This window comes from Halomonas salsilacus (assembly GCF_051216275.1).
Taxonomy (GTDB): domain Bacteria; phylum Pseudomonadota; class Gammaproteobacteria; order Pseudomonadales; family Halomonadaceae; genus Halomonas.
The window spans coordinates 602,640-659,932 of the sequence record NZ_JBPKAQ010000001.1; the positions used below are offsets into that span (position 1 = coordinate 602,640).

At 68.4% G+C, this 57,293-nt stretch carries 49 protein-coding genes and 1 tRNA gene (2 of these 50 cut by a window edge); 36 read left to right on the forward strand and 14 right to left on the reverse strand.

The features are described 5' to 3' along the window. Positions 1-63, forward strand: partial view of a sensor domain-containing diguanylate cyclase gene (locus tag ACR80S_RS02700; protein WP_435402513.1) — the 3' portion only. It extends 1,911 nt beyond the left edge of the window; the window shows 63 of its 1,974 coding nt (coding positions 1,912-1,974); its start codon lies beyond the left edge, outside the window; its stop codon occupies positions 61-63. A gap of 48 nt (positions 64-111) precedes the next feature. On the opposite strand, the gene ACR80S_RS02705 is transcribed toward ACR80S_RS02700, so the two are convergent. The 5 genes from ACR80S_RS02705 to ACR80S_RS02725 all read right to left on the reverse strand — a co-directional run bounded on the left by ACR80S_RS02705 (position 112) and on the right by ACR80S_RS02725 (position 8,077). After that, positions 112-591, reverse strand: coding sequence for a tripartite tricarboxylate transporter TctB family protein (locus ACR80S_RS02705; protein ID WP_435402514.1), 480 nt, complete (start codon positions 589-591; stop codon positions 112-114). After that, entirely contained in the window at positions 588-2,120 is a 1,533-nt protein-coding gene (locus tag ACR80S_RS02710) for a tripartite tricarboxylate transporter permease (RefSeq protein WP_435402515.1), read from the reverse strand. Before ACR80S_RS02710 ends, ACR80S_RS02705 begins: the two co-directional genes overlap by 4 nt. Positions 2,121-2,208: 88 nt before the next feature. Beyond that, positions 2,209-3,294: a Bug family tripartite tricarboxylate transporter substrate binding protein gene (locus ACR80S_RS02715; protein ID WP_435400770.1), complete on the reverse strand. Its 1,086-nt coding sequence runs from the start codon at positions 3,292-3,294 to the stop codon at positions 2,209-2,211. 294 nt (positions 3,295-3,588) lie between these two features. Next, positions 3,589-7,302 carry a lamin tail domain-containing protein gene (locus ACR80S_RS02720; protein WP_435402516.1) on the reverse strand — a complete coding sequence of 1,238 codons (3,714 nt, stop codon included), beginning with the start codon at positions 7,300-7,302 and terminating at the stop codon, positions 3,589-3,591. Positions 7,303-7,324: 22 nt separating this feature from the next. Beyond that, entirely contained in the window at positions 7,325-8,077 is a 753-nt protein-coding gene (locus ACR80S_RS02725; RefSeq protein ID WP_435402517.1) for a hypothetical protein, read from the reverse strand. A gap of 322 nt (positions 8,078-8,399) precedes the next feature. Between ACR80S_RS02725 and ACR80S_RS02730 the strand changes: the two genes are divergently transcribed. After that, positions 8,400-8,546: a hypothetical protein gene (locus ACR80S_RS02730; RefSeq protein WP_435400773.1), complete on the forward strand. Its 147-nt coding sequence runs from the start codon at positions 8,400-8,402 to the stop codon at positions 8,544-8,546. A gap of 180 nt (positions 8,547-8,726) precedes the next feature. Here ACR80S_RS02730 and ACR80S_RS02735 read toward each other — a convergent pair. Continuing rightward, positions 8,727-8,803, reverse strand: a tRNA-Arg gene (locus ACR80S_RS02735). A 169-nt stretch (positions 8,804-8,972) separates the two neighbouring features. Between ACR80S_RS02735 and ACR80S_RS02740 the strand changes: the two genes are divergently transcribed. Genes ACR80S_RS02740 through ACR80S_RS02760 form a run of 5 tightly spaced genes read left to right on the forward strand, consistent with a single transcriptional unit; the run spans position 8,973 to position 16,940 of the window. Further along, a complete protein-coding gene (locus tag ACR80S_RS02740) occupies positions 8,973-10,253 on the forward strand; it encodes an efflux RND transporter periplasmic adaptor subunit (RefSeq protein WP_435402518.1) in 1,281 nt (426 codons plus the stop codon). Beyond that, entirely contained in the window at positions 10,250-13,387 is a 3,138-nt protein-coding gene (locus ACR80S_RS02745) for an efflux RND transporter permease subunit (RefSeq protein WP_435402519.1), read from the forward strand. The genes ACR80S_RS02740 and ACR80S_RS02745 overlap by 4 nt, the downstream gene beginning before the upstream one ends. Positions 13,388-13,429: 42 nt before the next feature. Then, positions 13,430-14,935: an amidase gene (locus ACR80S_RS02750; RefSeq protein ID WP_435402520.1), complete on the forward strand. Its 1,506-nt coding sequence runs from the start codon at positions 13,430-13,432 to the stop codon at positions 14,933-14,935. A gap of 41 nt (positions 14,936-14,976) precedes the next feature. After that, positions 14,977-15,825, forward strand: a complete 849-nt coding sequence (locus tag ACR80S_RS02755; RefSeq protein WP_435402521.1) for a methyltransferase domain-containing protein — start codon at positions 14,977-14,979, stop codon at positions 15,823-15,825. A gap of 41 nt (positions 15,826-15,866) precedes the next feature. Next, a complete protein-coding gene (locus tag ACR80S_RS02760) occupies positions 15,867-16,940 on the forward strand; it encodes a methyltransferase (protein WP_435400882.1) in 1,074 nt (357 codons plus the stop codon). Positions 16,941-16,953: 13 nt separating this feature from the next. Here the strand turns inward: ACR80S_RS02760 and greB are convergent, their stop codons facing one another. Then, a complete protein-coding gene (gene greB, locus ACR80S_RS02765) occupies positions 16,954-17,493 on the reverse strand; it encodes a transcription elongation factor GreB (RefSeq protein ID WP_435400778.1) in 540 nt (179 codons plus the stop codon). A 134-nt stretch (positions 17,494-17,627) separates the two neighbouring features. Here greB and ACR80S_RS02770 point away from each other — a divergent pair, with 134 nt between their 5' ends. The 6 genes from ACR80S_RS02770 (at position 17,628) to ACR80S_RS02795 (ending at position 22,918) form a co-directional block, all read left to right on the forward strand. Then, the gene (locus ACR80S_RS02770) at positions 17,628-18,269 is read left to right on the forward strand and encodes an NUDIX domain-containing protein (protein ID WP_435402522.1); all 642 of its coding nucleotides are present in this window, start codon (positions 17,628-17,630) and stop codon (positions 18,267-18,269) included. 136 nt (positions 18,270-18,405) lie between these two features. After that, positions 18,406-18,852, forward strand: coding sequence for a DUF1249 domain-containing protein (locus tag ACR80S_RS02775; RefSeq protein WP_435400883.1), 447 nt, complete (start codon positions 18,406-18,408; stop codon positions 18,850-18,852). Between the two features lie 56 nt (positions 18,853-18,908). Beyond that, positions 18,909-19,643 carry a phosphodiesterase gene (locus tag ACR80S_RS02780; protein WP_435400884.1) on the forward strand — a complete coding sequence of 245 codons (735 nt, stop codon included), beginning with the start codon at positions 18,909-18,911 and terminating at the stop codon, positions 19,641-19,643. A gap of 203 nt (positions 19,644-19,846) precedes the next feature. Then, positions 19,847-20,740: a sulfate adenylyltransferase subunit CysD gene (cysD, locus tag ACR80S_RS02785; protein WP_435402566.1), complete on the forward strand. Its 894-nt coding sequence runs from the start codon at positions 19,847-19,849 to the stop codon at positions 20,738-20,740. Beyond that, complete coding sequence (gene cysN / locus ACR80S_RS02790; protein ID WP_435402523.1) at positions 20,740-22,176, forward strand: sulfate adenylyltransferase subunit CysN; 1,437 nt, start codon at positions 20,740-20,742, stop codon at positions 22,174-22,176. Before cysD ends, cysN begins: the two co-directional genes overlap by 1 nt. Positions 22,177-22,243: 67 nt before the next feature. After that, entirely contained in the window at positions 22,244-22,918 is a 675-nt protein-coding gene (locus ACR80S_RS02795) for a zinc metallopeptidase (protein WP_435402524.1), read from the forward strand. Positions 22,919-23,085: 167 nt separating this feature from the next. Here the strand turns inward: ACR80S_RS02795 and cmoB are convergent, their stop codons facing one another. Next, a complete protein-coding gene (gene cmoB, locus ACR80S_RS02800) occupies positions 23,086-24,078 on the reverse strand; it encodes a tRNA 5-methoxyuridine(34)/uridine 5-oxyacetic acid(34) synthase CmoB (RefSeq protein ID WP_435402525.1) in 993 nt (330 codons plus the stop codon). Between the two features lie 2 nt (positions 24,079-24,080). Beyond that, positions 24,081-24,863, reverse strand: a complete 783-nt coding sequence (cmoA, locus tag ACR80S_RS02805; RefSeq protein WP_435402526.1) for a carboxy-S-adenosyl-L-methionine synthase CmoA — start codon at positions 24,861-24,863, stop codon at positions 24,081-24,083. Positions 24,864-24,946: 83 nt separating this feature from the next. On the opposite strand from cmoA, the gene pgi reads away from it, so the two are divergent. The 9 genes from pgi (at position 24,947) to leuA (ending at position 37,137) form a co-directional block, all read left to right on the forward strand. Beyond that, positions 24,947-26,617, forward strand: a complete 1,671-nt coding sequence (gene pgi / locus ACR80S_RS02810) for a glucose-6-phosphate isomerase (protein ID WP_435402527.1) — start codon at positions 24,947-24,949, stop codon at positions 26,615-26,617. 28 nt (positions 26,618-26,645) lie between these two features. Next, positions 26,646-27,293 (forward strand): YqiA/YcfP family alpha/beta fold hydrolase, encoded by a 648-nt coding sequence (locus ACR80S_RS02815; protein WP_435402528.1) that lies wholly within the window; start codon positions 26,646-26,648, stop codon positions 27,291-27,293. Beyond that, positions 27,290-29,170: a DNA topoisomerase IV subunit B gene (gene parE, locus ACR80S_RS02820; RefSeq protein WP_435400787.1), complete on the forward strand. Its 1,881-nt coding sequence runs from the start codon at positions 27,290-27,292 to the stop codon at positions 29,168-29,170. The genes ACR80S_RS02815 and parE overlap by 4 nt, the downstream gene beginning before the upstream one ends. 7 nt (positions 29,171-29,177) lie before the next feature. Then, positions 29,178-31,439, forward strand: coding sequence for a DNA topoisomerase IV subunit A (gene parC / locus ACR80S_RS02825; protein ID WP_435400788.1), 2,262 nt, complete (start codon positions 29,178-29,180; stop codon positions 31,437-31,439). Positions 31,440-31,587: 148 nt separating this feature from the next. Continuing rightward, positions 31,588-32,817, forward strand: a complete 1,230-nt coding sequence (gene serB, locus ACR80S_RS02830; protein ID WP_435400789.1) for a phosphoserine phosphatase SerB — start codon at positions 31,588-31,590, stop codon at positions 32,815-32,817. Next, entirely contained in the window at positions 32,814-33,647 is an 834-nt protein-coding gene (locus tag ACR80S_RS02835; protein WP_435400790.1) for an ion transporter, read from the forward strand. The genes serB and ACR80S_RS02835 overlap by 4 nt, the downstream gene beginning before the upstream one ends. Before the next feature lie 90 nt (positions 33,648-33,737). Beyond that, on the forward strand, positions 33,738-34,781 hold the full coding sequence (locus tag ACR80S_RS02840; protein WP_435402529.1) for a M4 family metallopeptidase: 1,044 nt from the start codon (positions 33,738-33,740) through the stop codon (positions 34,779-34,781). Continuing rightward, positions 34,781-35,101, forward strand: a complete 321-nt coding sequence (locus ACR80S_RS02845; RefSeq protein WP_435400792.1) for a protealysin inhibitor emfourin — start codon at positions 34,781-34,783, stop codon at positions 35,099-35,101. Before ACR80S_RS02840 ends, ACR80S_RS02845 begins: the two co-directional genes overlap by 1 nt. Positions 35,102-35,430: 329 nt before the next feature. Continuing rightward, the gene (leuA, locus tag ACR80S_RS02850) at positions 35,431-37,137 is read left to right on the forward strand and encodes a 2-isopropylmalate synthase (protein ID WP_435400793.1); all 1,707 of its coding nucleotides are present in this window, start codon (positions 35,431-35,433) and stop codon (positions 37,135-37,137) included. Here the strand turns inward: leuA and epmB are convergent. Then, positions 37,134-38,213: an EF-P beta-lysylation protein EpmB gene (epmB, locus tag ACR80S_RS02855; protein ID WP_435400794.1), complete on the reverse strand. Its 1,080-nt coding sequence runs from the start codon at positions 38,211-38,213 to the stop codon at positions 37,134-37,136. The two genes, leuA and epmB, sit on opposite strands and share 4 nt — an antisense overlap. A 115-nt stretch (positions 38,214-38,328) precedes the next feature. Between epmB and efp the strand changes: the two genes are divergently transcribed. Together efp and epmA are read left to right on the forward strand one after the other, a co-directional pair. Continuing rightward, positions 38,329-38,895 carry an elongation factor P gene (gene efp, locus ACR80S_RS02860; protein ID WP_435400795.1) on the forward strand — a complete coding sequence of 189 codons (567 nt, stop codon included), beginning with the start codon at positions 38,329-38,331 and terminating at the stop codon, positions 38,893-38,895. A gap of 119 nt (positions 38,896-39,014) precedes the next feature. Next, the gene (epmA, locus tag ACR80S_RS02865) at positions 39,015-39,989 is read left to right on the forward strand and encodes an EF-P lysine aminoacylase EpmA (RefSeq protein ID WP_435400796.1); all 975 of its coding nucleotides are present in this window, start codon (positions 39,015-39,017) and stop codon (positions 39,987-39,989) included. Between the two features lie 126 nt (positions 39,990-40,115). Here epmA and asd read toward each other — a convergent pair whose 3' ends face one another. The 3 genes from asd to rsgA are packed head-to-tail and all read right to left on the reverse strand — an operon-like array spanning position 40,116 to position 42,881. After that, the gene (asd, locus tag ACR80S_RS02870) at positions 40,116-40,964 is read right to left on the reverse strand and encodes an archaetidylserine decarboxylase (protein WP_435400797.1); all 849 of its coding nucleotides are present in this window, start codon (positions 40,962-40,964) and stop codon (positions 40,116-40,118) included. Between the two features lie 27 nt (positions 40,965-40,991). Continuing rightward, positions 40,992-41,822: a sulfurtransferase gene (locus ACR80S_RS02875; RefSeq protein WP_435400798.1), complete on the reverse strand. Its 831-nt coding sequence runs from the start codon at positions 41,820-41,822 to the stop codon at positions 40,992-40,994. Positions 41,823-41,837: 15 nt separating this feature from the next. After that, positions 41,838-42,881, reverse strand: a complete 1,044-nt coding sequence (gene rsgA / locus ACR80S_RS02880; RefSeq protein WP_435402530.1) for a small ribosomal subunit biogenesis GTPase RsgA — start codon at positions 42,879-42,881, stop codon at positions 41,838-41,840. 107 nt (positions 42,882-42,988) lie between these two features. Here rsgA and orn point away from each other — a divergent pair, with 107 nt between their 5' ends. Then, positions 42,989-43,576, forward strand: coding sequence for an oligoribonuclease (orn, locus tag ACR80S_RS02885; protein WP_435400800.1), 588 nt, complete (start codon positions 42,989-42,991; stop codon positions 43,574-43,576). A gap of 97 nt (positions 43,577-43,673) precedes the next feature. Here the strand turns inward: orn and queG are convergent, their stop codons facing one another. After that, positions 43,674-44,771, reverse strand: coding sequence for a tRNA epoxyqueuosine(34) reductase QueG (gene queG, locus ACR80S_RS02890; RefSeq protein ID WP_435400801.1), 1,098 nt, complete (start codon positions 44,769-44,771; stop codon positions 43,674-43,676). 98 nt (positions 44,772-44,869) lie between these two features. Between queG and ACR80S_RS02895 the strand changes: the two genes are divergently transcribed. From ACR80S_RS02895 to ACR80S_RS02945, 11 genes are all read left to right on the forward strand, one after another. Then, positions 44,870-46,387 carry an NAD(P)H-hydrate dehydratase gene (locus ACR80S_RS02895; RefSeq protein WP_435400802.1) on the forward strand — a complete coding sequence of 506 codons (1,518 nt, stop codon included), beginning with the start codon at positions 44,870-44,872 and terminating at the stop codon, positions 46,385-46,387. After that, positions 46,368-46,889, forward strand: coding sequence for a tRNA (adenosine(37)-N6)-threonylcarbamoyltransferase complex ATPase subunit type 1 TsaE (gene tsaE / locus ACR80S_RS02900; protein WP_435400803.1), 522 nt, complete (start codon positions 46,368-46,370; stop codon positions 46,887-46,889). Before ACR80S_RS02895 ends, tsaE begins: the two co-directional genes overlap by 20 nt. Beyond that, the gene (locus tag ACR80S_RS02905) at positions 46,886-48,331 is read left to right on the forward strand and encodes an N-acetylmuramoyl-L-alanine amidase (protein WP_435400804.1); all 1,446 of its coding nucleotides are present in this window, start codon (positions 46,886-46,888) and stop codon (positions 48,329-48,331) included. The genes tsaE and ACR80S_RS02905 overlap by 4 nt, the downstream gene beginning before the upstream one ends. Before the next feature lie 20 nt (positions 48,332-48,351). Beyond that, on the forward strand, positions 48,352-50,334 hold the full coding sequence (gene mutL, locus ACR80S_RS02910) for a DNA mismatch repair endonuclease MutL (protein WP_435400805.1): 1,983 nt from the start codon (positions 48,352-48,354) through the stop codon (positions 50,332-50,334). Between the two features lie 96 nt (positions 50,335-50,430). Continuing rightward, positions 50,431-51,369: a tRNA (adenosine(37)-N6)-dimethylallyltransferase MiaA gene (miaA, locus tag ACR80S_RS02915; RefSeq protein ID WP_435400806.1), complete on the forward strand. Its 939-nt coding sequence runs from the start codon at positions 50,431-50,433 to the stop codon at positions 51,367-51,369. Between the two features lie 123 nt (positions 51,370-51,492). After that, on the forward strand, positions 51,493-51,741 hold the full coding sequence (gene hfq / locus ACR80S_RS02920; protein WP_290905992.1) for an RNA chaperone Hfq: 249 nt from the start codon (positions 51,493-51,495) through the stop codon (positions 51,739-51,741). A gap of 8 nt (positions 51,742-51,749) precedes the next feature. Further along, the gene (gene hflX / locus ACR80S_RS02925) at positions 51,750-53,084 is read left to right on the forward strand and encodes a ribosome rescue GTPase HflX (RefSeq protein ID WP_435400807.1); all 1,335 of its coding nucleotides are present in this window, start codon (positions 51,750-51,752) and stop codon (positions 53,082-53,084) included. Positions 53,085-53,218: 134 nt separating this feature from the next. Continuing rightward, complete coding sequence (gene hflK / locus ACR80S_RS02930; RefSeq protein ID WP_435400808.1) at positions 53,219-54,472, forward strand: FtsH protease activity modulator HflK; 1,254 nt, start codon at positions 53,219-53,221, stop codon at positions 54,470-54,472. Beyond that, on the forward strand, positions 54,473-55,357 hold the full coding sequence (hflC, locus tag ACR80S_RS02935) for a protease modulator HflC (protein ID WP_435402531.1): 885 nt from the start codon (positions 54,473-54,475) through the stop codon (positions 55,355-55,357). Between the two features lie 186 nt (positions 55,358-55,543). Continuing rightward, positions 55,544-56,719 (forward strand): ATP phosphoribosyltransferase regulatory subunit, encoded by a 1,176-nt coding sequence (locus tag ACR80S_RS02940; protein WP_435402532.1) that lies wholly within the window; start codon positions 55,544-55,546, stop codon positions 56,717-56,719. Between the two features lie 61 nt (positions 56,720-56,780). Beyond that, positions 56,781-57,293, forward strand: partial view of an adenylosuccinate synthase gene (locus ACR80S_RS02945; RefSeq protein ID WP_435400811.1) — the start only. It continues 783 nt past the right edge of the window; the window shows 513 of its 1,296 coding nt (coding positions 1-513); the start codon lies at positions 56,781-56,783; its stop codon lies beyond the right edge, outside the window.

The window sequence follows — 57,293 nt, forward strand, 5'->3', positions numbered from 1 at the left end:
AAGCAGAGCGGACGCAACCGGGTGGTGATGGCGGACGCCTTCCTGCCGTTGGAGAACAGCTGAGTCGCTGCCCCGGGCCAGTCAGAACAGTGATGAGCAGAACAGCGAGGCTCAGAACAGCAGCGGAGTTGGCCAACGCAGCTGCAGCGCCACGCCCAGCCCCCACAGCAGTGCCACCAGCCCCCCGGAGAGCGCGAGGCTGGGCAGCCAGGGGCTACGATGCTGCAGTCTGAGGAAGCCCAGCACGTAGAGCCCGGCGGCGGGCAGGGCGCCCACCAGGAAGAACAGGCCGATGAAGGCCGCCATCCAGGCGAAGAACTTGAGCCCCCGGGCGTAGAAGGCGGGGGTCTCGTCGTCTTCTCCCAGGTCGCTGAAGTCGCTCTCCTCCTTCGCCCCGCGGCGAATCGCCTGACGGCCCAGCTCCAGCACGGCGAGCAGGATGCCGAGGCTCGCCACGGCGGTGGGAAAGAGCCGTGCCCCCAGTGAGAAACCCTGGCTGATCCACAATATGGCGACCATGCAGGCAAGCACTGCCAGCACGAAGGGGGTCTGCAGGTGGTGCGTCACGGCGGCGATCAGGCGTGCCTTCATCGTGTCTCCTCCCGCGGATGCGGCTCCCCGGCCTCATCGGCGTGCTTCAGGGCGTCGGTGCTTCGCTCGGTGGAGCGCTTGAGCATCACGCTGCCCACCACCAGGAAGACCGCCAGCCCCCCGATGGTAAGTACGCCGGGACGAGTGAGCCACTCCCAGTCGTAAAGGTTGTAGGACATCCACAGGTAGCGCTCGGCGAGCCCCGAGAGGATGAAGCCGATCAGCAGCGGCGGGCGTGGCATGCCGCTGCGCTTCATGATCCAGCCGAGCACCCCGAAGCCGAGCAGGAGGGCGAGATCCGCCCAATGGCGGGTCTCCTGCCAGGCCCCCACCACCACGATGACGATGATCACCGGGGCGATGTACTGGAAGGGGATGAAGGTGAGTCGCGAGATCGGCTTGGAGAGCAGCAGGCAGATCAGGGTGCCGAATACGTTGGCCAGGGCCAGCGACCAGATGATCACGAATACCAGGTCCAGGTCGCGGGTGAGCATCTGCGGCCCCGGCTGCACGCCGAAGATCATCAGCGCGGCGAGCAGCATGGCCATGGCCGAGGAGCCGGGCACCCCGAACAGCAGGGTGGGCATCAGCACGCCCCCTTCCTTGGCGTTGTTGGCGCTCTCCGGGGCGATTACCCCGCGCACGTCGCCCTTGCCGAACTGGCTGCGGTCCTTGCTGGTCTGGGCGGCGATGCCGTAGTTCACCCAGTCGATGATCGACGAGCCCATGCCGGGAATGGCGCCGATGGCCACGCCGATGAGGCTGTGGCGTATCACCAGCCACTTGTGGTTCAGGGTGTCCTTCGCCCCCTGGACCCAGCCGTGGCCGAGGCCCTTGGAGCGCTCGGCGATGGCACCGCCCCGGGCCAGCAGGTCGATGATCTCCGGCAGGGCGAACAGCCCCAGCGCCACGATCACCAGCGAGAGACCGTCGTAGAGGTAGAGGAAATCGCCGGCGAAGCGGTACTCGGCGGCCACCGGTGCGCCGCCGATGGTACCGAGCGCGAGGCCCGCCACCGCGGCCAGCATGCCCTTGAGTGGGCGGTTGCCGGAGAGTACCCCGATCATCGATAGGCCCAGCAGGGTAAGCATGAACAGCTCCGGCGAGCCGAAGGCCAGGATCAGGGGGCGGGCGAAGGGCACGACCGCGGAGAGCGCCAGGGCGCCGATCAACCCGCCGATCAGCGAGGCGGTGAAGGCGGCCCCCAGGGCACGGGCCGCCTCGCCGCGCTGGGCCATGGGGTAGCCGTCCATGATGGTCGCCTGGGAACCCGATGAGCCGGGGATGCCCATCAGAACCGAGGGGAAGGTGTCGGCGCTGGGCACCGCCGCGGCGATGCCGATCAGCAGCGCCACGCCGGCGTAGGCGTCCATGCCGAACAGGAAGGGCAGCACCAGGGCCATGCCCATCAGCCCGCCGAGGCCAGGCAGGATGCCCACGGCGATGCCGATGGCCACGCCGGCGAACAGCATCATCAGGCGGAAGGGGTCGAGCAGGATCCACAGGGCGTTGATCAGGGCGTCGAGCATGAGGTGGTCCCGGAGTCAAAAAAAAGTGCGCCCGCAACGCAAACCGGCCGCCCGATAGACTCGGACGGCCGGGCGGGGCGCTTAACGGTCAGTCGAACTCGGTGCCGAAGCGCTCGTTGAGCATGCCGCGCAGGAAGTCGAGCACTTCCGGCGAGGCCGCTTCCATGCTGGCCTTGATCTGGCCGAGGTCGTCGCCCCACATGATGTCGTAGCCCTCGAGGATGTTGGCCGCGGCCGCCTGGAACTCGGGGTCGTTGACCATGCCCTCGACGCCGACGCGCAGGGCGGTCATGGCCTCCTCGGGGATGTCGTCGTGAGCCCAGACGGTGCCCCGGGTGTTCTGTACAAGCGGGACGGTAACCTTGAAGGCCTCCCAGATGGTGCCGGAGGGCATCTCGCCGTGGATCTGCTCGTAGAGCTCCGGTGCGGTGATCATGTCGGGCACCGCCGGGTCGCGGACCGGGTTGCCATCGGCATCGATGAAGCCGATGGCGTAGAGCGGCATGACACGGCCTTCGTCCACCAGCGGCTGCACGCTGTTGAGGTAGGCCGGCGTGGACTGGGTGTTGATCATCAGCTCGCCGCGCTCGAAGGCGATGCGGGTGTCGCCGCGGCCGCCGTAGCCGGGCACCGCGCGGTACTCCAGGTCGAACATCTCCAGCGCCACCAGCGACTCCAGCAGGCCGACCGGGTCGGTGATGCCCTTGGTCAGGCGGCCGCGAGCCTCGAGCAGCTCGCTGGGGTCCTCGATGCCGGCTTCGGTGGAGATGGCGGTGACGTGACCCATGGGCGAGGCCACCACCGGCTCCAGCTCATCGAGGTCCAGGCGCAGACCCTTGAGGCCCAGGAAGGCGCGCAGGTTGAGGTGGCCGGAGGCGGTCAACAGGGTGGTGCCGTCATGGTCGACGCGCTGGGCGAATTCGTTGCTGCCCAGCAGGCCGCCGGCCCCGGTGACGTTCTCGGCCACGATGGTCGGCTCGCCCGGAATGTGCTTGCCCAGGTACTGGCTGATCAGTCGCCCGAAGGTATCGGTGCCGCCACCCGGCGAGAAGGGGATGATCATGCGGATGTTCTTGCCGTCGTAGTACTCGGCGGCCTGGGCGGTGCCGAACAGGCTGGCGGTGGCGAAGGCCAGGCCGGCGGCCAGGGCGGTCAGGGGGCGAATCTGAGGCATGGGTCGAGCTCCCGTCGTTGGCTTCTTCATGGCCAGGGAGGATGGAGCCTGATCGTGACGGTTTCTTGATGGTTGCGTGACGGCGGCTCCACCCGTGACTCCGCAAGCATAGGCAGGGGAGCGGGGGAGTACCAGAAGGGGAGATAAACGGATGGCGCCCCCATCAGGATTTGAATCGCCCCGGTTTCGTAGACACCTCCAGGCCTTATTCATGTTGCCGGTGGCCACGCCTTCCAGTGCCGTCACCTTCGCCACAGGGGATCTACCGATCAAGAACATGATTCACTCGCAGGCCTAAGCAGGCCGGGACCGCAGCGGCAGGTACAAATACTCGGCCCGCACGATGTCCCGGTCGTCGATCAGGGTCGACCGGTCCCCGGTGTTGTTCCACACCGCCCGGTTCCGCCCCCAGTACAGGCGTTCGGAAGAATCCGTGCCGCGCCCGGTATGCACCGACACCGTCTGCCCTGCAAACAGCTCGAACACGGGAAAACGGAATGTGTGGCGCGCGCGATCCGCCAGACGCCAGTCTGTGAGGACGACCGACCGGGTGCCCACGTTGCGGATCGCGACCACCTCCTGCTCTGTAGCCAGGTGGTCGTCACCTGGCGTGTCGAAGACCGACTGCGCCGGATCGATCTCCAGCTTCTCCTCGAACGGATGGCTGGGATTCACGGCGAACACCACCGAGCATCGCACCGGCGTCTCACCGGTGCCGTAGACCAAGGTGCATTCGAGATGGTTGATGCCCGCGCGCAAGGCACCACCGCCCATGGTCAGCGTCTTGCGCAGGAGGAGGGTATTGCGCGCGGCGTCGTACTGCCACTCGGCCGGGTCGACCGCCACCGCGTTGGAGTTGGCGGCGAGCAGCACGCGGTTCGGCGCACCGGGCTGCACGAGGCTCGGCCGCGCGCCGCGAACACGCAGGACAGTTTCGACCTGCGCGCTGTAGGCCCAGTTGTCGTCCGGACTTCCCTGCAGGCCTGCCGGGGTCAGGAACTCGATGGTGACAGGGTCAACGTAGAGCTCGTGCTCCTCTGCCCGGCGATCGAGCCACCGTTTCCGGGCCGTGGCACGCTCGGCGACGGCCTGATCGCGCTGCTCGCGTGCGCTGCGCTCCGCCTCGTTGTACGCGATCGCTTGCTCGATCGCCGTGCGCAGCGCCGCGATGCTCATCAGGACCGCTTGCGCCGTTTCGGCGATGTGCTGCGGGGTGATCTCCGGTGGCAGGACGATGCCGGTCGGCCCCAGCGCGGCGTTGATGCGCGCCAACGCCCGGAGCCGGATGCGCTCGCCGAGCACGGCCAGGGCGGCGGGCGCATCCGACGTGGCGTCGACGAGGTCGCCGAGGCCGTCCGCCAGATCTCCCAGGCCCACCAGGGCGGCATCGATCGCTGGACGCGCCAACCCGAAAACGAAAACGACCGTGCCAGTCGCGTACGAGATGGCTTCCGCCTGTTGCTGCGCCGGCAGCAGGCCGAATCCTGGAACCGCGCGCGCGGTTGCCTCCGCCACCTCGATGCCCTGCAGCAGCGCCTGGTCCAGGATCGCCTTCCGCACCGCGGCGTCGCGCAGGAAGGTCGCCGCCTGCTGCAGTGCCTGCGCCGTGCGCCGCGCCGCCGCTTCCGCGTCCTCCAGGTGACGCTCCGCCTCGCGCCGCCATTGCTGATAACGCTCCCACGCCCGTTGCACCGCATCCAGGAACGCGGCAAGGAACTCCCGGGCGGCGTCCTCCAGAGCCACCACCTGGACCAGGGTGAGCTTGAGGTGGAAGGCGGTGATGGCCGGCACGACGCGCTCGAAGAGCACACTCAGCTCGTCTGCCGTCAGCTCGCACAGCAGGCCGTTCAGCTCCATCAGCCCCTGTGGGTCCGGGATATAGGCGCACTCGCGCAGGTTCTCGAAGAAGTTCTGAACCTGCTGGCCGTCGGTATAGTCGACGTGTCCGTCGATCGACAGCAGCAACCGTACCATCAGCTCGCGCAGCCGCGTTCGGCGCGGATCGGTCCAGATGTTAGGGCCGAAGGCCGCCGCGCCGGCATCGAGCAGGTCGGCGACAAGACCCCGCGTCGGTCCGCTCAGATCCTGCGGTGCCGGGACGCCCGGCGGCAGCAGGGCCGGGGTGAGCAAGCAGGCGGCCTGCACCATCTCGTGATCCGGAGCATTGCGCACCGTCGCCGCCAAGTCCGTCATGCCCTGGTTCATGTGCACCACGGCGTGGTGCACCAGGATGTCGCCGAGGACAACGACGTTGCGCACCACGACCTTTGCCACGAGCGCGCTCAGCGCCGAGCGGAAGCTGGTCAGGAAGGGCGACATCCCGTCGCTCGGGACGCCCTGATCGACGAGCCGGTCGAGCTGGTCGAAGACGAAGCCGCTCGTCGCCAGCAGGCAAGGCTCGGCCACCTCGTCGATCCACACCCGAGCGTCCGCGTCGGCGCCCAGCCGGTCGCGCAACTCCGGTAGGAGATCAGCGGCGATGTGGCCGTCGATCGCTTCCTTAACCACGTCGCGCAGCTTCCGGTACAGCGCGGTTCTGGACAGGTCTTCGCCCAGCCCTGCAAGCAATGCCGATTCGACGACCTCCCCCGGCGTTAGCCCCAGTGTTTGTCCGAGCCGGCCGAGCAGCAGCGACAACTCCGGTATCAGGTCGTCGAGGACCGGGGCGACGCCGGTCCCGAATAGGTAGTCCAGGGCGTCGTGGAGCATGAGCCGGTCGGGCATGTCGCCGAGGTGCTGGGCGAGCGCCGCGCGCACCACCGGCGGCGGCTCCAGGAGCGGTAGGGCGACGAGGTCGGCCTCCACCGCGACCGCGCCGAGCCCGACGACCGAACCGGAGGCTCTCAGCGTACCGATCTGTTGGCGCAGCGCCTCTGTCGTGGCCACCGACACCCACAACACCGTCAGCGGCTCGCGCCAATGCGTAGTCTCCGCGGGCGCGACGACAGTGAAGACGTGGATCAGGCGATCGAGGATGGAAGGCAGGATCTGCACCGTCAGCGGCCTATCAACGAGGTCGTCGATCAGACCCTCGACGACCGGGCGCAGCGCGGCCTGCTGCGCAGCGCTGAGATGGCCCTCCGACACGCGCAGTAATGCGTTCTCCAGCAACCCGGCGGCGAGCCGCTCGCCCGCTCCGGCCAGCTTGTCGATCAGGTAGCGCTGCAGCTGGGCGAAGGTGTTATCGATGAACGGCTGCACCTGAAGCTCGGTGTCGTTCAGCGCCGATAGCACGGCACGTTGCCCCAGCTCGTAGGCCGACTGAAGCGTGAGCGGCAGGGCGAAGTCCAGGAGTTCGACCGCTGGTTGAAAATGCTCGGGCAGTTGCTGCCTCGCTTCACGGACCAGCTCCGCGGTGATCCGCTCGCTGGCGTAGTTGACGAACCGCTTGGGGTTCTCGAGCCCGATCGACGCGAAGAGGTCCCAGCCCGTCCCGGCGCCCCAGCCGACCGCGGCGCCTGCCTCGACGGTGAAGCCCGCGTCCCGGTCGTCGCGCAGCGTGCCGCGTACATACAAGTGCGCCTGGGCCTGTGCGGAAAAGCTCGCCTTGCCCCACACACCGGCCTCCAGGACCACCTCGTTGACGAACGCGATGAACAGATCATAGGCGAGGCCGGGGAGCTGCTGGCGGGCGATGGCGGCGATGTCACGCCAGTCCAGACCGAGCGCGATGCGACCCGCGACCGCCGCCTCGGCGTAGGCTGCGATGTCCGCCGACAGACCGAACGTGTCGAACAGGTCCGGTGTGACGCGGACATCCACTCGAACGCCGGCCGCGGCGAAGGCGCTGCCTTCGCCGCGGATTGCAGGCAGTAAGATCGAGGCGGCCGTCTCGAGCTGCGCCAGGGCCTGTGCCGAAAGCTGCGCATTCAGGCCGTGGCACAGGGCCAGCTGGCCGGCGAACGTGACGCGCGCGCCGGCGCCGACCCGCCCGTGGACGATGCCCTCGTCGAAGCCGGCCGCCGCCCCCAGCGTGAAGATGTCCCCTGAAGCATTCAGCTCCGGCATACGACCTCCCGGTCAGTGCCGCTCACCAACCAGCCGCAGAGGGCCAGTCGGGAGAGCTCTTGTAGGCGGTTACCGCCGCCTCGTAGGTACGGTTGGTATCGGGCGCAGCATCCGCATGCTCGGCGTCGAGCATCGCCGTCGAGTAATGGTCCTTGATGATCCGGCGCGCATCGCTCTCCCTGCCGACGTGGAGCATGCGCACGACCGGGTCGCCGGCACGTTCGAGCTCCATCGCTTCCTTCGTTCTCGTGAGCTCTGAGACCTCGTCGGCTGGCATGTCGCTCGGCGGGTTGCCGAAGGCACTGATCACTTGGTTCACCATCTTGAGCTGGCCCTGGAAGGCGCCGAGCTCTGACTGCCAGCGGAACAGGCGGTACTCCGGCTTGCTCAGGTAGGGCGCCGCCTCGGCTATCGCGAAGTCGCGCACGTGGATATCCTTGGCATGGACGTACTCGTGCAGGAGGACGAAGGCGAGCCGGTGAATGGTCGCTGCGCGCGCCGCCATGATCTTGATGACGACAGTGCCGTCGTTATCGCGGCCGGCCTGGGCGATCTGGTGCGGATTGGAAAAGGGCGCGCCCGAGGAGATCAGCTTGATGGTGTGGCTCGTGAAAATGGCGGAGAAGATGGGCGACTGACCGGTGATGTGAGCGACCTGCTGCTGGGTCGGTGTGTCCCAGGCAAGCCGTTGCCGCGGTGCCGGCTGCGCGGTGGCGCCGTCCAACTCGGCGAGCAGTTCCTTCAAGCGCTGCACGAGGTTATCGCAGATCAACACGATCCGTTCCCTCCTGTTGGAGAGCTCCGCGGTCAATACCCGGGCGCCCAACTGTGTCCGACGGCCCACGATGTGCTCGTCCCTGCCATCAAGAGCGCAGCCGCCCGGTCCAGCGCGCGTCCGGTTTGCACCTTGGAACTTTCGGTGTGGCATTCTCCCATTTGTTTATAGCCCGGTTTGTCGATTACCGGCGAAAGAACGGCCGGATAATCACCGTTTTTTTTCCGCGCGCGGTGTGTGGCTGGCAGCCGCCATCACCCGCCGGCGCTTCAATCCAAGAAACCCGATATAGAGGGCGAGATCCTGATGCTCGAGTGGCACCATGGCCGCGAGGGCAGAGTGGTGGTGCCGGAGCCGACGCTATAGTCGCGACGAGGCCTTTCTGGCCGCCAACGGAGTCGACATGCAGGGCATCGGCGAGCCGTGGCTGATGGTGGCGATACGCGATCCACGGTCGCTCGAATCATGACCAATGCGAGTGCAATGTCATGCTGGGATGGGGGCTTCTAGGCGTTGCAGTGGGAGACGCCATGGGGGGCGCAGTGCCGTCACGGGCCTACCCATCAGTCTTGTTGGGGTCGCTGTGGGGTCGGAAGCAGCTAATGGTAATTTTTTAAGGTGATGAAAGTGAATAACTTATTGATTTTCTTGGCGCCCCCTTCAGGATTCGAACCTGAGACCTTCCCCTTAGGAGGGGGACGCTCTATCCAGCTGAGCTAAGGGGGCCAAGCGCTGCGCATTATAGGGAAAGTCGACGGCGAGTGAAACCACGCGGGGTGAGGTGGGGGGAGAGGGTGGCGCTGCGCTACCTTGCCGCAGCCTGAGCAAGCGGCATTCGTGGCAGCCCCGCCGCAGCGTATAGTAGTCCTCGCTAACCATCGGCACGGATGACCCCATGCTCAAGCGCCTGCTTCCCCTTCTGTTGATTGCCCTCGGCGTGGCCGGCTTCATGGCCCTGCGCCTGACCCGGCCGGAGCCTCCGCCGGCGGTGCCCCAGGAGCGCAGCTGGCGCGTCGAGGCGCTGACGGTGGCCCATGCCGAGCACGTGCCGGTACTGCCGCTGTTCGGCGAGCTGGTGGCGCCGGAACGGGTCAGCCTGGTGGCGCCCATCGCCGCCCGGGTGGCCGAGCGCCCGGTGCGGGACGGCCAGCGGGTGAGCGAGGGCGCGCTGCTGGTGGCCTTGGACGATGCCGACCTGCTGCCGCCGCTGCGCCAGGCCGAGGCGGAGGTGGCCGACCTCGAGGCCCAGGTGGACAACGAGCGCCTCCGCCACGACAACGACCGCCAGGCCCTGGCTCGGGAGAGCGAGATCCTGGCCAGCGCCAATCGTCAGCTGGAGCGCAACCGTTCGCTGGTGGAACGCAACCTGACCTCCCAGGCGGATCTCGACACCGCCCGCGACGCCGTGGCCCGGGCTCGGCTCAGCGTGACCACCCGCGAGAGCGCGGTGGCCGAGCACCCCTCGCGCCTGGCGAGCCTGGAGGCGCGGCTGGCTCGCGCCCGGGCCATGATGGAGACGGCCCGTCGGGACGTCGAGCGCGGACGGGTGCTGGCGCCCTTCGATGGGGTGGTGACGCAGGTGGCGGTGGCCCCGGGCGACCAGGTGGCAGCCCGGGCACCGCTGCTCTCGCTCTACCCGGCCGAGGGGCTGGAGCTGCGCGCGCGGGTGCCCCATCGCTACCAGGCCGAGCTGGCGGCGAGCCTTGCCCGCGGCGAGTCGCTTGGCGCCCGGGCCGAGGAGAGCGGCCAGCGCTTCGTGCTGTCGGGCCTGGCCGGCGACAGCGACCCGGCCGGCACCGAGGCGATATTCACCCTCGACGGAGAGGCCTCCGGGCTTCGCCCGGGGGCGCTGGTGGCGGTGCTGCTGGAGCGCCCGGCGGTAGCGGACGCCCTGGCGGTGCCCTTCGCCGCCCTGCACGGCAGCGACCTGCTCTACCGCATCGATGACGATTCGCGGCTCCAGCGCCAGCGGGTCGAGCGCCTGGGCGAGACCCTGGGCCCCGACGGCGAGCGCTGGCTGCTGGTGCGCGCGGCTGGGCTCGCCGAGGGGCCGGGCGAGGCACTGGCCGAGGGCGATCGGGTGATCGCCACCCACCTGCCCAACGCCATGCAGGGGCTGCGAGTCGAGGTGGCGGAGGGCCTGCCCCAGGAGCCGGTCGAGGAGGTCGGCCAGTGAGGCGCCGCGGCGGCCTGATCGGCTTCTTCGTCCACCATCGGGTGGCGGCCAACCTGGTGATGCTGGTGATGTTGCTGGGGGGCGCGCTCGGCATCGCGCGCATGAACATCCAGTTCTTCCCCACCTTCGCCCTGGACGTGGTCAGCGTGCGGGTGGTGTGGAGCGGCGCCTCCGCCGAGGACATCGAGCAGGGCATCACCAATCCCCTGGAGCAGCGCCTGCGCAGCCTCGACGGGCTCAAGCGCATGACCTCCACCTCCGCCCAGGGCATCGCCAGCATCACCCTGGAGTTCCAGGAGGGCAGCGACCCGGTGCTGGCGCTGGACGATGTGCGCCAACAGGTGGACAGCTTCACCAACCTGCCGGCGGACGCCGAGACACCGGAAGTCTCCCGGCTGGCCCGCTACGAGCCGGTGGCGCGGCTGCTGGTGCACGGCGACTTGGCTCCCCATGAGCTCCGTCAGCTGGCCCAGCGCTTCGAGGACGAACTGCTGTTCGGCGGCATTGACCGGGTGGAGATCACCGGCCTGCCGGCCCAGCAGATCAGCATCGAGGTGCCCGCGGAACGCCTGCAGGGGCTCTCGCTGTCGCTCGGCGATATTGCCGTCCGGGTGCAGGCGATGTCCCGGGATCTACCGGCGGGCCTGTTGGGTCAGCGCGACAGTGCCCGGGAGCTGCGTTCGCTGCAGCAGCGCCGTGACGCCCTGGGCTTCCAGGATCTGCCGGTCCTCAGCGGCGACCGGGTGCAGCTGCGCCTGGGCGATATCGCGGTGATCCGTCAGGAGCCAAGGGAAGGGCAGGTGGAGCTCGCCTATCGGGGGCGCCCGGCGGCGGAGCTGGTGCTGCAGCGCGCCGAGGCGGGCAACTCCCTGGCGGCCGCCCGGGTGCTGGAGGCGTGGCTCGAGGAAACGCGGCCGACCCTGCCGCCCAGCGTCGAGCTCGAGGTCTATGACGAGTCCTGGCAGCTGATCGACGATCGCATCTCGCTCCTGCTGGTCAACGGCGCCAGCGGCCTGCTGCTGGTGGTGATCCTGCTCTATTTCTTCCTGCCGGCGCGGGTGGCGCTGTGGGTGGCCATCGGCATTCCCACCGCCTTCATGGCGGCGCTGGGGGTGTTCTGGGGCATCGGCGGCTCCATCAACATGATGTCACTGTTCGCGCTGATCATGGCGCTGGGGGTGATCGTCGACGACGCCATCGTGGTGGGCGAGGACGCCGATGCCCACCACCGCCTGGGCGAGGCGCCCCGCCACGCTTCGGCGGGGGCGGCGCGGCGCATGCTGTGGCCGGTGGTGGCCTCCTCGCTGACCACGGTGGCGGCTTTCATGCCGCTGCTGATGGTGGGCGGGGTGATCGGCAATATCCTCGGTGACATTCCGGTGATCATGATCTGCGTGCTGATCGCCTCGCTGCTGGAGTGCTTCGTGGTGCTGCCTGCCCACCTGCGCAACGCCTTCGTGCCCGGCAAGGAGAAGGCGCGGCCTCCCCGCGGCATCGCCCGGCTGCGCGAGGGGTTCGAACATCGCTTCGAGGCCTTCCGCGAGGGGCCCTTCCGGCGCTTCTCGGCGCTGACCCTGCGCCATCGCGGTGCCACGGTGGCGGGTGCCCTGGCGGTCACCCTGGTCACCGCGGGGCTGCTGGCCGGCGGACGGCTCGGCTTCAACTTCTTCCCGTCCCCGGAGTCCAGCGTGGTCTACGCCAACGCCAGCTTCGTGGCCGGCACCGACCGGGCGCGGGTGGCGGAGTTCGTCGACCATCTCCAGGCGACCCTGGAGGAGACCGACAGCGACCTGGGCGGCGATCTGGTGAGGCTGGCGGTGTCGCGCTACGGCACCACCCAGGAAGGCGGCTCTCCCGGGCGCAGCGCCGACGAGGTGGGCTCGCTGATGATCGAGCTGATCTCGCCGGATCACCGCGAGGTGCGCAACGCCGCCTTCATCCGCGCCTGGCGCGAGCGTATACGCGAACCCGCCGGCCTCGATTCGCTGAACATCAACGAGCGCGCCGCCGGCCCGCCGGGGCGCGATGTCAACGTGCGCCTCACCGGCGAGGATGCCCTCGCGCTGCGCCTGGCCGCGGACACCCTGGCCCAGGCCATGGCGGGGCTCTCCGGGGTGCTCGACACCGAGGACGACATGCCCTGGGGCCGCGAACAGCTGGTCTATCGGGTCAACGCCTTCGGCGAGGCGCTGGGACTGACTACCGCCGATCTGGGCCGCCAGCTGCGCACCGCCTTCGACGGTCAGGTGGTGCAGATCCATCAGTCGGGTGCCGATGAGATCGAGGTGCGGGTGCAGCTGCCTCGGGCCCAGCGCGAGCGACTCGCGACCCTCTCGGGGCTGGCGGTGAGCCTGCCGGACGGTCGACAGGTGCCACTGAGCCAGGTGATGGAGCTCGACCACCGCCAGGGCTTCGAAGCGCTTCGCCACGCCGATGGCCAGCTGGCAGTGGAGGTGAGCGCCGAGCTCGATACCTCCGTCACCTCGGCGGAGCAGGTGTTGGAGAGCCTATCGGCGGCGCTGTTGCCGGCCCTGGCCCGGGACCACCACCTCCACTACAGCTTCGAGGGGCGGGCCGCCGACCAGCGTGAGACCCTGGCCGACATGCGCATGGGCCTGCTGGTGGGACTCGGGCTGATGTACGGCGTCCTGACCTGGGTGTTCGCCTCCTGGAGCCTGCCGCTGATTGTCATGGCGATCATCCCCTTCTCGCTGGTGGGGGCGCTGCTGGGCCACTGGGCGCTGGGCATCGACCTGACCGTGCTCTCGCTGTTCGGCCTGTTCGGGCTCTCCGGCATCGTGGTCAACAACGCCATCATCCTGGTGAGCTTCTATCGCGAGCAGCGCGATCGGGGGCTGGCCATCGACGAGGCGCTCAACGAGGCGGTGGTGCAGCGGGTGAGGGCGGTGCTGCTCACGTCGCTGACCACCATCGGCGGGCTGTTGCCGCTGCTCTTCGAGACCTCGCTGCAGGCGCAGTTCCTGATTCCCATGGCGACCTCCATCGCCTTCGGCCTGGGCGGTTCGACGTTTCTTGTGCTGCTGGTCACCCCGGCGCTGCTCTCCTGGCTGGAACACGGCCGCGAGCGTCTGGCGCGGCGGCGAGCCGTGGCATCAGCGGAGCCGGAGGGCTAGGCTTGGGCTGCAGCGGAGTGAACCGTGGCAGGGGAGAAGCAGATGGACGTTCGCGACTACCGCGCCCATGACGGGTTGGGGCTGGCGGCGCTGATCCGCTCCGGCGAGGTGAGCCGCGGGGAGGTGTTCGCCGCCGCCTGCGCGGCCATCGAGGCGCAGAACCCTTCGCTGGGGGCGGTGGTGCGCACCCGCTTTGATCAGGCCCGCGAGGAGGGGCGGGCCGTCGACCCGGCCGCACCCTTTGCCGGGGTGCCCACCCTCACCAAGGACCTGCTGATGGCCATCGGCGGGGAGCCGCTGGCCTTCGGCAGCGCCGCCATGGCCCAGTGGCGCGCCCCCGAGGACTCGAGCCTGGTGACACGGCTGCGCGCGGCAGGCCTCACGATCCTCGGCCAGACCGCCACCCCCGAACTGGGGCTGATGGGCATCACCGAGCCCCGGGCCTTTCCCCACCCGGTCAACCCCTGGGCGCCCGAGCACTCGCCCGGCGGCTCCAGCGGCGGTTCTGCCACGGCGGTGGCCGGCGGCTTGGTCCCCCTGGCCCTGGCCGGCGACGGCGGCGGTTCGATCCGGATCCCGGCAAGCCACTGCGGTCTCTTCGGGCTCAAGCCCTCCCGCGGGCGGGTGCCGCTGGGGCCCATGTTCGGCGAGGTGTGGCAGGGGGCGGTGGTGGAGCACGCCCTGACCCGCAGCGTGCGTGACAGCGCCGCGCTGCTCGATGCCATCAACGGCATGGACGAGGGCAGCCCCTGGCCGCTGCTCCGGGAAACCGGCTTCCTCGACGCCCTCGCGCGGCCGCCCGAGTCGCTGCGAGTAGCGGTATCATTGGGGGAGCCCCTGGGCGCAGCCCTTGGCACCCGCCTGGACCCCGAGGTGCGCCGGGCGGTGGAACAGGCCGCCCAGCGCCTGGAGGGGCTGGGACACCACGTGGAGTGGGCCGAGCCAAACCTCGACGGGGAGGTGCTTGCCGACAGCTACCTGACCCTCTACCTGGGCCACCTGGCGGCGGATCTCGCCTGGGTCAGCGAACAGACCGACGTGGCGGTGTCACGGCTCGACATCGAGCCCGCCACCCGCGCCATCGGGCGCCTGGGCCGCTGCCTGCCGGCCCGTGACTACGAGGCCGCCAAGCGCTACTGGAATCGCGTGGCCCGCGACATGGCTGCCTTCCACCGCCGCTTCGATGTGCTGCTGATGCCGGTGGCCGCCACCCCGGCCCCGCGCATTGGAGAGCTCTACCCGACGCCCGCCCGGGAGCGGCTGATGGCGCTGCTGGCGATTCCCGGCGCCTCGCCCATGGCGCTCAAGGCCGGCATGCTCAAGCGCCTGGCCGCCGACTCGCTGCGCCTGACCCCCTTCACCCAGCTGGCGAACCTCACCGGCCAACCGGCCATGTCGCTGCCGCTGCACATCACCCCCGAGGGGCTACCGGTGGGCGTGCAGGTGCTCGGCCCCATGGGTGACGAGCGCCGCCTGCTGGCGCTGGCCGCCCAGGTGGAGGCCGAGGTCGACTGGGGCCGCCACCTGCCGCGGCCGCCAAGCCATTAAGTTCAGGTAGAATGCCCGCCGACTTCGCCAACGTGTGCCCCATGCCCAAGCCCCCCGATACCCCGATACCCTCGCCGCCTTCGGTTTCTCCCCTCTCCGCCGCAGGCGATCGCCACTTCGACGGCCTGGCCGAGAAGTTCGCCGAGAGCCTCTACGGCGGTGTGCGCGGCGAGCTGCGCCTGGCGCTGCTCGACCGGCTGCTGCCGGAGCTGCTCGCGCTGCAGGGCCAGCCGGTGCTCGACGTGGGCGGCGGCCTCGGCCAACTGGCGGGCTGGTTCGCCGGGCGCGGCCACGCCGTGACCCTGGTCGAGCCCTCCGGCGAGATGCTGGCGCGGGCCCGTGAGTCGCTGGAGGGTCGGGGAGTCAGCTTCCTGCAGGCGCCGCTGCAGGTGCTGCCCGAGCTCGCCCCCGGCCCCTGGCCGCTGATCGCCTGCCACGCGGTGCTGGAGTGGCTGGCCGACCCCCGCGCCGCCCTGGCCACCCTGGCCGGGCGCCTGGCGCCTGGCGGGCAGCTCTCGCTGATGGTCTTCAACCGCGACGCCCTGCGCTTCTCCAACGTGGTGAAGGGCAACCTGGAGAAGGCCCTGGCCGACCGGTTGGCGGGCAAGGGGCTGCGTCGGCGGCTGACGCCGATCTCGCCGCTGACCCACGCCCAGATCACGACCTGGAGCGCCGAGCTGGGCCTCGAGGTTCGCGCCGTGGCGGGGGTGCGCATCTTCCACGACTACCTGCGCATGCCCCCCGAGAGCGACGCCGACCGCGCGGCGCTGCTGGAACTCGAGTGGCGCTACTGCCGGTTCGACCCCCACTGGCGCCTGGGGCGCTACCTGCTCTACACCCTGGTGCGCCCCGAGACCCCACCCCCACTGGCTGAGGAGCCCGGAACATGAACGTCGAGACTATTCGCTCCGGGACCCTCCGCTCCGGGACGATTCGCGCCGAGACCCCGGCCTGCCAGCTGCTGGCGCGCCAGGCCGATGACTACCGCGGCTGGTGGTGGGTGGCGCCGCCCCGCGACCCCTGGCTGGAGGCGGGGCAGGGCAAGGCAGTCAGCGCCGACCTTTCCGTGCGTGCCGCCTGGCAGGCCGCCGGCCGGCCGGCCCTTTCTCCCTTTGAGGTGCTACCTGAGGATAGCGAGGGCACGCCCCCCGGGGCGGTGCTGTTCTGGCCCAAGAGCCATGCCCTGGGGGAGTGGTGGCTGCTGTGGCTGTGCGCGACCCTGCCCGAGGGTACGCCGCTGCAGCTGGTGGGGGAGAACCAGGGTGGCATCAAGCGGGTGCTCAAGGTGCTGGCCGCACTCGGGCTGGGTTGTCGAAAGCGCGACAGCGCCAGGCGCTGCTCGTTGTTCGAGACGCGGCTTGCGCGGGTGGCGATCGACCCGGACGCCGCCTGGACCTCCTTCGAGGTCGTGCTTGGGGACGAGCGGCTGCGGCTTTCCAGCCACCCCGGGGTGTTCGGCCACGGCAAGCTCGATGACGGAACCCGGCTGCTGCTGGAGACGCTGCCTGGGGTGTTGCTGGCAGGGGGGGGAGATGAGCGCTCGAGAGCATTTCTCGGCGATGTTCTCGACATGGGTTGCGGCGACGGCATCCTGGTCGCCTGGCTGGCACGGCGCGGCGCGCGGGTCACGGCTGTGGACGTCAACGCCTTCGCGGTGGAGGCGACCCGACGCACGCTGGCGGCCAACGGCCTGGCCGGCGAGGGTCTGGTCAAAGACGTGTTGGTTAACGAGGTGCTGGAAAGCGACGTCTATTCGGCGCTGGCCGGGCGAGCGTTCGATGCCATCGTCAGCAACCCGCCCTTCCATCTGGAGCGTGCCATCGACTATGGTCCTGCGGCGCGGCTGATCGACGAGGCCTCGGCGCACCTGCGCCCTGGCGGTCAGCTGATCCTCGTGGCCAACGCCTTCCTGCCCTATCCGGATCGGCTCGAGCGCGCCTTCGGCGGCTTCGAGATTCTCGCCGACGACCGGCGCTTCCGGGTTTATCGGGTCGTCAAGGGCTGACCCGGCGATGCGCTCACTTCCCGGGCTCGCGATAGGCGATATCGGTGATCACATAGGTGGTTTCGCCGCGGGGGGCGGCCACCGTGACCTCCTCATCCAGAGGCTTGCCGAGCAGGGCCTTCGCCAGGGGCGAGTCGACGCTGATCCAGCGCCTGGCCGGGTCGATCTCGTCATGGCCGACGATACGGATCGCCATCTCCTCGCCGTCGTCGTCTTCCAGGGTGACGTAAGCGCCGAAATAGACCTTGCCGGTGTCCGCCGGCAGGCGGTCCACCACCGTGAGCTCGTCGAGCCGCTTGGTCAGGTAGCGGATCCGGGCGATGACCCGGTTGAGCTCCTTCTTGTTGTAGGTGTAGTCGGCGTTCTCCGAGCGGTCGCCCAGGGCGGCCGCTTCGCCCACCTTGGCGGAGAGGGCAGGGCGCTTGACCCGCGAGAGGTGGTCAAGGATGCCGCGCAGCCGCTCGGCGCCTTCGGCGGTAATCAGGTGGCTTTTCGGCTCCTGACGCGGGTCCTTGGCCGGGTCGCGCCAGCGGGTCATGTTGCGGCCCTTCATCGGCGTAAATCCTCGAATGGCTGGGAGTCGCAACATACGCCATGGCGATGCCGGGGCCAAGCCCGGCACGGGCCGAGTTGGCATCCGCGCTCGCGGTCATGATAATGAACGTCCTTGCCCAAGCGGAGACCGCCATGAGTGACTCGCCAGAGGTACCGGGCCTGGCCGCAGCGGCGCCCTTCACCGCCGCCGATGTGGAGCTGCTGGAGCGGCGCTGCCTGCACCAGGGCTTCTTCCGCCTGGAGGCGCTGCAGCTGCGCCACCGTCTCTTCGAGGGCGGCTGGAGCGGCACCATGACCCGCGAGGTGCACCGCCGCCACGACGCCGTGGGCGTGCTGCTCTACGACGTGGAACGCGATGCCGTGGTGCTGGTGGAGCAGTTCCGCGCCGGTGCCCTTGACGACCCCGTCTCGCCCTGGAAGCTCGAGGTGGTGGCAGGCCTGGTGGAGCGGGGCGAGTCGCCCGCCGAGGTCGCCCGCCGCGAATCTCTCGAGGAGGCCGGCGCCCCCGTGGGTGAGCTGATCAAGCTTCATTCCTACTACCCGAGCCCAGGGGCCTGCGACGAGCGGGTCACCCTGTTCTGTGGCCTGGTGGACAGCGAGGGCCTGGGCGGCGTGCACGGCCTCGACGAGGAGCACGAGGATATCCGCGTGCATGTGCTACCGTTTGTCAGGGCCTGGGAACTCCTCCAGGCCGGACGACTCGACAATGCCATGTGCCTGATCGCCCTCCACTGGTTGGCGGCCGAGCGGGCCTCACTGCGAGCGAGGCGATAGCTCCCGGGCGGATAGTTCGCGATGAGACAGGTCGCGAGGAGACAGGTCGCGAGGAGACAGGTCGCGAGGAGACAGGTCGCGATGACAAAGTTCGTGACGAGACAGTTTGCGAGGAGATAGCGTGCGGAGAGACGGTGTGCAGCGAAGCGCCTACGTGACCGATCTCAGGAGCCTGCAGGGGGAGTGCAGCGTGAACTTCCTGCGGCTGGTGCGCCTGCTGGGCGACCTGGAGGTCGGGGAGACCCGCGAGATCGAGCTGGCAAGCGACGGCCGCTGGCTGGGTGTACTCGGCCTGGAACTGCTGGAGCGGGCACCCTACACCAGCATCGTGCGCGTCACCCAGCGTGGCGTGCTCGACTCGATGATCGAGGCCCCGCGGATGCGGGTGCACCTCTACCACGACGTGCGCATGGCCGAGGTCACCGACTTCCAGCGCCAGCGCCACTTCCATGGCCGCTATCGCTACCCCAACTCGCGCATGCACCAGCCCGACGAGAAGCTGCAGCTCAACCGCTTCCTCGGCGAATGGTTGGATCATGGCCTGGCCCATGGCCACTCCCTCGACCTGCCGGAACTTCCTTGAATCAACTTCCCTGAATTCGCTGCGCTGATCGGCGCCCGACGAGAGCCTTATCGATGATGCGACTGGTCCAGATCAGCGACTGCCATCTCCACGCCGACCCCGCCACCCGTGCCCGGGCGGGTTTCCCGCTTCGCCAGCTCGAGGCGGTGGTGGAGGCGGTCAACCGAGAGCGCCCCGACATGGTGCTGGTCACCGGCGACATCAGCAACGACGAGACCGCCGCCTCTTACCAGCTGGCCCATCGCACCCTGGGCCGGCTGGCCGCCCCCTGGTTCTGGCTGGCCGGCAACCATGACGATCCGGCGCTGATGGCCGAGTCCCGTGAGCTGCTCGACGAGCTCGACATCGGCGCCTGGCGGATATTGATGCTGGATACCCATGTCAGCGGCCAGGCCCATGGCGAGCTGGGCCCGGAGGGCCTGGCCGAGCTGGCTGCGCGGCTGGAGGAGGATGATCGGCCGACCCTGATCGCCATGCACCACCCGCCGCTGCCGGTGGGGTCGGCGTGGATCGATGCCCTCGGACTCAGGGATCGCGAGGCCTTCTGGCAGACACTCGCCGCCTTCGGCCAGGTGCGCGCCATCCTCTGCGGCCATATCCATCAGGCCTTCGCCAGCCACCAACGCCTGGCAGAAGGGGAGGTGGCGGTCTATGGCTGCCCCTCCACCACCGACCAGTTCCTGGCCCACGCCGAGGCCTTCGCCATCGACGAGGCCTCGCGTCCCGGCTATCGGGTGCTCGACCTGGGTGATGGCGACGTCACGACCTGGGTAGAACGCGTTGATCTTTGACGATTGTGCATAGATGAATTCTGGGAATAAAAAGAGAGCTATTAATTCTTTTGGGTTATTAGTGATCCGGCGTTAACCTCGTGGGCATGATTCCCATGCCCCCCGTCATGCGAGGTACCCGGGCCATGACCACTCTTCACGCCGCGACCCCCACGTCGCCTGCCCCGGCGAACAGCCCCCCCCCGGCGCTGTCGCCCCAGCGGCTGACCCACCTGCAGCAGCTCGAGGCCGAGTCGATCCACATCCTTCGCGAGGTGGCGGCGGAGTTCCGCAACCCGGTGATGCTCTACTCCATCGGCAAGGACTCCGCAGTGATGCTGCACCTGGCGCGCAAGGCCTTCTATCCCGGGCCGCCGCCCTTCCCGCTACTCCACGTGGACACCACCTGGAAGTTCCGCGAGATGATCGCCTTCCGCGACCGGATGGCGGAAGAGGCGGGCATGGAACTGCTGGTGCACACCAACGAGGAGGGGCGCGCTGCCGGCATCAACCCCTTCGACCACGGCTCCAGCGGCTACACCGACGTGATGAAGACCGCGGCCCTCAAGCAGGCCCTGGACAAGTACGGCTTCGATGCCGCCTTCGGCGGGGCGCGACGCGACGAGGAGGCGAGCCGCGCCAAGGAGCGCGTGTTCTCCTTCCGCGACAGGTTCCACCGCTGGGACCCCAAGAACCAGCGTCCGGAGCTGTGGAACCTCTACAACGCTCGGGTCAACAAGGGCGAGTCGATTCGTGCCTTCCCGCTCTCCAACTGGACCGAACTGGATATCTGGCAGTACATCTACCTGGAATCGATCCCCATCGTGCCACTCTACTTCAGCGCCCCGCGCCCGGTAGTGGAGCGTGACGGCATGCTGGTGATGGTCGACGACGAGCGTCTGCCGCTGGCCGAGGGCGAGGTGCCTGAGGAGAAGTGGGTGCGTTTCCGCACCCTGGGCTGCTACCCGCTCACCGGGGCGGTGGAGTCCACGGCCGCCACCCTGCCGGAGATCATCCAGGAGATGCTGCTGACCCGCACCAGCGAACGCAGCGGCCGCGCCATCGACCACGACCAGGCCGGCTCCATGGAGAAGAAGAAGCGCGAGGGCTATTTCTGATGTCACACCAATCGACCCTGATCGCCGACAACATCGAGCAGTACCTGCACGAGCACGAGAACAAGGACCTGCTGCGCTTCATCACCTGTGGCAGCGTGGATGACGGCAAGTCGACCCTGATCGGTCGGCTGCTCCATGATTCCAAGATGATCTTCGACGACCAGCTCGCCGCGATCACCCGCGACTCGAAGACGGTCGGCACCACCGGCGAGGAAGTCGATCTCGCCCTGCTGGTGGACGGCCTACAGTCGGAGCGGGAGCAGGGCATCACCATCGACGTGGCCTACCGCTTCTTCTCCACCGATCGGCGCAAGTTCATCATCGCCGACACCCCGGGGCACGAGCAGTACACCCGCAACATGGCCACCGGCGCCTCCACGGCGAGCCTGGCGATCATCCTGATCGACGCCCGCTTCGGCGTGCAGACCCAGACGCGCCGGCACAGCTTCATCGCCGACCTGCTGGGCATTCAGCACCTGGTGGTGGCGGTGAACAAGATGGACCTGGTGGATTATTCCGAGGCGCGCTTCGACGAGATCGTCGCCGAGTACCAGGAGATAGCCGAACAGCTCCAGGCCCGCGACATCCGCTTCGTGCCGCTCTCGGCGCTCAAGGGCGACAACGTGGTCAACCGGAGCGAGTCGCTTGCCTGGTACACGGTCGATGGGCAACCCGGCCCGACGCTGTTGGAGTTGCTGGAGAGCGTCGAGATCAGCCGCGACCGCAACCTGACCGACCTGCGCCTGCCGGTGCAGTACGTCAACCGCCCCAACCTGAACTTCCGCGGCTATGCGGGCACCCTGCAGGCGGGCGTGTTGCGTCCCGGCCAGGCGATCAAGGTGCTGCCCTCCGGCAGGCGCTCCACCGTCGAGCGTATCGTCACCTTCGACGGCGACCTGGAAGAGGCCTTCCCCGGCCAGGCGATCACCGTGACGCTGGCCGACGAGATCGACATCTCACGGGGCGACTGGATCGTGGCGGCGGATGCCGAGGTGGCAGGTTCCCATGCCTTCGAGGCGGATATCGTCTGGATGCATGAGCAGCCTCTCGAGCCGGGGCGGCAGGTCGATATTCGCCTGGCCGGCCGCTCTGTGGCGGGGCAGGTTGAGGCGATCCTCCACCAGGTGGACGTCAACACCCTGGCGCGACACCCGGCCGAGCGCCTCGAGCTCAACGCCATCGCCCGCTGCCGGGTGGGGCTGACCGCCGAGGTGCCGCTGGATGACTACGCGACCAGCCCGGGAACCGGCAGCTTCATCGTCATCGACCGGCTGACCAACGTCACCGTGGGGGCGGGCATGATCCGCGCCGTGGTGGAGGGCGAGTCGGCGAGCCTCGGCGAGGTGGACTGGGCCGGCTTCGAGCTCGAGCTCAATGCCCTGGTGCGCCGGTACTTCCCCCACTGGGAGGCGAAGGATATTCGCGAGCTGCTTTAAGCACCAAGGAAACCGGCTCTGGTAGGCTGTGTCCAAAGCGTCACAGCCGACCCGGAGCCACCCCTCGATGATTGTTCTTGCCATTGCCCTGCTGCTGGCCCTCTTCCTGCTGCCCAATGTCTGGGCCCGGTGGGTGATCCAGCGCCACGCCCGTGGTCGTGACGATTACCCCGGCACCGGGGCGGAGCTGGCCGATCACCTATTGCGCCGGTTGGGCATCGAGGGGGTCGAGGTGGAGCCCACCGAGCAGGGAGACCACTACGACCCCGAGGCGCGCCGGGTGCGGCTCTCGCCGGAAATCTACGGCGGGCGCTCGCTCACCGCGGTGACGGTGGCGGCCCACGAGGTGGGCCACGCCATTCAGCACCATCAGGGCTATGCGCCACTGCTGGCCCGCTCAAGGCTGGTGGGGGTGGCCCAGAAGGCCGAGAAAATGGGTGCAGTGTTGATGATGGCTGCCCCCCTGCTGTTCCTGCTTACCCGCCTGCCGGGCGGCCTGGCCATCGTGTTGGCCGCGGCGGTGATCAGCTTCGGCACCGCGGCGCTGGTTCACCTGGTGACCCTGCCGGTGGAGTTCGACGCCAGCTTCCAGCGTGCCCTGCCGCTGCTCAAGGAGTACATTCCCCCCTACGACATGCCGGGCGCCCGCCATGTGCTCACCGCCTGCGCGTTCACCTATGTGGCGGCCTCCCTGGCCAGCATCCTCAATCTGGGGCGCTGGCTGGTCATCCTGAGGCGCTAGGGGTACCCAAGACCATTGCTGACTGCCATGCCGCTCGAGGCTGTTCCGGCGACAGGTCTTCGAGGGGGCGCTGTGAACCCATCCCTGGGCGCTACCGATGCCATCCCTGGCATAGGACCCCCTCTCCGGCCTGTCCCCGGCGCCTCTCGCTGTTGCGGGGGGGGGGACTATCTGGGCCGATTGGCCATGACCACCGCACGGCGCGGGGCGGGGTAGCCCTCCAGGGTTCGGGTCGGGTCTGCGGGGTCGAGGAAGTCGACCAGGGATTGGAAGGTCATCCAATCGGTGGCGCGCTGCTCCTCGGGGGTGGTCACCGCCTCGTCCACCACCCGCACGTTGTCGAATCCGCAGCGCTCGAGCCACTGGCAGAGTGCGGCGGATGAGGGCAGGAAGTAGACGTTGGGCATGGCGGCGTAGCGCTCCCCCGGCAGCAGCACGGTGGTGGAATCGCCCGCCACCACCAGGGTCTCCAGCACCAGTTCGCCGCCGGGGCGCAGGGCGCCCTTGAGCTGCAGCAGGTGCTCCAGGGGCGAGGGACGGTGGTAGAGCACCCCCATGGAGAACACCGTATCGAAGAAGCCGAGCGCCTCCGGCATCGCCTCGATGCCCACCGGCAGGAAGTGGGTGCGGCCGCCGTCGGCGTCGCCCACGAAGTGGCGCACCGCGCGGAACTGCCAGAAGAAGCGCGGCGAGGGGTCGATCACCAGCACGAAGGCGGCCCCGGCGCCAGCCATGCGCCAGCCGTGATAACCGCTGCCTCCACCCACGTCGAGAATCTTCCTGCCGGCAAGCCTCGCCAGGTGTGGTTCCACCCGCTGCCACTTCCAGTCGGAGCGCCACTCGGTGTCGACGGCAATGCCGCCGAGGGCAAAGGGCCCCTTGCGCCAGGGGGCGAGCTTTCGGAGCAGGTTCTCGGCCTGGCGGCGCTGGCTCTCGCTGAGTGCGACCTCGACGCTGACGGTGTCGGTGTCCAGGTGGACCCGGCGCGCGTCCGGCAGCGCCGGCAGCTTGGCCACCGCCTTCTCCCAGGCGGGCAGGTCGCCGTGGCGCTGGCGGTCGAGCCCCCGGGCCAGCTGCTCGGGCAGCCGGGCCAGCCAGACGTCGAGGCCCTGGTCGAGGAAGGCCCGGTAGAGGTCGCGGTGTTCGGCGGGAATCGGCATGCTCAAGCCTCCTGGGGCGCCGGGGCGTCGGCCTCCTTGAAGGCCTCGTCCTTGAAGGCCACGAGGGAGGCGAAGTTCAGGAGTTGGAACCAGGTATGGGCGCGGGTGAAGCCGGCTTGGCCCAGGCGGGCGTGGTGCTCGGCCAGGGTGTCGGGCACCAGCACGTTCTCCAGCGCCGTGCGCTTCTGGCTGATCTCCAGATCGCTGTAGCCGTTGGCGCGCTTGAAATCGTGGTAGCGTTCCACCAGCCAGGCGTTCTCTTCCTCCCCTTCAGCGCGGATTTTCTCCGAGAGCACCAGCACGCCTCCGGGTTCCAGCGCGGCGAACAGGCGCTCGATCACCGCCTTGCGATCCGCCGGGGGCAGGAACTGCAGGGTGAAGTTGAGCACGATCATGCTGGCGGGGGCGTACTTCAGCGACCGGATGTCACCCTCGATGACCTCCATGGCGTGGTCGGGGCACTCGGCGGCCAGGGTCTCCCGGGCTCTGGCCACCATGGCCGGCGAGAGATCCACGCCGACGTAGCGAAAGGCCGCGGGGGAGAGCTGGCCGGCCAGGGCCAGGCCGCCGGCCCCCAGCGAGCAGCCCAGGTCATAGACCCGGGCGCCGTGGCGCAGGTGGCGGCGGGCGATCAGCCCCAGCATCCCCAGTATCTGCCCGTAGCCCGGCACCGAGCGGCGGATCATGTCGGGAAAACAGGCCACGACCCGTTCATCGAAAGAGAAGCGCGCGACTCGGTCGAGGGGTGTCGAAAAGATCGCGTCACGGTAAGATGCATCACTCATGATCAGGCCAGAAATGCGGGAACGGGCGCCATTCTACGCGCGCCGCCATGACCCTGCACCCGCCGGGCTTCAAGGAGGATAGGATGATCGATCAGAGCGACGCCTGGCGTGAGCTCAAGGCCCATGCCAAGGCACTGGGCCGCCGCCACCTGCGCGACCTGTTTGCCGATGAGTCGGATCGCCAGGCGCGCTTCACCCGCTGCGCCGCCGGCCTGACAGTGGACCTCTCCAAGCAGCGCTGTTCCGCCGAAACCCTGGCGAATCTGCTGGCGCTGGCCGAGCAGGCGGACGTGCCTGGAGGGATCCAGCGACTGCTGGGCGGTGAGCGGGTCAACCTCAGCGAAAACCGTCCGGCGCTGCATACGGCGCTGCGCCTGCCGGAGACCGCCTCGCTGGTGGTGGAGGGCGAGGATGTGGTGCCCGGAGTGCATCGCACCCTCGAGCACATGGAGGCGATGGTCGAACGCTTCCATGCCGGCCAGTGGCGCGGGGCCACCGGCAAGGCCATACGCCACGTGATCAACCTGGGCGTTGGCGGCTCGGACCTGGGCCCGCTGATGGTGACCCACGCCCTGGCCGACTACCGGCTGCGGGACGTGCATCCCGTGGAGGTGCACTTCGCCTCCACCATGGACGGCTCCCAACTGGCCGACTGCCTGGCGCGCCTGGACCCCGAGGCCACGCTCTTCGTGCTGTCGTCGAAGTCCTTCACTACCATCGATACGCTCTCCAACGCCCGCACTGCCCGGGACTGGCTGATGGCGCGCCTGGAAGGGGAGGAGGGCGTGGACACCGAACTGGTGATGCGCCAGCACTTCATCGGCGTCTCGGCGAGCCCCGAGAAGATGGCCGAATGGGGCATCGCGCCCGCTCACCAGCTCGAATTCTGGGAGTGGGTCGGCGGGCGTTACTCGCTGTGGGGCGGCATCGGCCTGCCCATCGCCCTGGTGGTGGGCATGAAGCGCTTCCGCGAGCTACTGGCCGGTGCCCATGCCATGGACGAGCACTTCCGCACCGCGGCGCTGGCCGACAACCTGCCGGTGCTGCTGGCCCTGGCGGGGATCTGGAACGTCAACTTCCTGGATATCCGCGCCCACTCCATCCTGCCCTACGACGGTCGCCTGGAATATTTCGCCGCCTACCTCGAGCAGCTCGAAATGGAGTCCAACGGGAAGTCGGTGACGGCGGAAGGGCGCGAGGTGGGCTACTCCACCTGTCCGGTGCTGTGGGGCCAGCTCGGGCCCAACGCCCAGCACGCCTTCTACCAGCTGCTGCACCAGGGCACCCAGGCGGTGGAGTGCGACTTCATCGCGCCCCTCAGGCGTTACGACGAGGTGGAGAACAAGGCGACCCGCAATCATCTCAAGGGCCAGCATCGGCTGACTCTGGCCAACTGCTTTGCCCAGTCGCGGCTGCTGGCGCTGGGCGACGATGCCATCGACGAGCCGGGCGAGCGCCCCGGCCACAAGCGCTATCGCGGCAACCAGCCCTCCACCACCCTGCTGCTGGACGAGCTGACGCCGTCTACCCTGGGTGCCCTGATCGCCCTCTACGAGCACAAGGTGTTCGTCCAGGCGACGATCTGGGGGATCAACCCCTTCGACCAGTGGGGGGTGGAGCTGGGCAAGCAGATCGCAGGCGAGACCCAGCGCATCCTCGAGAGCCGCGAGGGCCTGGAGGCCATGGATGCCTCCACCCGGGCGCTGATCGAGGCGGCCTGGGCGGCCGACGGGAACGGCAAGGCTGTCACGTGATACTGGCTGTTTGTACAGCTGTTTCGCTATGCTGAGCGCCCCTTGCCGGGTGGCACCGGCCAGCGGGGTGCTCTACCTGCACGGTTTCAACAGCGGCGCCTGTTCGCCCAAGGCAGTTTGGGTGCGTGAGGCCTGCGCCCACCTGGGCCTGCCCTGCGTAACGCCCCAGCTGCCGCATCGACCCGCGGAGGCCCTGGCGATGGCCGAGTCACGGTTGGCCGAGCTCGGCCCAGAGCCGCTGCTGGTCGGCAGTTCCATGGGGGGCTTCCTGGCCACCTGCCTGGCGGAGAGCCACGGGCTGCGTGCCGCCCTGATCAATCCGGCGGTGGCCCCGGCGCGGCTGGTGAGCGACTGGGTCGATGAGGTCTTCGTCAACGACACCACCGGTGAGCGCTTCACGGTCGGCCCGCAGCACCTGGCCGAGCTCGAGGCGCTGACGCCAGCGCGAGTTACCGCGCCGACGCGCTACCTGCTGCTGCTGGGCTGTGACGATGAGGTGCTCGACCCGGCCGATGCCTTCGCCCTCTACCGCGGTGCCTGTACCCTGCTGCACCCGGGAGCCGACCACGGCTTCGCGGTGCTGGCCCGGCACCTGCCGGCACTGCTGGCCCACGGCGGTCACGCCCTGCCGCCGGCCTGGCAGCCTCGACCACACAAGGAACCGGACGACCCATGACGCAATACAGTGCCAGCTCGATCGAGGTGCTTTCCGGCCTGGAGCCGGTGCGCAAGCGCCCGGGCATGTACACCGACACCAGCCGCCCCAACCACCTGATCCAGGAGGTGGTCGACAACAGCGTCGACGAGGCGCTGGCCGGCCATGCCAGCCAGGTCAGCGTGCGGCTGTTCGAGGATGGCGGCATCGAGGTCGCCGATGACGGCCGCGGCATGCCCATCGACCTCCACCCGGAGCACGGCGTCTCCGGGGTGGAACTGATCCTGACCCGGCTGCACTCCGGTGGGAAGTTCTCCAACGCCAGCTACAAGTTTTCCGGCGGCCTGCACGGCGTCGGTGTCTCAGTGGTCAACGCGCTCTCCCGGCGTCTCGAGGTGGAGGTGCTGCGCGACGGCGGCCGCCACGCCATGGCCTTCGAGCATGGCGAGCCGGTCTCCAAGCTGGCCGAGATCGGCAGCGTGGGCAAGCGCAACACCGGCACCGTCCTGCGCTTCTGGCCGGAGGCGAGCTACTTTGACAGCCCGCGCCTGGCAGTGGGGCGCCTGAAGCACCTGCTGCGGGCCAAGGCGGTGCTCTGCCCGGGGCTCACGGTCACCCTGATGGAGGCGGACGGGACCCGCAGCGAGTGGCAGTACGAGGATGGCCTGCGCGACTACCTGGCCCAGGCCACCGATGGCTATGAGGTACTGCCCCAGTCGCCCTTCGTCGGCCACTTTGCCGATGACGAGCACGGCGTTGACTGGGCGATCCAGTGGCTCCCCGAGGGCGGAGAGCCGCTGCTGGAGAGCTACGTCAACCTGATCCCCACCCCCCAGGGCGGCACTCACGTCAACGGCCTGCGCGCCGGCCTGCTGGAGGCCCTGCGCGAGTTCTGCGAGTACCGGAGCCTGCTGCCGCGGGGTGTGAAGCTCACCGCCGAGGATCTCTGGGAGCGGGTCTCCTACGTGCTCTCGGTGAAGATGCTCGACCCCCAGTTCGCCGGCCAGACCAAGGAGCGTCTCTCCTCGCGCACAGTGGCCGGCTTCGTCTCCGGGGTGGTCAAGGACGCCTTCTCGCTGTGGCTCAACCACCACGTGGACCAGGCCGAGGCCCTGGCTGAGCTCGTCATCAGCGCCGCCCAGCGGCGCCAGAAGAGCGCCAAGAAGGTGGCGCGCAAGAAGGTCACCTCGGGCCCGGCGCTGCCCGGCAAGCTGGCAGACTGCTCCGGCCAGGATCCGGCCCTGAGCGAGCTGTTCCTGGTAGAGGGCGACTCCGCCGGCGGCAGCGCCAAGCAAGCGCGCAACCGCGAGAGCCAGGCGATCCTGCCGCTGCGCGGCAAGATACTGAACACCTGGGAGGTGGAGTCCCACGACATCTATGGCTCCCAGGAGGTCCACGACATCGCCGTGGCTATCGGCATGGACCCGGTCAGCGATGACCTCTCCAAGCTGCGCTACCACAAGATCTGCATCCTCGCCGACGCCGACTCCGACGGCCTGCATATTGCCACTCTGCTGTGTGCGCTCTTCGTGCGCCACTTCCCGGCGCTGGTGGATGCCGGCCACGTCTACGTGGCCATGCCGCCACTCTACCGCATCGACCTGGGCAAGGAGGTGTTCTATGCCCTGGACGAGAGCGAGAAGGCGGCGATCCTGCGCAAGCTGGAGGGCAAACGCGGCACGGTGAACGTGCAGCGCTTCAAGGGCCTGGGCGAGATGAGCCCGCTGCAGCTGCGCGAGACCACCATGGCGGTGGAGACCCGCCGTCTGGTGCAGCTCACCCGTGAAGTAGGCGACGGCACGATGGAGATGATGGACATGCTGCTGGCCAAGAAGCGTGCCCCCGACCGCAAGAGCTGGCTCGAGGACTACGGCAACCTCGCTGACATAGAGGTCTGATTCCCTTATGACCATGGATATCCAGGTCGCGGAGGGCGACGTCGAGCGTCTATCCCTTCGCGAATACACCGAGAAGGCCTACCTCGACTACTCGATGTACGTCATCCTCGACCGGGCGCTGCCCCATATCGGCGACGGCATGAAGCCGGTGCAGCGACGCATCGTCTACGCCATGCGCGAACTGGCGCTATCGGCCAACGCCAAGTACAAGAAGTCGGCACGCACCGTCGGCGACGTGCTGGGCAAGTTCCACCCCCACGGCGACAGCGCCTGCTACGAGGCCATGGTGCTGATGGCCCAGCCCTTCAGCTACCGCTACCCGCTGGTGGATGGCCAGGGCAACTGGGGCAGCCCCGATGATCCCAAGTCGTTCGCCGCCATGCGCTACACCGAGGCGCGACTCTCGAAGTTCAGCGAGGTGCTGCTCGCGGAGCTGGGGCAGGGCACCGTGGACTGGACCCCCAACTTCGACGGCACCATGAACGAGCCGGTGGTGCTGCCCTCGAGGCTGCCTCACGTGCTGCTCAACGGCGGCACCGGCATCGCCGTGGGCATGGCCACCGACATCCCGCCCCACAACGTGAACGAGGTGGTCGAGGCCACCTGCCACTTGCTGCGCCATCCCGAGGCCACCACCGCGGACCTGGTGACGCACCTGCCGGCGCCGGACTTCCCCACCGCGGCGGAGATCATCACCCCCCGCAGTGATCTGCGGAAGCTCTACGAGAGCGGGCGCGGTTCGGTTAAGCTGCGCGCCCGCTACGTGATGGAGGAGGGCAGCATCGTGGTCACCGCGGTGCCCTACCAGGTGAGCGGGGCCAGGATCCTCGAGCAGATCGCCGCCCAGATGCAGGCCAAGAAGCTGCCCATGGTGGCCGACCTGCGCGACGAGTCGACCCATGAGGAGCCGACACGCCTGCTGATCGAGCCGCGCTCCAACCGCGTCGATGTCGACGCACTGATGGCGCACCTGTTCGCCACGACCGACCTCGAGAAGAACATCCGCGTCAACATGAACGTGATCGGCCTCGACGGCCGGCCGCGGGTGATGCCGCTGCCCGACCTGCTCGGCGAGTGGCTGCGCTTCCGGCGCTCCACCGTGCGTCGGCGCCTTGAGCACCGCCTGGGCAAGGTGGAGGATCGCCTGCACCTCCTCGAGGGCCTGCTGATCGCCTACCTCAACATCGACGAGGTGATCCGTATCATCCGCGAGGAGGATGAGCCCAGGCCCGCGCTGATGGCGGCCTTCGGGCTCTCCGAGCGCCAGGCCGAGGCGATCCTCGAACTGCGCCTGCGCCACCTGGCCAAGCTCGAGGAGATGAAGATCCGTGGCGAGCAGGCGGAGCTCGAGGCGGAGCGCAAGCGACTCCAGGAGCTGCTGGGCAACGAGGCGGCGCTCACCGACCTGATCGAGGAGGAGCTGCGCGCCGCCGCCGAAGCCCATGGCGACGAGCGTCGCTCGCCCATCGTCGAGCGCGAGGAGTCTCGGGCCCTCTCCGAGGTGGAGCTGGTGGGCGCCGACCCCGTCACCGTGGTGCTCTCCGCGAAGGGCTGGATCCGCAGCGCCAAGGGCCACGAGATCGACCCGGCAGGGCTCTCCTACAAGGCCGGCGACGGCTTCGCCCTGGCGGCCCGGGGCAAGACCAACCAGCCACTGGTGCTGCTCGACGACACCGGACGCGCCTATACGCTACAGGCCCACAACCTGCCCAGCGCCCGCGGCCAGGGCGAGCCCGTCACCAGCCGCGTCAACGTAGTGGCCGGCGCCCACATGGCCGGGGTGATGCTGGCGCCACCCGCCACCCGCTTCCTGCTCGCCTCTGACGGCGGCTACGGCTTCGTGGCTCCTCTGGAGGCGCTGGTCGGCAAGAACAAGTCCGGCAAATCGGTGCTTTCGGTGCCCAAGGGCTGCAATGTGCTGCCGCCTGTGGCGGTGCCGGAAGGCGAGGGCGCCCAGGTGGCGGCGGTCTCCAACGAGGGCCGCCTGCTGGTCTTCCCCCTCGAGCAGTTGCCCGAGATGACCAGGGGGAAGGGTAACAAGATGCTCGACATTCCCGGGCCACGGGCGGCGCGGCGCGAGGAGTTCGTGCGCGACCTGGTGCTGCTGCCCGCCGGCGCCAGCCTGGTGATCCACGCCGGCAAGCGCCACCTCACCCTCAAGCACGACGATCTCGCGTATTATCGCGGCGAACGCGGCCGGCGCGGCAGCAAGCTGCCCCGCGGCCTGCAGAAGGTTGATAGGCTGGAAGCATTGAGTAGCGACGCCTGACAAGAGAAGACCGCGGCGCCGGGGATAGGCCGGAGAGGAGGTCCTACGCCATGGATGGCGTCGGTAGCGCCCAGGGAGGGGTTCACAGCGCCTCCTCGAAGGCCTGTCGCCGGATAAGCCGCTGACCGAGTGAGTTCCCGAGGCAACCATGACACGACGAGTACTGATCCGCGCCACCGGCGCGGCTCGCCCGGGCCAGCTGGCCGGGCTTGGCAAGGCGCTGGCGACGAGTGGCGCGCGCCTGCTGGACATCAACCAGAGCGTGACCTTTGGCAGGCTCTCCCTGGAGGCGCTGGTGGGCCTCGACCACGAGGCAGATCTGGAGGGCGCACTCAGTGTCGCCGGCACTGCCCTGGGCCTCGACGTCCAGGCAATCCAGGTCAGCGCCGAGGACTACCAGCGCTGGAGTAGCCAGGCGAGCCAGCCGCGGCTCATCCTGACCCTGCTGGCGCCCCACCTGCCTGCCGGTATCCTGGCCGAGGTCGGTGCGCTCACCGCCGAGCACGGCCTCACCGTGGAGCTGATCCACCGCCTATCGGGGCGCGAGCCGCTGGACGGCGGCGTGCCCCGGGAGCACGACAGCATCCGGGGCGCCTGCGTGGAGTGCTGGCTGCGCGGGGAGGAGGTCGACCTGGACGCGCTGCGCGAGAAGGCGCTGGCGCTGGGCGCCATGCATGGCGTGGATATCGCCATCCAGGAGGACTCCATCTGGCGTCGGCATCGTCGCCTGGTCTGCTTCGACATGGACTCGACCCTGATCCAGTCCGAGGTGATCGACGAGCTGGCGCGCCGCCACGGCGTCTATGACGAGGTGGCCGAGGTCACCGAACGCGCCATGCGCGGCGAACTCGATTTCCAGCAGAGCTTTCGGGAGCGCATGGCCAAGCTCAAGGGGCTCGACGAGTCGGTGCTGGCCGAGATCGCCGAGTCGCTTCCGCTGATGGACGGTGTGGAACGGCTGATGGCCCAGCTCAAGCGCCTGGGCTACCGCACCGCGATCCTCTCCGGCGGCTTCACCTACTTCGCCCGCCACCTGCAGCAGCGGCTCGGCTTCGACGAGGTCCATGCCAACGAGCTGCTGATCGAGAATGGCAAAGTCACCGGCGAGGTGCGCGAGCCGATCCTTGACGCCGACCGCAAGGCCGAGCTGCTGCGAGAGATCGCCGCCCGTGAGGGCCTCAGCCTGGAGCAGACTATCGCCGTGGGCGATGGGGCCAACGACCTCAAGATGCTGGCGGCGGCGGGGCTCGGTATCGCCTTTCGCGCCAAGCCGCTGGTGCGCGCCCAGGCCAGCCACTCCATCTCGACCCTGGGGCTCGACGCCGTGCTCTACCTGATCGGCTATCGCCAGCTGGACCTGGAGGAGAAGGGGGAGTGAGCGATACCTTCGAGACCTGGCGCGACCGCCTCGAGCGGCTGCGCTCCCACAAGGCCTTCGAGCTCACGGTGATCACCATCATCGTGGTCTCGGCGTTGCTGATCGGCGCCAAGACCTACGAGGAGGAGGTTAGCCGGTTTCAGGCGGTCATGCTGTGGCTCGACGTGGCGGTGACGGTGTTCTTCCTGGTGGAGATCCTGATCCGGATGGCCGCCGAGAAGCGCCTGCGCGACTTCTTCCGCAAGGGCTGGAACATCTTTGATTTCCTGATCGTCACCGTCAGCCTGATTCCCCTGGATGATTCGGAGATGGTGCTGCTGGCCCGCCTGCTGCGCATCTTCCGGGTGCTGCGTCTGGTATCAATGATCCCCGAGCTGCGCATGCTGATCGCCGCGCTGTTCAAGTCGATCCCGCGCATGGGCTACGTGGTGCTGCTGATGTTCATCATCTTCTACATCTACGGCGCCCTCGGCAGCTTCCTGTTCGCCAGCGTGGACGAGACGCTGTGGGGCAACATCTCCTTGGCCATGCTGACGCTGTTCCAGGTGGCCACCTTCGAGAGCTGGGCCACGGCGGTGCTCTACCCGACCATGGAGCACTACCCCTACGCCTGGATCTACTTCCTCACCTTCATCTTCCTCAATGCCTTCATCTTCCTGAACATGATGATCGGCATCGTGCTCGACGTGATGCAGAAGGAGAGCCTGGCCATCGAGCTGGAGACCGGTGAGGGGGAGGCAGCGGAGCTGCATGGCCTGCGCGACGACGTGCGTCAGATGCGCGACCAGCTCGCGAGGATGGAGGCGCTGCTGGAACGCCGTCAGCATTAGCGGAACCTTTCCAGGGTGGCCGGGCCAGAGGTTATGTTAAGAGCTCACCGCCCCGGCCATGGGGCGGGGCGAGACACCGGGAGGACAGGGATGACCAATGCGACAGTGCCTACGAGACAACGTCCCTTCCTGCCCCCCTATCTGCTCGAGCGTATCGCCAGCGGGGGAAGCGACCGATTGCGCGAATGCGCGCGCAGGACTCTCCTGGCCGACCGGGGCTTCCGGGCTCGTACCAGCCTCACCCCCTCGCTGCCGAGAATGGCCCGCCCCGGCGAGCCGTTGCGCTACGTCCACTCCGCCGAGGGCCGCCAGGAATTGCCCGGGCGCCGGGTGCGCAGTGAGGGAGAGGAGGAGAGCGGCGACCCCGCCATCGATGAGGCCTATCACGGCCTGGGCGAGACCTACCGTTTGTTCTGGCAGGCTTTCGGCCGCCACTCCCTCGACGACCGTGGCCTGCCCCTGCTGGCCACGGTGCATTATGGTCAGGACTACGATAACGCCTTCTGGGACGGCCGTCAGATGGTCTTCGGGGAAGGCGATGGCGAGCTGTTCCAACGCTTCACCATCGCCCTCGACATTATCGCCCATGAGCTCACCCATGGCGTGATCCAGTACGAGGCGGCCCTGGCCTATGCCGGTCAGTCCGGTGCCCTCAACGAGTCCCTGTCGGATGTCTTCGGCAGCCTCACCAAGCAGCATGCCCGCGGGGAGGATGTCGACCAGGCCGACTGGCTCATCGGCGAGGGGCTCTTCACCGATCGGGTGGCGGGGGTCGCCCTGCGTTCCATGGCCGCGCCGGGGAGCGCCTACGATGACCCGCTGCTGGGGCGCGATCCGCAGCCGGGGCAAATGGACGAGTTCGTGGTGACCGAACAGGACCATGGTGGTGTGCACATCAACTCGGGGATCCCCAATCGTGCCTTCCACCTCGCCGCCATGGCCCTGGGGGGGTATGCCTGGGAAGGTGCCGGGCAGATCTGGTACGACACTCTTGTCGATGCCCGCCTGGACCGGGACAGCGACTTCGCCATCTTCGCCGCCCTGACGCAGGCGAGTGCCGCTCGCCGCTTCGGGGGTGGCAGCCGTGAGGCAAGGGCGGTGCTGGAGGCCTGGCGTGAGGTGGGGGTATTGTGATGACCGCCCGGCCGCCGCAGCTGACCGCGGCCAGCGTGCTTCGGCTGTGTCGCGAGGGGGGGGTGGCGCACTTCCCGGGACTGGCGCGCCCCCGGCGCATCGACTGCGGCCAGTGCAGCGAGGCGCAGCGGGACGAACTGCACCGGCTATTGGCCAACCTCGATGAGGCCAGGGTCGCCGGGGCCGACCGGCGCCAGCTGCGGCTGAGCGTCGAGGATGCCGGTAGAGTGATCTGGTCCCGTAATGTCACCGAGGAGCTGGCGCCGCCCGCGTTGTGGCGTTGGTGGCGACAGGCCGAAGTCGAGGAGGACAGGGAGTGAGATCAGCGTTACGCTTGACAAGTATGCTGCATACTGATTTTCTAGGGGTATGAACATCTCATTTCGCCATCTTAGCCTCGACCTACGACTACTAGCCGGCCTTTGAAGCGCCGGGCGATGCATCATGCATCGCAGAGTCACGTAAGGTCCATCGAGGTGTCGAAATGTTTTCCGTCCGAATTCCTGCCCACAGTGTCTGCTGTTGCCCCTCGGTCGCCGCCGAGCGAGCGTATCGTGCTGTGTGCCCTGACGCCCCGGTATGCTTCGAGCAGCCGGGGCGTCGCCGTTTCTGAATACCACCGAATCGCCAGCCCAGGGAGAACGCCGCCATGATGCTCGACAACCCCGCCGTCAAATACCGCCCCTTCGTCGCCGTGGACTTGCCCGACCGCCAATGGCCGAGCCGCCGCATCGAGCAGCCGCCGATCTGGACCAGCGTCGACCTGCGCGACGGCAACCAGTCGCTGATCGATCCCATGGACCAGGAGCGCAAGCAGCGCCTTTTCGACCTCCTGGTAAAGATCGGCTTCAAGGAGATAGAGGTGGGCTTCCCCTCGGCCTCCCAGACCGACTTCGATTTCGTCCGCTCGCTGATCGACAACGGCAAGATCCCCGATGATGTCACCATCCAGGTGCTGACCCAGGCCCGGGACCACCTGATCGACCGTACCTTCGAGGCGATCAAGGGGGCGAGGAGCGCCATCGTCCACGTCTATAACGCCACCGACCCGATGTTCCGCCGGGTGGTGTTCAATGTCAGCAAGCCCGAGTGCATCCAGATCGCCGTGGAGGCGACCACCCGCATCCGACAGCGCATGAGCGAGGCGCCGGAGACGAACTGGACCTTCCAGTACTCCCCGGAGCTGTTCACCACCACTGAGATGGACTTCGCCAAGGAGATCGTCGAGGCGGTCATGGTTGCCTATGGCGCCACCGCCGAGACGCCGATGATCGTCAACCTGCCGGCCACCGTGGAGGTGGCGACGCCCAACAACTACGCCGACCAGGTGGAGTGGTTCTGCCGAAACGTGAACGAGCGCGAGGCCCTGATCGTCAGCGTGCACCCACACAACGATCGCGGCACCGGGGTAGCGGCCGCCGAGATGACCCTGATGGCCGGCGCCGACCGCGTCGAGGGCACCCTGTTCGGCAATGGCGAGCGCACCGGCAACGTCGATATCGTCACCCTGGCCATGAACCTCTACACCCAGGGCGTTCACCCGGGGCTCGACTTCTCCAACATCACGCCGATCATGCGCGAGGTGGAGTACTGCAACCAGCTGCCGGTGCATCCGCGTCACCCCTACGTGGGCGATCTGGTGTTTACCGCCTTTTCCGGCTCTCACCAGGACGCCATCAAGAAGGGCATGGCCGATCGCCGCGCCAACCCGGACGCCGTCTGGGACGTGCCCTACCTGCCCATCGACCCGCTGGACGTTGGCCGCAGCTACGAGGCGGTGATCCGCGTCAACAGTCAGTCGGGCAAGGGTGGTATCTCCTACCTGTTGGAGCAGGAGCACGGCATCGAGCTGCCTCGCCGACTCTCCATCGAGTTCAGCCAGGTGGTGCAGGAGGTAGCCGATCGCACGGGCAAGGAGATCACCTCCCAGATGATCTATCAGGCCTTCGCCGATGAGTATCTCGGGCAGACAGTCCCCTATGCGCTGGTCAGCCACCGGCTCTCTTCAGAGCCCGACAGCCCCAGGGTGAGCCTGGAGGCGACCATCGAGGAGCGCGGCGAGCGGTGCACCATCCAGGGTGAGGGCAACGGCCCGCTGGCCGCCTACATCAAGGCACTGGCGGCTGCCGGCCACGATGTCGAGATCATCGACTACCACGAGCACTCCCGCGGCCAGGGCGCCGACGCCGAGGCGATCGCCTATGTGGAGGTACGCATCGGAGGTAAGGCGGTATTCGGGGTCGGCACCGACGAGAGCATCACCAGCGCCTCAATGAAGGCGGTGATGAGCGCCATCAACCGCCATCTCTCCACCCAGGCCCCAGCGGCCAACGTGACCGCCGACAGCCTGGTCTAAAGCGGCGTCTTGCTGCCCTCGCCGGGGATCTCGCGTACCAGTTTCGGTACCAGGAACCCCGGCAGCACCTCCCGGAGGCCCGCGACCAGCTCGCGGGCCTCTTCGTCTGGCACGTCAAAGTGTGCCGCGCCGGCCACCGGGTCGAGCACGTGGAGGTAGTAGGGCAGCACGCCGGCCTCGAAGAGCCGCTCCGAGAGGGCGGACAGGGCATCCACCGAGTCGTTGACCCCGCGCAGCAGAACGCTCTGATTGAGCAGGGTCGCTTTCGCTTCCTTGAGCCGTGCGCATGCGGTGGTCACGGCGTCATCGATCTCGTTGGCGTGGTTGATATGCAGCACCACCACCGTCTGCAGTCGAGTAGCGCCGAGCCACTCGAGCAGGGCGTCATCGACGCGGTCCGGGATCACCACCGGCAGGCGGGTGTGGATGCGCAGCCGCTTGAGATGGGGGATCGCCTCCAGGCGCTCGACCAGCCAGGCCAACTGGCGGTCGTTGGCGGCGAGCGGGTCGCCGCCGGAGAGAATCGCCTCGACGATCGTGGGATCACCGCGCAGGGTATCCAGGGTGGACTCCCACTGGGCTCGAGACGGCGAGTTGTCGCCATAGGGGAAGTGGCGGCGGAAGCAGTAGCGGCAGTTCACCGCGCAGGCGGGGCTCGCGATCAAGAGCACCCGGCCGGCGTACTTGTGGATCAGTCCGCGGGCCTGGGTATGCGCGGCCTCTTCCAGGGGGTCGGCCACATAGCCCGGCGTGGCCAGGGCCTCCTCCCCCAGCGGTAGCACCTGGCGCAGCAGCGGGTCGGCCGGATCGTTCAGGCGCATACGCGAAAGAAAGGCCTCGGGCACCCGGACCTCGAACAGGGCGTGGCCCGCTTCGGCACCTGGTAGCCAGGCCTCATTCAGCCCCAGCCGCCGACACAGTTCGGCCGGGTCGCGGGTGGCGCCTGCCAACTGCGCCTGCCAGGCGGGCGGCGGTACCAGCGACACGGCCTTCTCGCTGGAGGCTGATCCGGCGAAGGGCCGTGTCTCCTCGTCCTCGTCGTGACGCTGCAAAAGGGCGGGGCTTCGGGTTATCATGCGGCACACCAGTCAATACGGGCGAGGTGGGTTCTTGAATCCATGGCCTCGTCGAATGTCGATTCCCAGCGCGCTCCCGGGTTCCGGGGGCGCGCTCGAACATGAGTGAGAGAAGATGGCGAACTATTCTACCAACGAATTCAAGGGCGGTCTGAAGGTGATGCTGGACGGCGATCCCTGTGCGATCGTCGAGAACGAGTTCGTCAAGCCGGGCAAGGGTCAGGCCTTCAACCGCGTCAAGCTGCGCAACCTGATCACCGGCCGGGTCTGGGAGCGCACCTTCAAGTCCGGCGAATCTCTGGAAGGGGCCGACGTCATGGATCTCGACATGGAGTATCTCTACTCCGACGGCGAGATGTGGCACTTCATGAAGACCGACGGTTCCTTCGAGCAGTACGCCGTCGAGAAGAAGGCTCTGGGCGATACCGTCAAGTGGCTCAAGGAGCAGGTGGCCTACACCGTGACCCTGTGGAACGACAACGCCATCAGCGTGACCGCGCCCAACTTCATCGAACTAGAAGTGGTCGAGACCGACCCGGGCCTCAAGGGCGACACCGCGCAGGGCGGCTCCAAGCCGGCGACCCTCTCCTCCGGCGCCGTGGTCCGCGTGCCGCTGTTCATCAACCAGGGCGAGATCCTGAAGGTGGATACGCGCTCCGGTGATTACGTCTCCCGGGCGTGAGGACCTCACGGTAGCTGTGGGAGTGCAGCTCTGCTGCGCGAATGGCACCGACAGGCGCCCCCCCCCGGCCCCCAAGGCCACGCTTCGGCGTGGCCTTGATGCTTCTGGAGACTTTGCAAATGATGGAGGATTGGCGGCCCACGGCCTCCCTCGAGGCCCTGCGCGAGCGGGCGCGCCTGCTCGCCGAGGTTAGGGGCTTCTTCGCCGAGCGGGAGGTGCTGGAGGTGGAGACCCCGGTGCTGAGCCACGGCGGCAGTACCGACCCGCACCTGGCGTCGCTCTGTGCCGAGGCCACCACCCCGGCCGGGCGCGAGCGGCTGTGGCTGCAGACTTCCCCGGAGTTCGCCATGAAGCGGCTGCTGGCGGCTGGCTCCGGGCCGATCTTCCAGCTGGCGCGCTGCTTCCGCGATGGCGAGGTGGGGCGGCGCCACAACATCGAGTTCACCCTGCTGGAGTGGTATCGCCCGGGGCTCCCCCTCGATGGACTGGTCGAGGAGAGCGCCGAGCTGGTGCGTCGGGTGCTGGGTCGAGACCCCGGCCCACTGCGGCGGCACCGCTACCGCGAGTTGTTCCGGGAGCACCTGGCGATCGACCCTTTCACCACCCCGCTCGACGCGCTGCGCCGGCTAGCCGGCGAGCGGGGAGGGCTCTCCATGGTCAACGCGCCACGCGACGACTGCCTCGACCTGCTGTTGAGCCTGGCGATCGAGCCGCACCTGGGACAGGAGGGCATCGACGTGGTAGTGGACTACCCGGCCAGTCAGGCGGCCCTGGCGCGACGCCAGCGCGACCCGGAGGACGGGGAGTGGGTGGCCTCGCGCTTCGAGCTCTATCTGGAGGGGCTGGAGCTGGCCAACGGGTACGATGAGCTGACCGATGCCGCCGAGCAGGCGGCGCGTTTCGCCGAGGACAACGTCGCCCGCCGCGCGACAGGCCTGCCCGAGGTGGATGTCGACGTTCGCCTGCTGGCGGCGCTGGCACATGGCATGCCCGAGGGCAGCGGCGTGGCGCTGGGCATCGATCGGCTGATCCAGCTGGCACTGGGCCGGCAGAGCGTGGCGGAGGTCATGGCCTTCGCCACGCCGAGATGTTAGCCCAGTGAGACTAGGGCCCCAGGGGGCAGTCGAAGCGGAGGTCCTATGCCATGGGTGGCATCGGTAGCGCCCAGGGATGGGTTCACAGCGCCTCCGCGCAGACTTCCCACCGGGAAAGCCCGGGTTCTATTTCGTCTTCGTCATATACCCTAAAGACTGCCCCATCTGCACCTTGGCGCCGGGTGCGATGTTGTCGGCGAAGCTGACCGGCTCGGCGAAGGCCATCACCACCGTGGAGCCGAGCTTGAAGCGGCCCATCTCCTCGCCCTTCCCCAGGCGCACCAGCGTGTCGAAGCGGATGCGCTGCACGCCGCCCTGGGGCAGCGGGCTGATCTGCCCGGCCCACACCGTCTCGATGGCGGCGACGATCATTGCTCCCACCAGCACCATGGCCATGGGGCCCTGCTCGGTGTCGAAGTGGCACACCAGGCGCTCGTTGCGGGCGAACAGGTTGGTCACATGCTCGGCGGTGGCGGCATTTACCGAGAAGAGCCGCCCCGGTACGTAGACCATCTCTTTCAGGGTGCCGCTCACCGGCATATGCACCCGGTGGTAGTCGCTGGGGGAGAGATAGACGGTGGCGAAACTGCCACCGAGATACCGCCTGGCGGCCTCGCCGTCCCCGCCCAGCAGCTGCATGGCCGAGAAGTGTTGTCCCTTGGCCTGCAACAGCTGGCCTGCCTCGATGGGGCCAAACTGCGATAGTCGCCCGTCGGCAGGGCTCACCACCCCCTCGCCTATGGGGCGGGCGCCTTCCTCCAGTTCGCGAGTGAAGAAGTCGTTGAAGGTGGCATAGGCCGTCGGGTCGGGCTCGGCTGCCTCATCCATGTCCACCTTGAACTGGCGGATGAAGGCGCGCACCAGGGCGTCCTTCAGCCAGGGCGTGCGGCATTCGGCCAGGCGCCCCACCAGCCGCGAGAGCAGGTGGTGGGGCAGCGGGTACTGGATCAGGGCAAAGAGTCGGGAGAGTGACAAGGGGGTTCCTGTTTCTATGTTTGAGTGCTAGTTCTCGACCGGGGTGTCGTCGCGGTTGCCCCACTCCTTCCAGGAGCCGGGGTAGCCGCGGATCTTCTCGAAGCCCAGCGCGCGGCCCACCAGCCAGGTGAAGCCGCTGCGGTGGTGGCTCTGACAATGGGTGGCGACCTCCATATCGGGGGTCAGGCCGAGCGCCTCGAGCTCGGTGATCAGCTCGGCGTAGTCGCGGATGCGCAGGCCGCGCTCCGGGTCCATGGCGCGGGTCCACTCCATGTTCACTGCGCCGGGAATATGGCCCAGCTGCCTGTTCTCGCCCTTCTCGCCGCGGTACTCCTCGGGCGAGCGGGCGTCCCAGATGGCAAAACCCCTCTCGCCGAGGCGCTCGGTGAGCTCGACACGGTCAATGGCCGCCTCCGGGTGGAGAATCTCCGCCTCGTACTCGCCCGGCGTCGGGGCGGTGGGCTCGGTGGAGACCGTCAGGCCATCCTGGCGCCAGGCGTGGATGCCGCCGTTTAGGTAGGAGTAGCGGGTGTGGCCGATCAGTTCCAGTGTCCACAGCAGCCGGCCGGCCCAGCCGCCGCCCTCATCGTCATAGGCCACCACGTGGGTGTCCCGGGTCAGTCCCAGTTCGCTGAACAGCGCGGAGAGCTGTTCCTCGGTAGGTTCCAGGCAGGGCACCTCTCCCGAGCCGCGCATCAGCCGGCCCTTGTCGAGGAAGACGGCGCCGGGCACGTGGCCCTCGACGTAGCTCTCGGCCTTGAGGGGCACGTCGATGATCAGCAGCGACGGCTCGTCCAGGTGATCGGCGAGCTGTTCGGGCTCGATGATCAGCGGCAGCAGATTGGCTTCGGAACTCATGGGACTCTCCTTACCTTATTGTTCCAGCGAGTCGAGGATGCGGCGGTAGCTGGCAAAGCGCTCGGGGTGGACCTTGCCGCGCTCCAGCGCCTCCAGCAGCGCACAGCCCGGCTCCTGGCGGTGGCGGCAGTCGCGGAAGCGACAGTGCCCGAGCAGGTCGCGGAACTCGATGAAGCCCTCGGCGACCTGCTGCTCGTCGAGGTGGCCGAGACCGAACTCGCGGATCCCCGGCGAATCGATCAGCTCGGCCCCCTCGGCACTCGGCAGCGTGTAGAGGCGCGCAGTGGTGGTGGTGTGGGTGCCCTTGCGGGTGCCCTTGCGGCTGTCCTTGGAGAGCGCGCCGATGCGCAGCTCCTCGTCGGGAAGCAGGCGGCCGATCAGCGACGATTTGCCCACGCCGCTTTGGCCCACGAACACCGAGGTGCGCTCGGCAAGCCGAGCGTGCAGGGCATCGAGGCCGTCCTCGCGCTCGGTGGTGGTGGTCACCACCGGGTAGCCCAGCGCCTCGTAGCGCTGCAGCAGCGCCAACAGCTCGCCGCCGCCCTCAGGGAGAAGGTCGATCTTGTTGAGCACCAGCACCGGGGCGATGCCCGTGGCCTCGGCGGCCACCAGATAGCGGTCGATCAGGTTGGGGTGGGGCTCGGGCTCCACGGCAAACACGATCAGGATCTGGTCGATGTTGGCGGCCACCGGTTTGAGCTGGCCCCGGGCGTCGGGTCGCTCCAGCACGCTGTCGCGCTCGCCACGGGCCACCACCACGCCCTCCACGATGGCGCCCTCGGCATCCTGGCGGCCACGCCAGATCACCCGGTCGCCGGTGACCAGGCCCTCGAGGTTGGCGCGCAGGTGGCAACGCACCGCCTCGTCGCCATCCTCCGGGCGGACGTCCAAGGTGCGTCCGAAATGGGCAACGACGCGGCCGGGCTGCTCGGGGCCATACTCGCCGGCGGCCAGCTTCTCGCCGTCCTTCTCGTCGAGTCGGGTGGCCCGGGCGGCCCGTTCGGCCTGGATCTTCTCGATGCGCCAGCGTTGCTGGCGGTTCAACTTGCGTTTGCTCATGGCGGCCCGAAGCTCGTTACAATAGGGGCATTGTACGCACCTAGGGCGCCCGCTGTCGCGAGCCGCCACGCAAGGAACCTAGTCACAGGACTGGTCAAGGAACCTAGATGAGCAAGAGCAACGAACCCAAGGATCCGCGCAAGAGCCGCCTGGTCTGGATCGACCTGGAGATGACCGGACTCGACCCGAACCGCGAGCGGATCATCGAGGTAGCCACCCTGGTCACCGACGCCGAGCTCAACGTCGTCGCCGAGGGCCCGATGATCGCGGTCAAGCAGCCCGACGACCTGCTCGACGCCATGGATGAGTGGTGCACGAAGACTCACGGCGAGTCGGGGCTGACGGCGCGTGTGAAGGCGAGCGTGACCGAGACCGCCCAGGCCGAGCGGCAGACCCTCGAGTTCCTGCGCGAGCACGTCGATCCCGGCACCTCGCCCATGTGTGGCAACAGCGTCCACCAGGACCGTCGCTTCCTGGAGCGGGAAATGCCCGAGCTGCTGGCCTTCTTCCACTACCGCAACCTGGACGTCTCGACCCTCAAGGAGCTGGCCAAGCGCTGGAACCCCGGCGCCATGGCGGGCTTTCACAAGCGCAACGTGCACCTGGCCATGGACGACATCAAGGAGTCCATCGCCGAGCTGGTCCACTACCGCAACACCTTCCTGCGCCTACCGGGCCAGTGGGGCGACGAGTAGGAGTAGGGCCTGTCACTGCGTGGCTTGGTGACGGTCAGCCTGCGTAAGCGGCGCCGGAGACCTGTCGCCGGTAAAGCCGCGACTCCAGGCAGGCTGTTCAGCCGCTGGCAATCAGTCGCCGGCGCTTCCCCCGCTGGCGAGCCAGCGCCCAGCGCACGTGTTCGCGCACCAGATCAGAGGGGTGGGGCAGTCGCGCCCGCAGCGCGGCCTCCACCGCCTCGCTCCAGGGGGCGTTGCCCAGCCCGACGGCGAGGTTGCGCAGCCATCGCTCGTAGCCGATGCGGCGGATCGGGCTGCCGGCGGTCTTCGCCAGGAACTCCTCCTCGCCCCAGGCAAACAGCGAGAGCAGGCTGGCGCGGTCCAGGTCGTGGCGGGGGGCGAAGTCGGCTTCCTGGGTGGTGCGGGTGAAGCGGGTGAAGGGGCAGACCAGCTGGCAGTCGTCGCAGCCGAACACCCGGTTGCCCATGGCTTCCCGGTACCGCTCGGGAATGGCGCCGTGAAGCTCGATGGTGAGATACGAGATGCAAGCTCGGGCGTCCACCACCCGGTCCTCGACGATGGCGCCGGTGGGGCAGGCCGTGCGGCAGGCGCTGCAGCTGCCGCAGTGCTCGTCCTCGAAGGGGGCATCCACCGGCAGCGGCAGGTCGGTGTAGAGCTCGCCCAGGAAGAACAGTGAGCCGGCCCTGGGGTTGAGCAACATGGCGTTCTTGCCGAACCAGCCGAGCCCCGCCTTGCGCGCCAGCGCCCGCTCCATCACCGGGGCGGAGTCCACGAAGGCGCGATAGCCGATCGGTCCCACCTCGGCCTCGATCCACTGGGCGAGCGTCGCCAGGCGCTTGCGCATCAGCTTGTGGTAGTCCCGCCCGGTGGCGTAGCGCGACACGTAGGCGCGCTCGGGCCGCCCCAGTACCTTCGCGGTTTCCACCTCGGCGGGCAGGTAGTCCAGGCGCACGCTGATCACGCGAACGGTCCCCGTCACCAGCTCGGCGGGGCGGGTGCGTTTGGTGCCGTGCTTGGCCATGAACCCCATCTCGCCGTGGTGGCCGGCCGCCAGCCAGCGAGCCAGGCGAGCCTCGTCCTCGGCCAGATCCACGTCGGTGATGCCGAGCTGCTGGAAGCCCAGCTCGCACCCCCAGGCCTTGATGCGCTCGGCCAGCGCGGCGAGGTCATTAGCAGAGAGCGAGGAGTGATCCATGATCGTGAATATACCGGGCAAGTGAGGCCAGGCGATTGGCGCCGGCGACGTGAAACGACACACTGATGGTAAAGCAAGCTTCAGCGAGGAGACACCGTATGTCTGGCGAGACCCTGCCCCCCCTCTACCGCGCCGAGCAGGTGCGCGAGCTCGACCGGCGTGCCATTGTCGGCGGCATTGCCGGCTTCGCCCTGATGCAGCGTGCGAGCGCCGCCGCCTGGCAGCTGCTGCGTCATCGCTTCCCCGAGGTTTGCTCGCTGACGGTGCTTTGCGGCGCCGGCAACAATGGCGGCGACGGCCACGTGCTCGCTGCCCTGGCCGCCGCCGAGGGCCTGAGGGTGCAGCGCCTCCTGATCAAGGACATCGACGAGCTCACCGGCGATGCGCGTCTCGCCGCCGACATGGCCACGGCGGCCGGCGTCGGCGCCGAGCCCTGGGCGCCGGGCAGGGTGCTGGAGGGGGAGCTGCTGGTGGACGCCCTGCTCGGCACGGGTCTCGACGGCGAGGTGCGTGGCGCCTTCCGCGAGGCCATCGCCGCCATCAACTCCTCGGGCCGGCCGGTGCTGGCCATCGATATTCCCTCCGGGCTGCACGCCGATACCGGCGCGATGCTCGGCGAGGCCGTGCGGGCCACCGCGACGGTCACCTTCATCGGCGACAAGCTGGGACTGCATACCGGCGCGGCGAGGGATCACGTCGGCGAGCTTCATTTCCGTGCCCTGGGCGTGGACGCGGCGGGCGAGGCCGATCTGGTACCGGCAGCGTACCTGCTGGAGGAGGGACTGATCGGCTCCTGGCTGCCGCCGCGCAAGCGTACCGCCCACAAGGGCGATTGCGGCCATGCGCTGATCCTGGGCGGGGCGCCGGGCTTCGGCGGGGCGGCGTTGCTCGCCGCCGAGGCCTGCGCGCGGCTGGGTGCCGGCAAGGTGAGCCTCGCCACCGCCCCGGAGCACGTCGTCGCCTGCCTCACGCGACGTCCCGAGGTGATGGCCCATGGGGTGCGCGGGGCCGCCGATCTCGGCGAGCTGCCCCGCCGTGCCGACGTGCTGGTGGTGGGCCCTGGCCTGGGGCAGGGCAGCTGGGGCCAGGGGGTGCTGCAGGCGGCGCTCGCCGCCGGCCGGCCGCTGGTGGTGGACGCCGATGGCCTCAACCTGCTGGTGACGCGCTTCTCCTCGACGCGCCGCGGCGATTGGATTCTCACGCCGCACCCGGGAGAGGCGGCCAGGCTGCTCGGGTGTTCGGCCGCCGAGGTGGAGGCGGACCGCCCCGCGGCGGCGCTGGCGCTGCGCGAGCGCTGGGGCGGGGTGGTGGTGCTCAAGGGGGCCGGGACTCTGGTGGCGGGTCCTTCGGGCCTCGCCGTCTGCCCCTTCGGCAACCCCGGCATGGCCAGCGGCGGGATGGGCGATGCGCTCTCCGGCATCCTCGGCGCGCTGCTGTCCCAGGGAGTGCCGCTCGAGGCCGCGGCCCAACTGGGGGTGCTGGTGCACGCACTGGCCGCGGATCTCGCTGCCACACAGGCCGGGGAACGTGGTCTGCTGGCCGGCGATCTGGCATCCTATGCGCGAATTCTGGTCAATCCGACGATGGGCGCTGACGATGCTGCTGCGACTCGATGATGAAGCCCGCCAGGTGGCTTTAGGCGAATGCCTGGGGCGGGCCCTGGAGGGGCGTGGGCTGGTCTATCTCGAGGGCGAGCTTGGCGCTGGCAAGACCACTCTGGCCCGCGGCGTGCTGCGAGCCTACGGCCACCGTGGTGCGGTGAAGAGCCCCACCTATACGCTGGTGGAGCCCTATGAGCTGGACGGCGTGCGGATCCACCATTTCGACCTCTATCGGCTCGGCGACCCCGAGGAGCTGGAGTTCATCGGTGGCCGCGACCTGCTGGCCGAGGATGCCCTGTGCCTCATCGAGTGGCCCGGCCGCGGCGAGGGCTGGCTGCCGACGCCCGACCTGCGCATCCACCTGACGCTGGCCGGGACGGGGCGAGAGGCTCGGCTCGAGGCCCGGAATCCCGGTGGGGAGCAGCTGCTGGCGAGACTGGCAGTCATGCCCGAGTTGGCCGCCTGCCACCTCAGGGAAGATCCCGATGACGCCAGGGAGGGCGAGGCCGCACGATGACCCAATGGCTCATTCGCGGCCTGTTGGCCGCCGCCCTGCTGTGGTTTCCCCTGGCGGGCCTCCAGGCCGCCCAGGTCGATAATGTGCGCCTGTGGGCGGCACCGGACCATGCGCGCCTGGTGTTCGACCTCGCCTCGCCGACCCAGGCCAATGTCTTTGCGCTCGACAATCCGCGGCGCCTGGTGATCGACCTGGATGACAGCCGCATGGCCGCGGACCTGGCCGGCATCGACCTCGCCGGCAGCGCCATCAGCCGCATTCGCAGCGGGGTGCGAGACGGCAATGGACTGCGCGTGGTGCTGGAGCTAGAGCGCGAGGTGGAGCCCCGCCACTTCAGCCTGGCGCCCAATGACCAGTATGGCCATCGCCTGGTGGTGGATCTCGAGTACCCAGGCGAGAGCGCCGTGCATGACCCGATCGATCCCATCGAGGCGATGATCCGCGAGCAGGAGATCGCCGCCAACCGTCCCCGCGTCGAGTCGGGGGGCGCGCCGGCCCGGGTGACGCCGGAGCCGGCGGAGGCCCTGCAGCAGGCCCAGCCCCATCCTCGGCGCGACATCATCATCGCCATCGACCCTGGCCACGGCGGCGAGGACCCCGGCGCCATCGGCCCCGGCGGCACCCGTGAAAAGGACGTGGTGATGGAGATCTCCCGGCGCCTGCAGCGGCTGGTGGACGAGGCTGAGGGGTTTCGCGCGGTGATGATCCGCGACGGCGACTACTACATCGGCCTGCGTCAGCGCACCCAGATCGCCCGGGACCAGAAGGCCGACTTCTTCGTTTCCATTCACGCCGATGCCTTCACCAGTCCGCGCCCCAACGGCAGCTCGGTGTATGCGCTCTCCCAGCGCGGCGCCACCTCCGAGACCGCCCAGTGGCTGGCGGCCAGCGAGAACCGCGCCGATCTGATCGGCGGCGTGGACGGCAATCTGTCGCTCAAGGACAAGGACGAGGTGCTGCGTGGCGTGCTGCTCGACCTGACCATGACCGCCACGCTCAACGACTCGCTCTCCATCGGCGGCCAGGTGCTAGACCAGCTTGGGCGGGTGAATCGACTCCACCGCAGCCGGGTGGAGCAGGCCGGTTTCATGGTGCTCAAGTCGCCGGATATCCCGTCGCTGCTGATCGAGACCGGCTTCATCTCCAACCCGGACGAGGAGCGCCGGCTGCGCGACTCCAGCCATCAGCAGGGCCTGGCCAGGGCGATCTTCTCGGGGCTGCAGGATCACTTCCGTCGCAATCCGCCGCCGGCCAGCCTGCTGGCCTGGCAGCGCGACAATAACCGCAGCACCGGCGGCAACGAATACCGCATTCAGCCAGGCGATACGCTCTCGCAGATTGCCGTCCGACATAACGTCTCAACGGATCGTCTCAAGCAGGCCAACGAGCTCAACGGCGACGTGATCCGCGTGGGACAGGTGCTGCGCATTCCGCGGACCTGAATCGACTGGCAGGGAGTGATATGAGCGAACCGCGCCCCATCCGGGTCCTCGACCCGCGACTGGCCAACCAGATCGCCGCCGGTGAGGTGGTGGAGCGTCCCGCGTCGGTGGTCAAGGAGCTGGTGGAGAATGCCATCGACGCCGGCAGCCGGCGCATCGAGGTGGAGCTCGAGGCTGGCGGCACTCGGCTGATCCGCGTGCGCGACGACGGCAGCGGGATCGGCGAGGCGGACCTGCCGCTGGCGCTGTCGCGTCATGCCACCAGCAAGATCATCTCCCTGGAGGAGCTGGAAGGGGTGGCGAGCCTGGGGTTTCGCGGCGAGGCGCTGGCCTCGATCAGCTCGGTGTCACGCCTGGAGCTTACCTCCAACGCTGCCGAGGACCCCACCGCCGGCTGGCGAGTGGTGGCCGAGGGGCGCAACATGGAGCCCCGGGTCAGCCCGGCGCCCCATGCCCGGGGCACTTCGGTGACGGTGCGTGATCTGTTCTTCAATACCCCGGCGCGGCGCAAATTTCTGCGCATGGAGAAGACCGAGTTCGGTCACGTCGAGGAGGCCTTCCGCCGTCAGGCGCTCTCCCGCTACGACATCGGCTGGACCCTGCGCCACAACCAGAAGACTCTCCACCAGCTGCGCCCCGGCGACGACCAGGCCTCCCGGGAACGGCGCGTCGCCGCGCTGCTCGGGAAAGCCTTCCTGGAAAACGCCCTGCACCTGGACCTTGCGGCCTCGGAGCTGCGGCTGTGGGGCTGGGTGGGTCTGCCCACCCACTCCCGGGCTCAGGCCGACCAGCAGTACTTCTTCGTCAACGGTCGGGTGGTGCGCGACCGCCTGGTGGCCCACGCCGTGCGCCAGGCCTATCGCGACGTGCTGTTCAGCGGCCGCCACCCGGTGTTCGTGCTCTACCTGGAGGTGGACCCGGCGGTGGTGGACGTCAACGTCCACCCCACCAAGCACGAGGTGCGTTTCCGCGACGGCCGCCTGGTCCACGACTTCCTCTTCTCCAGCCTGCATCGGGCCCTGGGCGAAGCTCGGGCCGGCCATCCGGGGGCCGGCCACTCGGCACACGGGGACGAGGAGGTGAGCGAGGCGAGCGAGGCGACGCAAGAGCCGCCGGTTTCTCCCGCTGACCCGCAGCGGGTGGCCGAGAACCCCGGCCGCTGGCAGCAGCAGCCCATGGCCCTGCCGGGCCGTGACGATGCGGGTGGCAAGGTGACACCCGACAGGGTGAGAGCCTTTATGGAGGGCTATCGGGCGCTGCACCCGAGCCATGAGGAGAGCCTGCTCACGCCCCAGCCGGCGGCCCCAGTAGCCGATGGCACCGGGGTGGGGGGCGCCGCCGCCGAAGTGGCCGTGGCCGAGCGTCAGGCCATTTCAGCCACGCGCCGCACGCCGCTGCCCGAGCAGGATGATACCCGCGCACCGCCCCTGGGCTACGCCATCGCCCAGCTTCACGGCGTCTATATCCTCGCCCAGAGCGAACGCGGGCTGATCCTGGTGGACATGCACGCCGCCCATGAGCGCATCGTCTACGAGCGCATGAAGAGCCAGGTGCACGGCGGACGTTTGGACGCCCAGCCGCTGCTGGTGCCGGTGTCGCTCGCCGCCAGCCCCGCCGAGGTGGCCACCGCCGAGGCGGAGCGCGAGGCCTTCACCCGCTTCGGTGTGGAGCTCGATGTGGCCGGCCCCGAGACCCTGCTGGTGCGCCAGTTGCCGGTGCTGCTCGCCGACGCCGACGTGGAGCCGCTGATCCGCGATATGCTTGGCGACCTGGAGCGCTACGGGCGCTCCGACCGCCTCGAGGCCCATGTCAACGAGCTGCTCGCTACCATGGCCTGCCACGGTAGTGTGCGCGCCAACCGCCAGCTGACTCAGGCCGAGATGAACGCCTTGCTGCGCGATATGGAGCGCACCGAGCGCAGTGGCCAGTGCAACCACGGCCGCCCCACCTGGACCGAGATGAGCATGAAGGAGCTGGACCGGCTCTTTATGCGCGGCCAATAGGGCGACTGCCTCGACCTTTTGCCACGGTGGCCGGGCCTTCGCGACGAAGTAAGGTCCACGTCCATGACATCGAATGACAAGAGCCGCTGATACGCCATGCCTGATCCCCGTCCTCCCGCCATCCTGCTGGTGGGTCCCACCGCCGCCGGCAAGACCGAGCTTGCCATCGCTCTGCATCAGCACCTGGGCGTCGAACTGATCAGCGTCGACTCCGCCATGGTCTACCGCGGCATGGACATCGGCAGCGCCAAGCCCTCCCCGGAAGAGCTGGCCCGCGCGCCCCACCGGCTCATCGATATCCGCGACCCCGCCGAGCCCTACTCGGCGGCGGAGTTCCGCGAGGACGCCCTGCACGAGATGCGCGAGATCACCGCCGCCGGCCACGTGCCCCTGCTGGTGGGCGGCACCATGATGTACCTGAAGCAACTGCTGCACGGGGTGGCCAACCTGCCAAGGTCGGACCCGGCGGTGCGCGCGGAGCTTGAAGCCGAAGCCGAGGCGCATGGCCTCGCGTCGCTGCACGAGGCGCTCGACCGGGTCGACCCCGCCTCGGCGGCGCGCATCCACCCCAACGACCCCCAGCGGTTGATGCGCGCGCTGGAGGTCTATCGCTTGAGCGGCCGACCGCTCAGCGAGCTGTGGGCCGAACAGCGTCCGGAAACCTTTCCCTGGCGCACGCTGTCGATAGGACTCGCTCCGGTGGATCGGGCCGTGCTGCATGAGCGCATTGCCCTGCGCTTCGTGGCCATGCTAGAGGGCGGCTTCATCGAGGAGGTGGCGATGCTACATGCCCGCGGCGACCTGTCGCCGGACCTGCCGTCGATGAAGAGCGTCGGCTATCGTCAGGTCTGGACCTATCTCGATGGGGACGCTGACCTCGATATCCTGTGCCACCATGGCATCGTCGCCACTCGCCAGCTGGCCAAGCGCCAGCTGACCTGGATGCGCAGCTGGGAGGAGCTTGAATGGGTCGACAGCCTGGGGGCGGACCCCCTGGGGCAGGTGCTGAAACTCGTGCGCGATTTCGGCACTTAGCGTAAGATACGCCATTCACAAGCCGGGTAGCCGGGCTCGTCGCGGCCAAGGCCGTGCCAGGTCGGCAACAGCAGCACACCACGATACAACGTCAACCTTAGAGACAATGTCAGGGAGAGCAACATGTCCAAAGGGCAGTCCCTTCAAGATCCGTATCTGAACATCCTGCGCAAGGAGCGCATCCCGGTATCGATTTTCCTGGTCAACGGCATCAAGCTGCAGGGTCAGATCGAGTCCTTCGACCAGTTCGTCATTCTGCTGCGCAACACCGTCAGCCAGATGGTCTACAAGCACGCCATTTCCACCGTGGTGCCGTCGCGCAACGTGCGCCTGCCGGTCCAGGACCCTGCCGAGGCGCAGGACAGCCAGTGAGGTAGTGATTGTTTTTCGAACGTCCCGACGCCGGTGAAACGGCCGTCCTCGTCCATGTGGACTTCCAGGACGAACAGAAACGCGAGGATGCGGGCGAGTTCCTGGAACTCGTTCGCTCCGCCGGTGCCGTACCGGCCACTCTGCTGACCGGCAGCCGCCAGCGGCCGGATCCCCGTACCTTCGTGGGTTCCGGCAAGTTGGAGGAGCTTCGTGAGTTGATGGGGGTCCACGGCGCCGAGCTGGTGATCTTCAACCATGCCCTGAGCCCTTCCCAGGAGCGCAACCTCGAACGCGAGCTGAAGTGCCGGGTGCTCGACCGTACCGGCCTGATCCTCGACATCTTTGCCCAGCGGGCGCGTACCCATGAGGGCAAGCTGCAGGTCGAGCTCGCCCAACTGGAGTACATGTCCACCCGCCTGGTGCGCGGCTGGACCCACCTGGAACGTCAGAAGGGCGGCATCGGCCTGCGCGGTCCCGGCGAGACCCAGCTGGAGACGGACCGTCGCTTGCTGCGGGCTCGCATCAAGTCGATCCACCGGCGGCTCGACAAGGTGCGCAGCCAGCGCGAGCAGAACCGTCGTTCCCGGGCCCGGGCCGAGATTCCCAGCGTTTCCCTGGTGGGCTACACCAACGCCGGCAAGTCAACGCTGTTCAACGCGCTGACGTCCTCCGAGGTCTATGCGGCCGACCAGCTCTTCGCTACCCTCGACCCAACGCTGCGACGCCTGGAGGTCGAGGACGTGGGGCCGGTGGTGCTGGCCGACACGGTCGGCTTCATCCGCCACCTGCCCCACAAGCTGGTGGAGGCGTTTCGTGCCACCTTGCAGGAGGCCGCCGAAGCGACCCTGCTGGTGCACGTGATCGACGCCGCTGACCCGGACCGGGAGCTTAATGAACAACAGGTCGAGCTGGTGCTCGACGAGATCGGCGCCCTGGAGGTGCCGATGCTCAAGGTGATGAACAAGATCGACCTTCTCGACAGCGCCCCGCGCATCGAGCGCGACGGCGAGGGGCGCCCCGAGGTGGTGTGGCTCTCGGCGCAGGAGGGCAGGGGGCTGGACCTGCTGGCTCAGGCCCTGGCCGAGCGGCTGGCCGACGACGTCCTCGACTTTTTCCTCACCCTGGCGCCGGAGCAGGGCCGGCTGCGTGCGGCCCTTCACGAGCTGGGCGCGGTGCGCGACGAGGCCTTCGATGAGCAGGGCGATACCCGATTGCAGGTGCGCCTGCCGCGTCGCGACTTCCTGCAGCTGATGTCGCGGCTTGGCGAGCGCGCCGATGACTACCTACCCCAGGCCCTGCGTGATCGCGAGGCCTGGGAAGAGGAAGAGCAAGGGGCAGGTTAGGTACGGGCAGACGATAACAACGACGACACGGACGACGGGCGCCACCGTCCTGAAGGACGGGGCGCCGACAGGATCGCAACCGAAGTCCCGGCCGGCTCGCCGGCGGGGGCCGCAACACATAGTGGAGAAGACCTATGGCCTGGAATGAGCCTGGTGGTGGCAACCAGCACGACCCCTGGAGTGGTGGTGGCCGTCGCGGCGGCAACGGAGGCGGAGGCAATGGTGGTGGCGGCGGTAATCGCGGCGGCAATCAGGGCCCACCCGACCTCGATGAGGCCCTGAAGAAGTTTCAGGACAAGCTCAACGGCATGCTCGGCGGCCGTGGCAGCAAGGGTGCCGGTGGCAAGGGCGGCAAGGGCGGCAAGGGCGGCGGCGGCAAGCCGCGCAACGTCTTTGCCCTGCCGGGTCTGCTGATCGTGGTGGCCCTGGCCATCTGGGCGGCCACCGGCTTCTACCTGGTCGACCAGTCGGAGCGGGGCGTGGTGCTGCGTTTCGGCAAGTTCCAGGAAGTGGTCAGCCCCGGCTTGCACTGGAACCCGCCGCTGATCGACGACGTGCGCATGGTCAACGTGACCCGCGTGCGCTCGCTGACCCAGACCCAGGCGATGCTGACCCGCGACGAGAACATCGTCGAGGTCGAGATCTCGGCCCAGTATCAGGTGTCCAACCCCCGCGACTTCGTGCTCAACGTGCGCAACCCGCAGCTCTCCATCGAGAACGCGCTGGATTCCGCCCTGCGTCACGTAGTCGGCGGCACCGACATGATCGAGATCCTGACCTCCGGTCGTGAGATCCTCGGCAGCTCAGTGTCCAGCCGCCTGCAATCCTACCTGGACAGCTACGGCACCGGCATCCGCCTGCAGACCATCAACATCGAGTCCACTACCGCGCCCGGCCCGGTCATCGACGCCTTCGACGACGTGATCCGTGCCCGCGAGGACCGCCAGCGGACCATCAACCAGGGCATGGCCTACGCCAACGCCATCATCCCCGAGGCCCAGGGTCAGGCGCAGCGCCTGGTCGAGCAGGGTCAGGGTTACCGCGAGTCGGTCGTTGCCGAGGCGCGTGGTCAGGCCAACCGCTTCAACGCGCTGCTCTCCCAGTACCAGGACTCGCCGGCGATCATGCGCGAGCGTCTCTACCTGGACGCCATCGCCGAGATCTTCGGCAGCACACCCAAGGTGCTGGTCGACGTGGCCGATGACAGCCCGCTGATGTACCTGCCGCTGGACCAGATGGGCAACGGCGGCACCGGCGGTTCTTCCTCCGGCGAGCGCCTGGGCGAGGAGGGTGAGCTCGACCCGCGGGTGCTGGAGCGCCTGCGCTCCGGCCAGACAACCTCGAGCACGAGCAGCAATACCGGTGGAATCCGCAGGGAGGGCCGCTAAATGATCAATAATCGTTCCCTGCTCATTGTCGGCGGCCTGGCCGCCGTGGCTTGGCTTGCCAGCAACAGCCTCTACGTGGTCGACGAGACCGAGCGCGCCGTCAAGCTGCGCTTCGGTGAGGTTATCGAGGAGAACATTCAGCCGGGCCTGCACGCCAAGGTGCCGATCACCCAGACCATCCGCAAGTTCGATACCCGGGTGCTGACTCTGGATACCGACACCAGCCGCTACCTGACTCTCGAGCAGAAGGCAGTGATCGTCGACTCCTACGTCAAGTGGCAGGTGATCAACCCGACCCGCTACTACGAGGCCACCGCCGGCGACGAGATGATGGCGATCCGCCTGATCCAGCCCCGGGTCGACGAGAGCCTGCGTAACGAGTTCGGCCGACTGGATCTCCAGCAGATCATCGCCGAGCGTCGCGACGACCTGATGATCGGGCCGACCCAGGACCTCGATGCCCTGCTGCGCGAGGAACTCGGCGTTGCCATCGTCGATGTGCGCGTCAAGCGGATCGATCTGCCCGAGGATGTCTCCGCGGCGGTGTTCGAACGGATGCGCTCCGAGCGCGAGCGCGAAGCCCGCGAGTGGCGTGCCCAGGGTCAGGAAGAGGCCGAGCGTATCCGCGCCAACGCCGATCGCCGACGCCAGGTGCTCCTGGCCCAGGCCACCGAGCGAGCCGAGACCCTGCGCGGTGAGGGTGACGCCGAGGCCGCTGCCATCTTCTCGGAGTCCTACTCCCAGGACCAGGAGTTCTTCACCTTCTGGCGCAGCCTGAACGCCTATCGTGAGAGCTTCCAGGGCGATGGCAACATGCTGGTGCTCGATCCTTCCAGCGACTTCTTCCGCTACCTGAAGAGCGCGGTGCCTTCCAGCGGCGAGTGAGTGCGACCTGCGCCGGGGTTCATCCCCGGCGCAAACGTGATAGAATCCTTGAACCGGGCGTGGCCCGGTTTTTTTGTGGCCGTCTATCTCAGGACCTAGCGCAAGCCCTGTCGCACATCGACGTTCGCCGAGACTTCGGTTCGAGCGTCCCTGCGGCCATTTTCACTGCCTTGCAGGATGATTCACATGACCATCGCTGACCGCTGGCTGCTGCCCGACGGCATGGATGAGGTGCTGCCGCCCCAGGCGAGCCGCATGGAGGAGCTGCGCCGCGCGCTGCTCAATCTCTACCATTGCTGGGGCTATGACCAGGTGATGCCGCCGACGGCGGAGTTTCTCGACTCCCTGCTGACCGGCACCGGCTCCGACCTGGCCCTGCAGACCTTCAAGCTTACCGACCAGCTCACCGGGCGCATGATGGGCGTCAGTGCCGATGTCACTCCCCAGGTGGCGCGCATGGACGCTCACTCCCTGAAGCGCCAGGGGCCGGTGCGGCTCTGCTACTGTACCAACGTGCTTCGTGCCACCGCCGACCAGCATCAGAGCGGCCGTAGCCCCGTTCAGGTGGGCGTCGAGCTGTTCGGCCACGCGGGCATCGAGGCGGATCTGGAGATCCTCCACCTGGCGCTGGCCAGCCTCGCCGCCGCCGGCGCCGAGGAGATTCACCTGGCGCTGGGACATATCGGCATCTACCGTAGCCTGGTCGAGGCGGCCGGGCTCGAGGGGGACGCCGAGCGTGCGCTGTTCGAGGCCCTGGAGCTCAAGAGCCCTGGCGAGCTGGCCGAGCGGGTGGCGCAGAGCGTCGAGGATCCGGCCCTGGCCGAGATGTTCCTGGCGCTTGGCCGTCTGCACGGCGGCGCCAAGGTGCTGGAGCAGGCCCGCGAGGCCTTCGCCGTGGCGCCGGCCGCGGTAGGCGCGGCGCTGGACCAGCTGCGAGCCCTGCACCAGGGCGTGCTGGCCAGCCACCCCGAGGTGGCGCTCTACTTCGACCTGGGTGAGCTGCGCGGCTATGCCTATCACACCGGCATGATGTTCGCCGCCTATGTGCCTGGCTACGGCCAGGCGCTGGCCAAGGGCGGCCGCTATGACGACACCGGGCGCGCCTTCGGGCGCGCCCGGCCGGCCACCGGCTATTCCATGGACCTCAAGCTGCTGGCGGGGCTGTCTCCCACGGAGCCACCCGACGACGGCATCTGGGCACCGGCCGAGGGCGAGGGGCTGCATTCGGCCGTGGTGGCCCTGCGGGCGAAGGGAGTGCGGGTGGTGCAGGCGCTGCCGGGGCAGCGCACCGGGCCGGTCGAGCACCACTGCGACCGCGAACTGGTGTTCCGCAATGGCCACTGGCAGGCCGTGGCACTGTAGACTGGGTTAACCCTTGGGCGCGACGGCCTGCCGGCGCGCGGCAACGAGAGACGAGAGAGCAATGGGCAAGAACGTAGTGGTACTGGGCACCCAGTGGGGTGACGAGGGCAAGGGCAAGGTCGTCGACCTGCTGACCGAATCCGCCGCCGCGGTGGTGCGCTTCCAGGGCGGCCACAACGCCGGCCATACCTTGGTGATCGACGGCGAGAAGACCGTCCTGCACCTGATCCCCTCCGGCATCCTGCGCCCGGACAAGATGTGCGTGATCGGCAACGGCGTGGTGCTGTCGCCCGAGGCGCTGATCAAGGAGATCCGCGAACTGGAGGCCAAGGGCGTGCCGGTGCGCGAACGCCTTCGCCTGTCGCCGGCCTGCCCGTTGATCCTGCCCTACCACGTGCGTCTCGACCAGGCCCGCGAGAGGGCCCGCGGTATCGCCAAGATCGGCACCACCGGTCGCGGTATCGGTCCCGCCTACGAGGACAAGGTGGCCCGCCGCGGTCTGCGACTGGGGGATCTGCAGCACCGTGAGCGTTTCGCCTCCAAGCTCGGCGAGGTGCTGGATTATCACAACTTC

Coding starts and splice junctions, on each gene's coding strand:
- pgi (WP_435402527.1), top strand. CDS start 24,947: ATGATCGATCAGAGCGACGCCTGGCGTGAGCTCAAGGCCCATGCCAAG.
- epmB (WP_435400794.1), bottom strand. CDS start 38,213: ATGATAACCCGAAGCCCCGCCCTTTTGCAGCGTCACGACGAGGACGAG.
- ACR80S_RS02730 (WP_435400773.1), top strand. CDS start 8,400: ATGGCCGCGAGGGCAGAGTGGTGGTGCCGGAGCCGACGCTATAGTCGC.
- ACR80S_RS02710 (WP_435402515.1), bottom strand. CDS start 2,120: ATGCTCGACGCCCTGATCAACGCCCTGTGGATCCTGCTCGACCCCTTC.
- ACR80S_RS02755 (WP_435402521.1), top strand. CDS start 14,977: ATGCCCAAGCCCCCCGATACCCCGATACCCTCGCCGCCTTCGGTTTCT.
- ACR80S_RS02815 (WP_435402528.1), top strand. CDS start 26,646: ATGCTGAGCGCCCCTTGCCGGGTGGCACCGGCCAGCGGGGTGCTCTAC.
- hflC (WP_435402531.1), top strand. CDS start 54,473: ATGATCAATAATCGTTCCCTGCTCATTGTCGGCGGCCTGGCCGCCGTG.
- tsaE (WP_435400803.1), top strand. CDS start 46,368: ATGCTGCTGCGACTCGATGATGAAGCCCGCCAGGTGGCTTTAGGCGAA.
- cmoB (WP_435402525.1), bottom strand. CDS start 24,078: ATGCCGATTCCCGCCGAACACCGCGACCTCTACCGGGCCTTCCTCGAC.
- greB (WP_435400778.1), bottom strand. CDS start 17,493: ATGAAGGGCCGCAACATGACCCGCTGGCGCGACCCGGCCAAGGACCCG.
- rsgA (WP_435402530.1), bottom strand. CDS start 42,881: ATGAGCAAACGCAAGTTGAACCGCCAGCAACGCTGGCGCATCGAGAAG.
- ACR80S_RS02840 (WP_435402529.1), top strand. CDS start 33,738: ATGACCAATGCGACAGTGCCTACGAGACAACGTCCCTTCCTGCCCCCC.
- ACR80S_RS02875 (WP_435400798.1), bottom strand. CDS start 41,822: ATGAGTTCCGAAGCCAATCTGCTGCCGCTGATCATCGAGCCCGAACAG.
- efp (WP_435400795.1), top strand. CDS start 38,329: ATGGCGAACTATTCTACCAACGAATTCAAGGGCGGTCTGAAGGTGATG.
- ACR80S_RS02895 (WP_435400802.1), top strand. CDS start 44,870: ATGTCTGGCGAGACCCTGCCCCCCCTCTACCGCGCCGAGCAGGTGCGC.
- ACR80S_RS02715 (WP_435400770.1), bottom strand. CDS start 3,294: ATGCCTCAGATTCGCCCCCTGACCGCCCTGGCCGCCGGCCTGGCCTTC.
- parE (WP_435400787.1), top strand. CDS start 27,290: ATGACGCAATACAGTGCCAGCTCGATCGAGGTGCTTTCCGGCCTGGAG.
- ACR80S_RS02940 (WP_435402532.1), top strand. CDS start 55,544: ATGACCATCGCTGACCGCTGGCTGCTGCCCGACGGCATGGATGAGGTG.
- ACR80S_RS02720 (WP_435402516.1), bottom strand. CDS start 7,302: ATGCCGGAGCTGAATGCTTCAGGGGACATCTTCACGCTGGGGGCGGCG.
- orn (WP_435400800.1), top strand. CDS start 42,989: ATGAGCAAGAGCAACGAACCCAAGGATCCGCGCAAGAGCCGCCTGGTC.
- ACR80S_RS02705 (WP_435402514.1), bottom strand. CDS start 591: ATGAAGGCACGCCTGATCGCCGCCGTGACGCACCACCTGCAGACCCCC.
- ACR80S_RS02780 (WP_435400884.1), top strand. CDS start 18,909: ATGCGACTGGTCCAGATCAGCGACTGCCATCTCCACGCCGACCCCGCC.
- ACR80S_RS02845 (WP_435400792.1), top strand. CDS start 34,781: ATGACCGCCCGGCCGCCGCAGCTGACCGCGGCCAGCGTGCTTCGGCTG.
- parC (WP_435400788.1), top strand. CDS start 29,178: ATGACCATGGATATCCAGGTCGCGGAGGGCGACGTCGAGCGTCTATCC.
- queG (WP_435400801.1), bottom strand. CDS start 44,771: ATGGATCACTCCTCGCTCTCTGCTAATGACCTCGCCGCGCTGGCCGAG.
- mutL (WP_435400805.1), top strand. CDS start 48,352: ATGAGCGAACCGCGCCCCATCCGGGTCCTCGACCCGCGACTGGCCAAC.
- miaA (WP_435400806.1), top strand. CDS start 50,431: ATGCCTGATCCCCGTCCTCCCGCCATCCTGCTGGTGGGTCCCACCGCC.
- ACR80S_RS02750 (WP_435402520.1), top strand. CDS start 13,430: ATGGACGTTCGCGACTACCGCGCCCATGACGGGTTGGGGCTGGCGGCG.
- ACR80S_RS02740 (WP_435402518.1), top strand. CDS start 8,973: ATGCTCAAGCGCCTGCTTCCCCTTCTGTTGATTGCCCTCGGCGTGGCC.
- hflK (WP_435400808.1), top strand. CDS start 53,219: ATGGCCTGGAATGAGCCTGGTGGTGGCAACCAGCACGACCCCTGGAGT.
- ACR80S_RS02905 (WP_435400804.1), top strand. CDS start 46,886: ATGACCCAATGGCTCATTCGCGGCCTGTTGGCCGCCGCCCTGCTGTGG.
- epmA (WP_435400796.1), top strand. CDS start 39,015: ATGATGGAGGATTGGCGGCCCACGGCCTCCCTCGAGGCCCTGCGCGAG.
- serB (WP_435400789.1), top strand. CDS start 31,588: ATGACACGACGAGTACTGATCCGCGCCACCGGCGCGGCTCGCCCGGGC.
- cysN (WP_435402523.1), top strand. CDS start 20,740: ATGTCACACCAATCGACCCTGATCGCCGACAACATCGAGCAGTACCTG.
- ACR80S_RS02795 (WP_435402524.1), top strand. CDS start 22,244: ATGATTGTTCTTGCCATTGCCCTGCTGCTGGCCCTCTTCCTGCTGCCC.
- ACR80S_RS02770 (WP_435402522.1), top strand. CDS start 17,628: ATGAGTGACTCGCCAGAGGTACCGGGCCTGGCCGCAGCGGCGCCCTTC.
- cmoA (WP_435402526.1), bottom strand. CDS start 24,863: ATGAGTGATGCATCTTACCGTGACGCGATCTTTTCGACACCCCTCGAC.
- leuA (WP_435400793.1), top strand. CDS start 35,431: ATGATGCTCGACAACCCCGCCGTCAAATACCGCCCCTTCGTCGCCGTG.
- hfq (WP_290905992.1), top strand. CDS start 51,493: ATGTCCAAAGGGCAGTCCCTTCAAGATCCGTATCTGAACATCCTGCGC.